Source organism: Cohnella terricola, from assembly GCF_007786475.1.
In the GTDB taxonomy this organism is placed as follows: domain Bacteria; phylum Bacillota; class Bacilli; order Paenibacillales; family Paenibacillaceae; genus Cohnella; species Cohnella terricola.
Genome location: NZ_VNJJ01000006.1, coordinates 172374 through 230044, shown reverse-complemented (window position 1 = coordinate 230044; position 57671 = coordinate 172374). Strand labels below are relative to the sequence as shown.

Annotated in this window: 49 protein-coding genes, 1 riboswitch and 1 other annotated feature (1 of these 51 only partly in view); of the genes, 36 read left to right on the top strand and 13 right to left on the bottom strand. The window is 51.3% G+C overall.

The features are described 5' to 3' along the window. Positions 1–271 precede the first annotated feature (271 nt). The 8 genes from FPZ45_RS13005 (at position 272) to FPZ45_RS12970 (ending at position 8107) form a co-directional block, all read left to right on the top strand. The gene (locus tag FPZ45_RS13005; protein ID WP_144702211.1) at positions 272–724 is read left to right on the top strand and encodes a DUF2269 family protein; all 453 of its coding nucleotides are present in this window, start codon (positions 272–274) and stop codon (positions 722–724) included. A gap of 12 nt (positions 725–736) precedes the next feature. Next, positions 737–2020 carry a plastocyanin/azurin family copper-binding protein gene (locus tag FPZ45_RS13000; RefSeq protein ID WP_144702208.1) on the top strand — a complete coding sequence of 428 codons (1284 nt, stop codon included), beginning with the start codon at positions 737–739 and terminating at the stop codon, positions 2018–2020. Positions 2021–2171: 151 nt separating this feature from the next. Continuing rightward, positions 2172–3869 carry a multicopper oxidase domain-containing protein gene (locus tag FPZ45_RS12995; RefSeq protein ID WP_222430774.1) on the top strand — a complete coding sequence of 566 codons (1698 nt, stop codon included), beginning with the start codon at positions 2172–2174 and terminating at the stop codon, positions 3867–3869. Between the two features lie 97 nt (positions 3870–3966). Then, complete coding sequence (locus FPZ45_RS12990) at positions 3967–5067, top strand: copper amine oxidase N-terminal domain-containing protein (protein WP_144702202.1); 1101 nt, start codon at positions 3967–3969, stop codon at positions 5065–5067. 221 nt (positions 5068–5288) lie between these two features. Beyond that, positions 5289–5846 (top strand): RNA polymerase sigma factor, encoded by a 558-nt coding sequence (locus FPZ45_RS12985; protein ID WP_144702199.1) that lies wholly within the window; start codon positions 5289–5291, stop codon positions 5844–5846. Further along, positions 5843–6799, top strand: coding sequence for a hypothetical protein (locus FPZ45_RS12980; protein WP_144702196.1), 957 nt, complete (start codon positions 5843–5845; stop codon positions 6797–6799). Before FPZ45_RS12985 ends, FPZ45_RS12980 begins: the two co-directional genes overlap by 4 nt. Before the next feature lie 194 nt (positions 6800–6993). After that, entirely contained in the window at positions 6994–7260 is a 267-nt protein-coding gene (locus tag FPZ45_RS12975; protein WP_144702193.1) for a hypothetical protein, read from the top strand. A 166-nt stretch (positions 7261–7426) separates the two neighbouring features. Beyond that, positions 7427–8107, top strand: a complete 681-nt coding sequence (locus FPZ45_RS12970; protein ID WP_144702190.1) for a DUF5680 domain-containing protein — start codon at positions 7427–7429, stop codon at positions 8105–8107. Between the two features lie 79 nt (positions 8108–8186). Here the strand turns inward: FPZ45_RS12970 and FPZ45_RS12965 are convergent, their stop codons facing one another. The 3 genes from FPZ45_RS12965 to FPZ45_RS12955 all read right to left on the bottom strand — a co-directional run bounded on the left by FPZ45_RS12965 (position 8187) and on the right by FPZ45_RS12955 (position 10746). Next, the gene (locus FPZ45_RS12965; protein ID WP_144702187.1) at positions 8187–9383 is read right to left on the bottom strand and encodes an MFS transporter; all 1197 of its coding nucleotides are present in this window, start codon (positions 9381–9383) and stop codon (positions 8187–8189) included. Positions 9384–9513: 130 nt separating this feature from the next. Continuing rightward, a complete protein-coding gene (locus tag FPZ45_RS12960; protein ID WP_144702656.1) occupies positions 9514–9822 on the bottom strand; it encodes an ArsR/SmtB family transcription factor in 309 nt (102 codons plus the stop codon). A gap of 36 nt (positions 9823–9858) precedes the next feature. Continuing rightward, a complete protein-coding gene (locus FPZ45_RS12955) occupies positions 9859–10746 on the bottom strand; it encodes a LysR family transcriptional regulator (protein ID WP_144702184.1) in 888 nt (295 codons plus the stop codon). A gap of 121 nt (positions 10747–10867) precedes the next feature. On the opposite strand from FPZ45_RS12955, the gene FPZ45_RS12950 reads away from it, so the two are divergent. The 5 genes from FPZ45_RS12950 to FPZ45_RS12930 all read left to right on the top strand — a co-directional run bounded on the left by FPZ45_RS12950 (position 10868) and on the right by FPZ45_RS12930 (position 13484). After that, entirely contained in the window at positions 10868–11719 is an 852-nt protein-coding gene (locus tag FPZ45_RS12950; RefSeq protein ID WP_144702181.1) for a DMT family transporter, read from the top strand. A gap of 92 nt (positions 11720–11811) precedes the next feature. Continuing rightward, positions 11812–12141, top strand: coding sequence for an ArsR/SmtB family transcription factor (locus FPZ45_RS12945; protein ID WP_144702178.1), 330 nt, complete (start codon positions 11812–11814; stop codon positions 12139–12141). Continuing rightward, positions 12138–12557, top strand: a complete 420-nt coding sequence (locus FPZ45_RS12940) for an SRPBCC family protein (protein WP_144702175.1) — start codon at positions 12138–12140, stop codon at positions 12555–12557. Before FPZ45_RS12945 ends, FPZ45_RS12940 begins: the two co-directional genes overlap by 4 nt. 22 nt (positions 12558–12579) lie before the next feature. Continuing rightward, complete coding sequence (locus tag FPZ45_RS12935) at positions 12580–12924, top strand: DoxX family protein (RefSeq protein WP_144702172.1); 345 nt, start codon at positions 12580–12582, stop codon at positions 12922–12924. Positions 12925–13016: 92 nt separating this feature from the next. After that, positions 13017–13484, top strand: coding sequence for a phage tail protein (locus tag FPZ45_RS12930; protein WP_144702169.1), 468 nt, complete (start codon positions 13017–13019; stop codon positions 13482–13484). Between the two features lie 85 nt (positions 13485–13569). On the opposite strand, the gene FPZ45_RS12925 is transcribed toward FPZ45_RS12930, so the two are convergent. The 3 genes from FPZ45_RS12925 to FPZ45_RS12915 are packed head-to-tail and all read right to left on the bottom strand — an operon-like array spanning position 13570 to position 17179. Then, positions 13570–14709, bottom strand: coding sequence for a toxic anion resistance protein (locus FPZ45_RS12925; protein WP_144702166.1), 1140 nt, complete (start codon positions 14707–14709; stop codon positions 13570–13572). A 30-nt stretch (positions 14710–14739) separates the two neighbouring features. Further along, positions 14740–16428, bottom strand: coding sequence for a vWA domain-containing protein (locus FPZ45_RS12920; protein ID WP_144702163.1), 1689 nt, complete (start codon positions 16426–16428; stop codon positions 14740–14742). Positions 16429–16441: 13 nt separating this feature from the next. After that, on the bottom strand, positions 16442–17179 hold the full coding sequence (locus tag FPZ45_RS12915; RefSeq protein WP_246120435.1) for a hypothetical protein: 738 nt from the start codon (positions 17177–17179) through the stop codon (positions 16442–16444). 341 nt (positions 17180–17520) lie between these two features. Here FPZ45_RS12915 and FPZ45_RS12910 point away from each other — a divergent pair, with 341 nt between their 5' ends. Then, positions 17521–18393, top strand: coding sequence for an AraC family transcriptional regulator (locus FPZ45_RS12910; protein WP_144702160.1), 873 nt, complete (start codon positions 17521–17523; stop codon positions 18391–18393). 75 nt (positions 18394–18468) lie between these two features. Here the strand turns inward: FPZ45_RS12910 and FPZ45_RS12905 are convergent, their stop codons facing one another. Further along, the gene (locus FPZ45_RS12905; protein WP_246120434.1) at positions 18469–21609 is read right to left on the bottom strand and encodes a beta-galactosidase; all 3141 of its coding nucleotides are present in this window, start codon (positions 21607–21609) and stop codon (positions 18469–18471) included. A gap of 217 nt (positions 21610–21826) precedes the next feature. Between FPZ45_RS12905 and FPZ45_RS12900 the strand changes: the two genes are divergently transcribed. From FPZ45_RS12900 to FPZ45_RS12875, 6 genes are all read left to right on the top strand, one after another. Then, on the top strand, positions 21827–23608 hold the full coding sequence (locus FPZ45_RS12900) for a cache domain-containing sensor histidine kinase (RefSeq protein ID WP_144702154.1): 1782 nt from the start codon (positions 21827–21829) through the stop codon (positions 23606–23608). Further along, positions 23583–25196 carry a response regulator transcription factor gene (locus FPZ45_RS12895; RefSeq protein ID WP_144702151.1) on the top strand — a complete coding sequence of 538 codons (1614 nt, stop codon included), beginning with the start codon at positions 23583–23585 and terminating at the stop codon, positions 25194–25196. The genes FPZ45_RS12900 and FPZ45_RS12895 overlap by 26 nt, the downstream gene beginning before the upstream one ends. Positions 25197–25316: 120 nt before the next feature. Next, a complete protein-coding gene (locus FPZ45_RS12890; protein ID WP_144702148.1) occupies positions 25317–26639 on the top strand; it encodes an extracellular solute-binding protein in 1323 nt (440 codons plus the stop codon). Between the two features lie 76 nt (positions 26640–26715). After that, a complete protein-coding gene (locus FPZ45_RS12885) occupies positions 26716–27603 on the top strand; it encodes a carbohydrate ABC transporter permease (protein WP_144702145.1) in 888 nt (295 codons plus the stop codon). Continuing rightward, on the top strand, positions 27596–28429 hold the full coding sequence (locus tag FPZ45_RS12880) for a carbohydrate ABC transporter permease (RefSeq protein WP_144702142.1): 834 nt from the start codon (positions 27596–27598) through the stop codon (positions 28427–28429). Before FPZ45_RS12885 ends, FPZ45_RS12880 begins: the two co-directional genes overlap by 8 nt. Before the next feature lie 13 nt (positions 28430–28442). Then, positions 28443–29768 carry a glycoside hydrolase family 125 protein gene (locus FPZ45_RS12875; protein ID WP_144702139.1) on the top strand — a complete coding sequence of 442 codons (1326 nt, stop codon included), beginning with the start codon at positions 28443–28445 and terminating at the stop codon, positions 29766–29768. 69 nt (positions 29769–29837) lie between these two features. Here the strand turns inward: FPZ45_RS12875 and FPZ45_RS12870 are convergent, their stop codons facing one another. The 5 genes from FPZ45_RS12870 to FPZ45_RS12850 all read right to left on the bottom strand — a co-directional run bounded on the left by FPZ45_RS12870 (position 29838) and on the right by FPZ45_RS12850 (position 37380). Then, positions 29838–31754 (bottom strand): beta-N-acetylhexosaminidase, encoded by a 1917-nt coding sequence (locus FPZ45_RS12870; protein ID WP_144702136.1) that lies wholly within the window; start codon positions 31752–31754, stop codon positions 29838–29840. A gap of 263 nt (positions 31755–32017) precedes the next feature. Continuing rightward, the gene (gene ssuD, locus FPZ45_RS12865; RefSeq protein WP_144702133.1) at positions 32018–33157 is read right to left on the bottom strand and encodes an FMNH2-dependent alkanesulfonate monooxygenase; all 1140 of its coding nucleotides are present in this window, start codon (positions 33155–33157) and stop codon (positions 32018–32020) included. Positions 33158–33188: 31 nt separating this feature from the next. Continuing rightward, positions 33189–34634, bottom strand: coding sequence for a 4-hydroxyphenylacetate 3-hydroxylase family protein (locus FPZ45_RS12860; RefSeq protein ID WP_144702129.1), 1446 nt, complete (start codon positions 34632–34634; stop codon positions 33189–33191). 369 nt (positions 34635–35003) lie between these two features. Continuing rightward, positions 35004–36131 carry a carboxynorspermidine decarboxylase gene (gene nspC / locus FPZ45_RS12855; RefSeq protein WP_144702125.1) on the bottom strand — a complete coding sequence of 376 codons (1128 nt, stop codon included), beginning with the start codon at positions 36129–36131 and terminating at the stop codon, positions 35004–35006. A gap of 1 nt (position 36132) precedes the next feature. Beyond that, the gene (locus tag FPZ45_RS12850; RefSeq protein WP_144702123.1) at positions 36133–37380 is read right to left on the bottom strand and encodes a saccharopine dehydrogenase family protein; all 1248 of its coding nucleotides are present in this window, start codon (positions 37378–37380) and stop codon (positions 36133–36135) included. A 676-nt stretch (positions 37381–38056) separates the two neighbouring features. Here FPZ45_RS12850 and FPZ45_RS12845 point away from each other — a divergent pair. The 14 genes from FPZ45_RS12845 to FPZ45_RS12780 all read left to right on the top strand — a co-directional run bounded on the left by FPZ45_RS12845 (position 38057) and on the right by FPZ45_RS12780 (position 53710). Then, positions 38057–38764 (top strand): DNA alkylation repair protein, encoded by a 708-nt coding sequence (locus FPZ45_RS12845; protein ID WP_144702120.1) that lies wholly within the window; start codon positions 38057–38059, stop codon positions 38762–38764. A gap of 115 nt (positions 38765–38879) precedes the next feature. Next, on the top strand, positions 38880–39377 hold the full coding sequence (locus FPZ45_RS12840; protein ID WP_144702117.1) for a DinB family protein: 498 nt from the start codon (positions 38880–38882) through the stop codon (positions 39375–39377). A gap of 71 nt (positions 39378–39448) precedes the next feature. Further along, positions 39449–39552, top strand: a riboswitch (TPP riboswitch). A 295-nt stretch (positions 39553–39847) separates the two neighbouring features. After that, positions 39848–41608: a phosphomethylpyrimidine synthase ThiC gene (gene thiC / locus FPZ45_RS12835; protein WP_144702113.1), complete on the top strand. Its 1761-nt coding sequence runs from the start codon at positions 39848–39850 to the stop codon at positions 41606–41608. Then, on the top strand, positions 41601–42770 hold the full coding sequence (locus FPZ45_RS12830; protein WP_144702110.1) for a ThiF family adenylyltransferase: 1170 nt from the start codon (positions 41601–41603) through the stop codon (positions 42768–42770). Before thiC ends, FPZ45_RS12830 begins: the two co-directional genes overlap by 8 nt. After that, on the top strand, positions 42748–43626 hold the full coding sequence (thiE, locus tag FPZ45_RS25725; protein ID WP_342780049.1) for a thiamine phosphate synthase: 879 nt from the start codon (positions 42748–42750) through the stop codon (positions 43624–43626). The genes FPZ45_RS12830 and thiE overlap by 23 nt, the downstream gene beginning before the upstream one ends. 7 nt (positions 43627–43633) lie before the next feature. Continuing rightward, positions 43634–44446: a thiazole synthase gene (locus FPZ45_RS12820; protein ID WP_144702107.1), complete on the top strand. Its 813-nt coding sequence runs from the start codon at positions 43634–43636 to the stop codon at positions 44444–44446. Next, complete coding sequence (thiO, locus tag FPZ45_RS12815; RefSeq protein ID WP_144702105.1) at positions 44443–45588, top strand: glycine oxidase ThiO; 1146 nt, start codon at positions 44443–44445, stop codon at positions 45586–45588. The genes FPZ45_RS12820 and thiO overlap by 4 nt, the downstream gene beginning before the upstream one ends. Beyond that, positions 45585–46421 (top strand): bifunctional hydroxymethylpyrimidine kinase/phosphomethylpyrimidine kinase, encoded by an 837-nt coding sequence (gene thiD, locus FPZ45_RS12810; RefSeq protein WP_144702102.1) that lies wholly within the window; start codon positions 45585–45587, stop codon positions 46419–46421. The genes thiO and thiD overlap by 4 nt, the downstream gene beginning before the upstream one ends. A gap of 58 nt (positions 46422–46479) precedes the next feature. Then, positions 46480–46744, top strand: a binding site (T-box leader). 80 nt (positions 46745–46824) lie between these two features. Continuing rightward, the gene (leuA, locus tag FPZ45_RS12805) at positions 46825–48501 is read left to right on the top strand and encodes a 2-isopropylmalate synthase (protein WP_144702099.1); all 1677 of its coding nucleotides are present in this window, start codon (positions 46825–46827) and stop codon (positions 48499–48501) included. A gap of 207 nt (positions 48502–48708) precedes the next feature. Then, positions 48709–49632, top strand: a complete 924-nt coding sequence (locus tag FPZ45_RS12800; RefSeq protein ID WP_144702096.1) for a hypothetical protein — start codon at positions 48709–48711, stop codon at positions 49630–49632. Beyond that, positions 49629–50255, top strand: a complete 627-nt coding sequence (locus FPZ45_RS12795; RefSeq protein WP_144702093.1) for a DUF4129 domain-containing protein — start codon at positions 49629–49631, stop codon at positions 50253–50255. Before FPZ45_RS12800 ends, FPZ45_RS12795 begins: the two co-directional genes overlap by 4 nt. A gap of 1 nt (position 50256) precedes the next feature. After that, complete coding sequence (locus FPZ45_RS12790) at positions 50257–51405, top strand: DUF4350 domain-containing protein (protein ID WP_144702090.1); 1149 nt, start codon at positions 50257–50259, stop codon at positions 51403–51405. Between the two features lie 18 nt (positions 51406–51423). Then, on the top strand, positions 51424–52344 hold the full coding sequence (locus FPZ45_RS12785; protein WP_144702647.1) for an AAA family ATPase: 921 nt from the start codon (positions 51424–51426) through the stop codon (positions 52342–52344). Further along, positions 52295–53710: a DUF58 domain-containing protein gene (locus FPZ45_RS12780; RefSeq protein WP_144702088.1), complete on the top strand. Its 1416-nt coding sequence runs from the start codon at positions 52295–52297 to the stop codon at positions 53708–53710. Before FPZ45_RS12785 ends, FPZ45_RS12780 begins: the two co-directional genes overlap by 50 nt. On the opposite strand, the gene FPZ45_RS12775 is transcribed toward FPZ45_RS12780, so the two are convergent. Continuing rightward, positions 53670–54647, bottom strand: a complete 978-nt coding sequence (locus FPZ45_RS12775) for a stage II sporulation protein M (protein ID WP_144702085.1) — start codon at positions 54645–54647, stop codon at positions 53670–53672. The two genes, FPZ45_RS12780 and FPZ45_RS12775, sit on opposite strands and share 41 nt — an antisense overlap. A 61-nt stretch (positions 54648–54708) precedes the next feature. On the opposite strand from FPZ45_RS12775, the gene FPZ45_RS12770 reads away from it, so the two are divergent. Together FPZ45_RS12770 and FPZ45_RS12765 are read left to right on the top strand one after the other, a co-directional pair. Then, the gene (locus FPZ45_RS12770) at positions 54709–55473 is read left to right on the top strand and encodes an RDD family protein (protein ID WP_144702082.1); all 765 of its coding nucleotides are present in this window, start codon (positions 54709–54711) and stop codon (positions 55471–55473) included. Positions 55474–55521: 48 nt separating this feature from the next. Beyond that, positions 55522–57671, top strand: partial view of a glycoside hydrolase family 3 protein gene (locus FPZ45_RS12765; RefSeq protein WP_144702079.1) — the 5' portion only. It continues 640 nt past the right edge of the window; 2150 of the gene's 2790 nt are visible here — the first part of the coding sequence; the start codon lies at positions 55522–55524; its stop codon lies off the right edge, out of view.

Here is a 57671-nt window from a genome sequence, read left to right as displayed (position 1 = left end):
CCCGAGCACAATAGTAGATATGATCAGCCAGATCACCTTCCATTAGATTTCTCTATTACTCTACTACAATCCCATATATAGGTTAACTAATTTGAGAATTTAAGTTTTTATAAAGGAATTCGCATGACTCAAGTTACAGATTTATTAGCGGGGAGATGGTATACCCGATTTCGACTATTTTGCTACGTTCGGGTAATAGTATGGGCGAAAGCAGGATATATACTTTAGAGGTGACCCAATCAAAGTATTCTAGAATAGAGGAAACTGTGTAATGAAGTGGTTAGTGTTGATCCATGTTTTATCGGCGCTTATCGGAATTGGTCCCACGTTTTTCGGACACGTGCTGCTTAGAAACAACCAAACGTTGGAACAATTGAGGCACTCCATGAAGTTGGCGGGGAGGTTAGATTTTTTTCCGAAAATCGGGGGTACTATTGCGGTAATATCAGGTATTTTACTCATCTCGTTGAACGACTACGGTCCTATTACGCAGCTATGGTTGGTGGGATCGCTTGTGCTCTACGTCCTGATCCAAGTCGTCGTTATCGGCTTTATGGCACCGGCTCAAAAACGTCTCGCGCAATGGGTGTACGACGCCGCGAACTTGAACAAAGTCGAACTTCCGCAGGAGCAGAGGGCTATCCTCTCAAGAGCGAATTCGATGTATTATGTTGCGTCGGGAATGGGCTTGGTATTATTCGTGTTTATGATTATTAAACCTTAAAGGAGATTCGAAATGAAGAAAACGGCTAAAACAGCTTTCGCATTGGTTCTTACTTTTGCCGCTGCTTTGATGTTGATGAGCTCCGTATTTGGCGCCGATGCAGCGACACCGGAAACTTGGCAAGTATCCGTCGGTAAAGAAACCGCGGCTACGTCTCTAGATTCCATGTTCCCGAAAGTCGTTTATGTTCATGAAGGAGACAAGGTCGTTTTCACGAACGGCGCTATCGGAACCCCGCATACCGTAACTTTCCTGGCCGGCCAATCGCCTCTTACCCCTCAAGATCCAACTCATGCGATTCCCAGCGCACCAAGTGGCGGAAGCTGGGATGGCAAGGCGCTATTGAATTCAGGCATTTTGGGTCCCAAGCAATCCTATGAAGTCACCTTTACCGCTAGCGGGGCTTATTCCTATTATTGCGTACTCCATCCGATGATGACCGGTACGGTAGTCGTGTTGCCGCAGGGCCAGCCGATCCCCTCGAAAGTAGAGCAAGCCGCAGCCGCAAAGGCACAGGAAAATGATCTGCTGGTCCAAGAGAGCATGCTGCAAGGTCCTCGTGAAGCCCAATATGCGATCAATAAGGATGGCTCTTTGACCTATAAAGTGGATCTTGGCTCGCAGAACTCCACGTTCTCGCATAACCGCATGAGTCCTGAGACGGTTATCGTAAGCGAAGGAGATTCGGTTTCCTGGACCAATCTCAGCCCTTATGAACCCCACTGGGTTACCTTTAACAAACCCGCCGACCTGAACATGTTAACGGAAAAAGGCGAGTTCAACCCTAAGTTAATGCCTCCGTCCGGCGGCAAAGAGTTTAACGGCACCGGCTTTACGAATTCGGGTATACTCCTGAACGCGCAATCGTATAATCTGAAGTTTACGAAGGCGGGAACCTATACTTACGAATGTTATCTGCATTCCGGTTCCTTGATGAAGGCTACCGTAATCGTTGTTCCGAAGGGAGCAATCAAGCTAGTCGTAAACGGCAAAGCAGTTGCCAATTCCGCAGGCGCGCAATGGAATAATGAAGACCTAAATGTCGAAGTGGGGTCCTTCACCAAATCTCTGGGCGGAAAGTTCGCATTCGACAAAAAAACCAATAAGTATACCATCACTGTAAACGGAAAATCGGCTATAACGACCGGGTATACACTAAAAGGCACAGTGTATGTTTCTGCAGAAAAGATCGTACGCGGCCTAGGCGGAACTTATACTTGGAATGGAGCAACCCAGTCCTTAACGGTTACGGTCGGTGCACAAACCGCTGCCGCTTCTTCTAGTCACACGCATTAAAGCTTGCTGCTTATCAATTTCATATGACTATGGAAAGGGAGTCTAACAGCTCCCTTTCTATTCATTTTTACCCTTCGAGAGGAAGAATACGATGATTAACAATACTTTTTTACAGCGTGGAATTAAAAAGCTTTTACTGGCGGCATGCGCCATGACGATTATTTTGGCTATTCCCTTGTCCTCCGCAGCAGCCGAGCCCACAACGATAAAGAAATTTCAGCTCTATGCGACCGATGGCTATATGACGCTGCCCGATGGTGTCCAATTATATATTTGGGGATACAGCTTAACCAATGAGCCTGGGAGCGCAACCTTTCCCGCCCCTGCGCTGGAAGTGAACGAAGGGGATCAGGTGGAGATTATCCTTACGAACATCGGTCCCAAGAAATCGGGAATTAAACGGCTTGCCCATACGATTCATTTTCACGGATTGGATACCGACCAACAGAACGACGGAGTCCCGCACACTTCACCGGCCATTCAAGTCGGGGGTAGCTTCAAATACCAGTTTAAGGCTAAGCATGCGGGCACTTTTTTCTATCATTGCCATGTAGATACGATTGAACATTTGCAAATGGGGATGTATGGAGCTTTCATTGTGAAAGCCAAAAACGGCATCAATCAAGCTTGGACGGGCGGTCCGTCCTTTGATAAAGACTATGTGTTCCTGTTAAACGAAATCGATCCGGTATGGCACCAAGCGGTGGAGGAAGGGAAACCGTACGACAGAACGAACTTCCACCCTAAATACTGGACGATCAACGGCAAAGCTTATCCGGATTCAGAAAAGGACCCCACGAGTTATATTGATGGAGAAGTCGGAGAGACCGTCCTCATTCGGTTGATCAATTCGGGGTACGAGCCGCATAGCTTTCATATGCATGGCTATCACTTCCAGATCATTGCTTCTGATGGCAGGCCGCTGCCCGAGCCAGTGACGAAAGATACCGTGTTGATCGGTCCTGGCGAGAGGTATGACCTTCTCGTTACCTTCGATCAATCGGGGATGTTCCCCTTCCACAGCCATAATATCGTGGACAATACGAATAACGGCGCTTATCCTGGTGGCTTACACACGATGATTGATGTCAAGGAAAATACACCTGATTCTTCGCCCATGCTGATGACCATTCGTTTGAAAGAGGGGCGTAATGCGGTCATGGTGAACGGCGAGTCCATGCGGCTTCCGAATTCACCGGTCGTGTTGAATGGAACAACCTATATCCCCGCTCGGTTCATCGGGGAGATGTTAGGTGCAGAGGTGAAATGGCTTCCAAAGGAGAAGTCGATTATCTATACAACGGATAAAACCACGATTCAGTTATGGCTGAACAGCAGCCAGTCTAAAGTAAACGGCCGGCTTGTTTCCCTATTTGCTCCTCCCAAGGAGATCAAAGGAACAACAATGGTGCCTCTACGTTTTATAGCCGACCAATTAGGAGCAAAGCTCAGTAAGGATAGCAAGACGGGAGAGATTATCTTTACGGGGGCGATGAGTGTAGCGTCAGCGCCGTCGCACCAATCCCATACCGATGGAACCTCTAGTGGTGAGGCCAATGGGAATGGCGGCACAGGCAGTATGGATCAGCCAACGAGTACCGATCCGTTGACCGTCATTATCACCACTTCTTTCATGCCTGCGAAGCTGACGATCAAGAAGGGGCAAACTGTCAAATGGGTGAACAAAGATACGCAAATCCATACGGTATATGACCTTCAGGACAAATTCAATAGTCCGAACATCCTTCCTAATGCCGAATTTTCTTATACCTTTGCGGAGACGGGAACTTACACGTACTATTGCTCCACCCATCCGAGCATGGTGGGAGAAGTCATAGTGACCGACTAGTAAACCTTGCCACAAGTAGCGGTACTGCAACAAAATAGAATGTCCTTCCGTTAATAGTGTTGTCTTTCTAATATGCATCTCAGAAAGGAAGTTCATCATGAGTAAAATGTCAAAAGCAATGATGTTCGCATCTATCGCACTAGTATCATCGGCGTTGGCAATTCCCGCAGGAACAATTCAGGCTAAAGGCGAGCCTTCTGTTACATTTCAGCTTGGTAAAAAAACGGTCACCGACGATAAGGGGACTCATCAACTTAAACACGCTCCTTACCTATCGAACGGAAATTCGATGGTTCCGATTCGATCGTTAGCTGAAGGTTTGAAAGTACCGATTACCTGGGATCAAAAGACAGCTAAAGTCACTCTTTCTACTGGCAAAACCGCCTTTTCGGTCAAGTTGAATGACGATCGGTTGTGGAAAGAGGACGGCTCCTATATCAGAATGCCGGCTCGGGTCGTATCGCTGGATGGAAATGCATTTGTACCCGTGCGCGCCATTTCCGATGCCTTGCACAGCAACATCGTATGGCAACCGGCATTAGGTAAAATCATTGTTTCCAAATCGGAAGCCGCACCGATTTTGAAAATCAAGTCCTCCTTTGACGAGGGGACTGATAATTGGATTGGCGAATTTGCGGACCTGCCTTCAGAGGGTGACAATACGATTTACGAGCTTGAACATAAGAGAGAGCTTCTTCCTCTTCCCGGAAATACTAAAAACTATGGCTACAAGCTCAAAGGAATGAACCGAAGCGATGATTTATTTATGTTCATGTACAAAAAAATATCAGGGCTTCAGCCCAATGCGACCTATAACGTCAGCATGCTGTTCGATCTATATACGAACGAAGCTGGAGGGAGCTTCGGCGTAGGGGGATCAGGATCGGAGTCTGTCTTCGTAAAGGCAGGGGTAGTCAATATTGAGCCTAAGCCGATTATCGTTAAAGATTACTATAGAATGAGCATCGATGCGGGAAATCAGAGCGAGGGCGGAAAACAGATGCAGGTGATCGGTAACATCTCCAAGCCGGACTCAGATAAAGAAGGGTATCAACGTAAGCCGTTCAAATATGATACTAAGGTAACAACCAATGAGAACGGTGAAGCCTACCTCGTAATCGGTACGGATTCTGGATACGAAGGATTGACCACATTGTACTATGACAATATACAGGCTGACTTTAGCTTGGCACGGTAACATGTTAAAGAGGAAGATGGCACCCCATGTGGGTGCCATTTTTGTTTATTACACTTGAAATACCTTACAAACGGCAAATAGCAACAATTACAGTTAAAGCGAAGAAGACAATGTTCACGCCGATTTCTGCTTATTAAAAAATTCATAGAACAAGCGCAACCAATTGTAAGAACTTCCTACTATATAGATAAGAGTAAAGATTTGCAGAAGGAGAATGCCGGATGGAAGACCAAGGAATAGTCCGCCTGTATTTACAGCGTTCGCAGCAAGCCCTTTTAGAGACTAAGAATAAATATGGGGCATACTGCAAAGCAATCGCAAGAAATATTCTCTCCAATCATTCGGATGTTGAAGAGTGCGAGAACGATACCTACTTAGCCGCATGGAACGCAATACCGCCTAATATGCCTAGGAAGTTCTCTGTATTTCTAGGGAGGATCACGCGTAATATTGCGCTTGATAAACATGGTTATAATACTGCGAAAAAACGTAATTACGAGTTCGAAGTCATTCTAACCGAATTAGAAGGATGTTTAGCTTCCCCGGAGACTGTAGAAACAGAGTATGAAGCAGGCGAGATCGCAAACTTAATAAATCAATTTTTATATGCAATAGATGAGCAAGCAAGAAATTTATTTATTAGGAGGTACTGGTATTCGGATTCAATAGAACATCTTTCTAAGAGGTTTAATATCAGTGGCAGCAAAGTGAAGTCCATATTGTTCCGTACAAGAAATAAACTTAGAGTTCATCTAGACAAAGAGGGGGTTAACCAATGAAAAGAGAAGAGTTGTATAGGGAGATTGGATTAATCGATGAGAATTTAATTGATGCGGCCGGGCTGAGTGGAGTAGAGGCAAAGAAAAAAAGCATTTCTAAAAAGTGGATTGTTCTGGTTGCGTGTCTTATCCTTTATAGTTCGACCTCTACGGTTCTATTTGCAACAGAATATTATAAAAATCAAAATACAGAGCCATACATACGTTATTTAACGGCTGATGACATGGAACTGCAACCAGCTGCTCAATATGATGCGGAAAAATTCCTGCAAGCGTTAAAAAGCGACAATAATGAACATGTATATACTGCTATCAATAGGTTGGTAGAATGCTTTAATGATCAGACGCTGAGAGAAAAAGCACTAAATGCACTTCAGCCATTTTTGGAAAATGACAATCGTAAAATCGCCGATGCGGCCGCTTTCGCGATAGATATTCTGTCAGAAAGTTATCAGAGCCCTTATATTGTTAAGTTAGCAGACGGAAGTATAATATTTACGCTGTTTCACAACTATTCGGACTATGGAAGTCAAAATGTCCTTTGGAGGATAAAAGAGAATGTGCTTGAGCAATATTCCAGTTTTTCCGCACCATCTATGTATATTACGAAAATCATTCCTTCACCCAATCAGAAGTTAGTTGCCATAGTAACATCCTCTAATAAAAGCGAGTTCGTTCAAATTATTAATGCCGAAGAGGGAATGGTAAGTCCGGAGCTAGTTGAATCGGCAAGAGTCAAATATGGCGCCCAGCAAGGATTAAATACATGGATTCGCACAGATCATGAAAATTATAGCTATGCAAATAATATCGTGTGGATTGACAATGATACTTTAGAGTTTGAGGGTTCCCTTGCATACGAGAATACTTCGATTATTAAAGATGTCACTGTAGCGTATCGGTTTGACAAGAACGTCATGGAAGTAAAAGAATTTGAAAAACCTAAGGAGTAGATCGTTCAGGAATAGCGAGAACATGCGGCATCCCGTCTCTTTAAGAGATGGGATTTTTTACTGTCGGAAACCTGCATTCCTTTACGAGTCTCGGTTCGTCTAGAGCCGAGATGAGGTTATTTTCTAAAAAAACTCGCTCCAAATGAAAAATAATCGAGCGTCCGGTTGTATTGAAAGTGAAAGGAGGTGCTGAGGTGTACAATTCATTTGAGCACAATGACGGCGTCATCTCCGAAGTAAGTGCAGACGGCAAGAGCTTTAAGGTGGGCGACCTGTGGGTCACGGTGACGCCGGAGACGAAGATGGGCATCGACGGCCCGACGGCCGCCGCACCCTCGGAGGAGCAGCTGCAGAAGGAGTTTAAGGTCGGCAACATCGTATCCGGCTTCACGACCGATGACGTCAGCTCGGGCAAGGTCAACGCGACGAACATTTACAATAACATGGCTCCTCAACAATAAGCTACGAATCGATAGAGGAAACGCGAGAGCCGCGGACGGCAGCGTTTGCTGAATACATTTTCCGCACAAAATCCTTAAAATGCAACCATCAGATGGCATCTTGTTATCTTTGGTTGGTAGAAAACAAAATGTGCTTGGTTTATCCTGATTTCAAGGGGTGAAGGAAATGAAATTTCAGGATAAGCTACAGCAGCTGCGCAAACAAAAATTGATGTCTCAGGAAAAACTGGCGGATCTAATCGGCATATCGAGACAAGCTGTTGCCAAATGGGAGCTTGGACACTCGTATCCGGATATGCTGAACCTTATCGCGATTAGTGATCTATTTCGGGTGAGCATCGATCATTTGGTTAAGGATAATGAAGATAATTCCTGCATATTTAAACAGATCATGGATGAGATTCAGGTAGATGAGACTGCTATTGATTTTTTATGCAGGGCAAAAAAAGCCACTTATGCAGGCAATAGTAGCGAATCGGAATCCTCTAGACCCAAATCTCATGACTTGATTTATACGGAAGGCCCTTTGGCATATATAGACACGTATTTAGGCAGTGAAAAATTCGCCGGCGAGGAAGCGTTATGGTTGGAGGATACCCCATTCTGGTCGATGAATTATGTGGGGCGCATTGTCTCTGAGGGATTCGATGGGGATTTTCTCAAGGATGCCTTATCCTTGGTTCCCAAAGAGTATCCTTATCGTGGTCCTCTCTATTATCGCAATGGCGATTATTCGTACCACTGCATGATCCAGGGGAAATTCGAATGGTTTAATGGGTACGAAGAAATTTTCTATGGGGAACGTAAAGTATACGAGTGTATGTTTCACGGCGGAAGTATCATTTAATGGGCGGAATCGCTTCTTCGCAACTAGACCACCGGATTCGGTGGTCTTTGTGCAACATAATAAGATAGAACAGACTGAATCAATCTGGCAAAGCATGCGGAACGTCTTCTTTTCTTGTCTCTTGCCTGATCCGTGAGAACAACAATAAAGCGGCTCCGACTGCAATTGCCACGCTGACCGTCCCGAACCACGGAAGCGAGGACAAGGATACCCGGTCTACGGCAAGACCGCCGATTCCTGCTCCTGCCGCCATTGCTAATTGCATCGTGGATTGGTTGAGACTGAGCATGATTCCCGAATAGTTTGGCTCAATTCGAATCAAATTATATTGCTGAGTAGGGCCGGTCGACCATGCTGCGAATGACCATAATACAAGGACGATAACGAGTACCCAAGTGCCTGTTAGAGCAACGACCGCGGATAATGACAACAAAGCCGCGATGTGCAGGAGCATGCCTCCGGTCAACGTGAAGGAAACTCCCCATTTATCCGTACTGTAGCCGCCGAATCTGGAGCCGATCAAGCTGGCCACGCCGAACGCCAACAAGACTCCGCTAAGCAATTTTTCATTTAAGCCCGCAACCTGGAGAAGATAAGGAGAAATATAGGTGTAAGCAATAGAGTAACCGCCGAGCCAAAAGAAAGTGATCGAGAGCCCAAGGGCCACCTTCCTGCTTTTGAGAAAAGCAAGCTGCTTGAGTAACGGCACGGGAGCGTCCCCTTGTACCCGCGGAATCGTTCTATAGAGAATAAATATAGCCAGAAGCCCCATGACGGCAATGAAACCGAACACCGATTTCCAGCCATACGCCGCAGCGATCATGCGCCCAAGAGGAACCCCAATAATTAATGATGCAGTAAAGCCCATCACTACGGTTGCAATCGAGCTGGCTTGCTTGCCTTCGGGCGCGATTTTCGCTGCGATATTCAGTGCGGTTACCACAACCATTCCTGCGCCAAGAGCCATCAGTACGCGCGCAATCAAAAATGGTCCGAAGCCCGGCAGAGCAAAAGACAGCACATTGGCAACCACGAAAATTCCCAACGCGCCAACAAGCAGTTTTTGCCTCTCAATTGTTGCCGTCAAAGCCATCAATACGGGGGTGCAAAAGGCATATATCAAGGAATAAATGGTCACAAACTGTCCAGCCATTGTAATAGAAATCCCTAGCGTATCCGAAATCTTATCTAAAATGCCCGAAATGACGTACTGGGATGTCCCGACCAAAAAACTGACAATGGCCAATAAATAAACCTTCCATGTGCTTGTCTTCAATTTCACCACTCCTAGTGCAATTTATATCTGTATTATCGATTCGTTTAATAAATCTATACATTGCAAATTGTCGATGTGATTGACTAAAAACAAACCGAATTCTCCGGAGAGCATTCAGTTTGTTCGAATATTAAATTTCGTTACTGAAAAATGCGCCCATCCCACGTATCGCTTCCTCGTTTCTTTTGAAGTACGTATACTTCCCGATTCGTTCCGCCGTGATCAAACCTGCGCGCTGGAGAATCGATAAATATTGGGAAGTCGTGGATTGTGTCATCTTCAGCGCATTCGTGATTTGACCAACGCATACCCCGATTTTCCTCATATCAGTCCCTTCGTGGGGCGTAAAATGGTTTTCCGGATCTTTCAACCAATTCAAGATTTGCAATCTCGACTCGTTGGACAGAGCTTTAAAAACTTCAATGGGTTCCATACACATTATCATATCGGAATTTATCGATGTGTCAAGTTGGTTTCATTTGACAAGACTAATATAGTTTTCTTTGTTATCTATAATGAAATCAAGAAAGCACTTCACAGCCATCGAAGCTTGCTTCTTATTCTTTATAGCTACTCCAATACTCCGCGAGAAACTTGGACATGTTTCTTTGGTGACAATACGATATTGCGTTCTTTTTAACATAAGTTCAGCCAAGATGCTAACCCCAAGCCCGTTTTCCACCATCGACATAATGGTATAGTCATCATCCAGGCGGTATTCGATTCTTGCTTTTATATCGTTAAGGCGAAACATTTCAAGAACTCCCTTTTTGGTCCCTTCATCTAGAAGGATAACGGGTTCTTGCTCAAAAAGGCTTAAGGGTACGGACTCTTTATCTGCATAGGGATGGTTAGTAGGCAGAATAGCCAACATCCGGTCTTCAATGATCGGAATGACCTCCAAATCATTTAATGTAGGTAAGTTAACAAATCCAAAATCCACCGTTCCATCGGCGATCCACATTTCGATACGACGGTAATCACCCTGTTGCAGTTCAAACTTGATGTTTGGATGTTTTTCTTTGAAGTCTTTAAGGAGCGGGGAAAGCAGTTGAGAGGAGATACTGGAAAAGGTGCCAATCCGGATAAGGCCGCTCTCTATCCCATGCAATTCAAAGACCTTATCCGAAAGTTCATGATGAGCATTGCTCAATTTTCGAAAATAGGGCAGTAATTGCTCTCCGTCCGAAGTGGCTGAGACCCCTGCATGGCTTCTATTCAGCAGTCGGATACCAAATTCATTCTCCAGGGAAGTTATGATTTGACTCACTGCTGATTGACTATAGTTACAGTATTCCGCTGCCCGCGATAAACTGCCGAATTCAACGACCTTTAAGAATACTTCGTATTTAGACCTTTTCATATGTCTCCTGTGTTATATAAGTTTTCTTAAACCTCAATATCATATATATTCGCTTCTCTTATACCATAGGCCTGTGTAGGATGTTATTCAAGACATGCGAGCAGGGAGATTAGTGAATCTGATGACACAAAAGCAAGCGAATTTAATCTTAGCCACTGTATCTTTGGTATGGGGGCTATCCTATTTGTTTATGAAGCTGGGGGTTGATGGAATACCTCCGTCGACCATGGTGGCTTTACGGTGTGGAATTGCATTTGTGATTACAGGAATCATCTTTATGAACAAGATGGTCAAGATTAGCGCTAAAGCGCTTCTATATTCCTCGATCGCCGGTGCTTTACTATTCGGAATTTTTGTTTTGTTGATCTATGGCGTAGAGCATACTTCCGCGACCTCGGCGGGATTTCTAACTAGCACGACTGTAATCATGGTCCCTATCCTACAGGCGATCCTCAATCGTAAGTTTCCGGCACCTAAAATCGTTTTCGGCGTTATGATCGTATCCTTTGGGCTGTTGTTATTGACTGTTCGCGATCAGTTTGCCATTGACGTTGGCGCCATTTATTGCCTGATTGCTGCATTGCTTTACGCCATTCATATCATTGTTTCGAACCGCTTCGTGCGAGAAGTGGATGCACTGCAATTGGGGATTTTACAGCTTGGATTTGCTGCATTTTTGGCAACCGTATGCACCTTTGTTTTCGAAGAGCCTGTCTTGCCATCTACCCCAATACACTGGGGAGCAATACTCGGCTTAGCCTTAATATGTAGCGCCTATGGCTTCGTGATGCAATCCGTCGCACAAAAATACACGACACCAGAAAGCGTAGGGTTTCTATTTTCCCTTGAACCGATTTTTTCCGCCATATTTGCATTTATCTTCTTGAAGGAAAGCATAGGATTGACCGGTTACCTCGGCGCGACACTCATCCTTATTGGTGTTTTTATAGCCAATCGCGATTTTAAAAAATGATGTTGACACGACACCAAATGGTGTCCTATAATCAAAGTGTCACCAAATGGTGTCTAATTGAAAAGCTAACAAACTGCTTAGGAGAGGGTGTTGTGAGCGAGAACAACCGGTTGCGGGATGTGTTCGACGCGATTGCGGATCCAACCAGGCGACGACTGATTCGTCTGTTAGCAGAAGCGAAAGAGATACCGCTGCATGAATTAACGGCACAGTTTCAGATGGGACGTACAGCCGTATCCAAGCATTTGACCATACTTAGAGAGGCCGGGCTGGTCCTTGACAGAAAAGCCGGCAGAGAAACGCTATTTAGGCTAAACGCCGCTCCACTCAGAGAAATTCAAGATTGGGTGGCTTTCTACAACAAGTTCTGGAGTTCAAATTTATTACGCTTAAATCAATTATTGGAGGAGGAAGACGAATGAGTTTGACATTAACCCTGGATTTTGAGTACGCAACAACAATCGAGAAGCTTTGGACCGCATTGACCGATTCGAGCAAGCTTGCCAAGTGGGTTGCCAACATTCACACTGGTCAGCCAATGGAGAACAATTTTCAACCTGTCGTCGGACACTGTTTCCAGTTCCGCACCCAGCCGAACGAATATTGGGATGGCATTATTGAAGGTGAAGTGCTGATCGTGGATGCACCCAACCGGGTGTCCTATACATGGGCTAGCGGAGGCGAGAAGCACACGATCACTTGGACGTTGCAGGACTTAGGGAACGGGAAGGTTAACCTTCATCTCGAACAAACCGGAATCTCGAATGAACCAGCACTCAACGGAGCGAAGTATGGTTGGAGCAATTGGTGCGGCAAGCTTGAACAAATAGTAGCCTAGTCCCAATGGGAGGGAGAAACTAATGTATATCATTTTTGTGGTTTTACAAAGTTTTCTGCTCGTCTCCATGGCTTTTGGCGGCGCAAGCAAGCTGGCGGGGTCGAAGAATTTTGTCGAAATGTTTGAGTCGCTTAGACTGCCGCAATGGTTTCGAATGGTTACCGGGCTTGTTCAACTCGTCGGGGCAGCCGGGCTTGTCATCGGTTATTGGGATCGGGAAGTAGCCGTATGGGCGGGCATCTGGATTGGGTTCACGATGTTGGTGGCATTCCTTTCCCATTTCAGAGTTAAGCATCCTTTTGGGCAAGCGGTACCGGCTTTAATTATTACTTTAATTGCAGCTTCTTTGGTAGTCGTGCAAGTGTAAGGAAAATGAAGGGTTTTGACTCCGCAACTTTGCTAATACTAGTCGATATAACAAACTCTTGAATCTTATCATTTGTGGAAAGAGGGATAGACATGTCTTATGTCGTTGATTTCAAAAATGTATCTACGATTGGTTTAGAGTCTTCGCCAGTAGCAGAAGCGCTTGCCGGTTTGCGTGCGAATGAAGCCCGTTACTTTATGACCAAATACAAACTTGAATTCACGGTCGTACCAGCTAGCGAAAGCCAGGAGACCCTTGACTATGCGAACCGAATTTTGAAAGAAGAACGTGATATTGTGTTTGCGGCCAAGCCTTTAGAAACGTCGCGTTTTCAGGTGGAAAACATCCAATTTACCTATGTCTTCTATGAGGATGGGCTTTCGATCAATGTCATGTATACGGTTGACGATCCTAAGAAGCGGGCTGTTGGTTTCAAGCTTTCCGAGGGGATGGAAATCCCGAAGGAGTTAGAAGAGAAGAAGTTTAAGTTTGCTAGGCAGAAGTCTAAACTGGCCGGAACGATCCGGGGCTCGTTCTTCGTGATTAAAGGACAATATTAAGTAAAGCGTGAAAAAAAGATAAGCCTTTATTCCGATTGACGGAATAGAGGCTTTGTCTGTTTGCTTACTTCGCAAAATCTGGCTTCTACAGCCCCAGCTTGTTGCCCCTCTCGAGACGCTGGATCTGCTTTTCGCCGGTATCAGCCAGCTCGCGGAACTGATTGATCGTCTCGCGCATCTTAGGGAGCGCCTCCTGCTTGTAGGCGCTGATCGAATCAAGCGCCGACAGCACGTCGGTGAACGCCTGCTTCATCGTATCGACCGAGATATTGGCCTCCAGCGATTGCCTGTGAATCGCTGCGCCCTGATCCTTGAGCATCCGGGACGTCCCGGCGATCAGCTCGTTCGTCGTCTGGTTGAGCAGCTCGATCTTCTTGAGCACGATCTTCTGATTATAGAGCGCGCTCGCGACGATGACGGCGATCTTGAGCGCCGATACGGTCACGTTCTTGGCGCGGTCGACCCCCCGAATCAGCTCCTTGTTATTGCGGACGACAACCTCGATCGCCATAATGCCCTGTTGATTGACGACTTGCATCTGCTGCAAATCCATCAGCCGCTGGCGAAGCGGGAACATGACCTCCTCCGTAATAAAACGGATCTTGTCGGGATCTTCGCTCCGCACCTTCGCCGCTTCCACCTGCTGCTCGATCGAAGCGTCCATGAGCGTGCCGAGCTCAATTTCCTTCTGCAGCTTCTTCGTCAGGTCGCGCAGCGCCTGCTGCTCGATCTCGAGCGTCGTATTGTCGTTCTTGAGCGTCGTCTTGCCTTTGTCCAGCGAGACGATAATGTCGGAGATGACGTTATCGGCCTTCTCGTATCTCGCGAAGTACGCCCGCAACGGATTGAACAGCTTGCCGAGCAGCCCGCGCTTGGCGAAGTCGACCGCGCTCGGGTCGAGATCCTTAAGCTGAATGTTCAGCTCCGCCAATCCCTTGGCGACCTGACCGCCTTCGTCGCCCGTCTTGGACAAATTGCCTACGGTAATTTGCAACAGCTGATTTTTCTCCGAAGAGGAACGCATCGTGCCCATGCCGAACGTGTCGATCGACTGGAGGATGTCCTTGCGCTTGTCGAGCGACTCGATATCGAGCGACATAATCGCCTGGACATTGGCATCCGCCATCTGCCGAAGCTTGGCGACCTCCTCGGGTACCGGTTTGACCTCCTCCTCAATCGCAACTTTGATCTCTTCCTGGCTCGGTACTTCCATCGTAAATGACATCTCGCGCTCACCCTCCCAAGGTTCTATGACTTACATTTGAACGTTGAACAAATTGCCGAGCTTGTAGACGACATCGTCCGTATCCGCGTTGATGCTGGCCGCTTCGTTGATGCTTGAGATATCCTGAAGCGCCGCGATATCTGCGTTGTAGCCGACCGTGTAGATCGGAACCTTGTAATACTCGATGAGATTCCGAATCTCTTTGAGCTTGAGGCCGACGTTGGTCTCTCCGTCGCTGAGGACGAAGATTAGCGGCTTTACGTTCGGGTTGGCCGCCGCGTAGTCTTGCAGCAGCTTGAGTGCCACGACGACGCCGTCGAAGGTCGCGGTGTTGCCTCCGGCATGCAAGCTGTCCACCGCGCCGACGAACATCGACTGCTGGTTCGTATCGTACTTGCCGATCGGCAGGTTGACCGTAACATTGCTTGAGTAAGACACGAGGCCGATGCTGTTATCCCGGCCTAAATACTTCTGCCCCTTGATCAGCGATTCCTTGAGACGGTTCAGAGGTTCGCCGTCCATGCTGCCCGAGACGTCCGCAACGAATACCGCTGCGATTGGCTTGCTGCCGTTTTTCTTTTCCTTCCATACCTTCTGGGCCGCGATCAGGACGCTGCCTTCGACCTTGTCAAGCTTGGGCTGATAATCTTCAAGTCCGTTGAAGCCCTTATCCTTGGCGGTCTCCTGGTATTTGGCCTGGGCCGTGAATTCGGAGAATTTTTTGATGATCTCGAGCTTGGTTACGGAGACGTTGCCAAGCACATAGAGCGGGCTGTCATGCCGCGCGCCGAATGGGGTGAATACGTAGGCTCCCTTTAGCTCCGCCGTGTTGACATAGGTTTGATACTCCAGCACGAAGCCGTCGAGCGCGCCCGACTTGGCCGCTTCCCGCATCTGCAGCGTCGTGGATGCAATGAACGGCACGTTGGCCTGGAAGTTCTCGAACCCCTGAACGGCCTTGTCGCTGAGCAGGTTCGCGCTGTCGAACGTCTGCAGCGTCGTCACGAGGAAGTTCAGGCCGGTCGAGCTGGCGAAAGGGTCCGTGTAGCCCATGGAGAACTCTCCCGCCGCGATCGCGTCGATCACCGACTTGACGGTCACCTCGCCGTATTTCTGTACGAACGAGTCGTGCTTCGCCTTCGAGATGACGATACCGGGAACGTTGCCGACGAGCCGCTTCGTTATGAGCTGCGTCTTGACGCCGGATGCTTTTACCATCTCTCCCCACAGCTCGTTGGAGGGCGTGAAGGCGTCAGGCACGTACTTGCCCGACCGGATATAATCCGCAGCCGTGCCCGAAGCAATATTGCGCAGCTTGACTGAGACAGGCTTTCCGTTTATGGTGATTTTGGCCTTGTTGAAATCCTTCACGACATCGGTCAGCCAGCCGTCATCGCCTGTCCCCGACTTCTCCGTCGAGGCAAAAATCTCGGCATAATCGGTTGTCGTGCTATCCGCCGTGATCGGGAACTTGGAGATATCGGGCAAAGAGGCGGCTACATCGACCGGATCGAGATTGATCTGTCCTTTGACAGGCGCCTCCGTCTTCACATCGATATTGCCATACAGCTTGCTCAGCCGCTTAACCGCATCCTCCGACGCCATCTGCTTGTCGGACTTGCCCCAGTTCGTGGACAGATTAACGCCCAAGTAGACGATGACGAACACAATGACTAGAATAACGCCGGTAACCAACAGAAATCTCTTGCCGCTGCTCAATGTATCGCACCCCTTATTGTTTATAGTATTTGGTTTGCTTGATTAACGAATCGATCTCTAGAATGGCGGGCATCCGCTCGATGTCGTCCGGCTCGATGCTGTCCAATCGGGAAATCTCCAGCAGCAGCTTGTCGAGCTTCAGCAGCATCTCTTCGTTCGTGCCGATCGCGTTCTTGATATAAGCCATGTATTCGGTGTAAAATGCGGTCTTCTCCTGCAGTAGCTTGGGCGAGTACCGCGCCGACTTGCGAGTCATCACTCGTTCGTACTCGGATTCGTCGAACACGATCAGCCTATTGAGCACGCTCTTGATATTCAAGTAGAACAGATTCTCCACCTCGTCCGCGACGGACGCAAACTTGGCGAAGCTCATCTCTACGGGGTCGAACCGCTGTTGCAGCACCTTGAGCAGGGTCGCCTTCTTCTTGTCCATGCGCTCTATCTGCTCCAGCGTCAGCGAGACGTCCTCTGCAAGCGCCCGGATTCGGCTGTAAGGCGCCAGCGCGGACAAGAAGTCTTCACGCGTCTCGATCGGGGCCGGGGTCAATACGATTTTCGCCTTATACAGCCAGTTGTAGCTTCCGTATATGAGCGCGATCGCGCTGGCGACCAGCAGCGTAACGCCCAGCGCGGTCTCCAACGCGCCTCTGCCTATCATCACGCCGGCGAAGGCGGGAGAGAGCGTAAGGATATCGACGACAGCCACAGCGGCCGTTAGCCCCAGCATTTTTATGTAATTATTCGCAGCCACGTCTTGCAGCCCCTTTCACTCCGTTATAGGATTGTCCGGCCATGCAAGCCGTGCACGATGATATGGCCGATCTGGGAATCTGTTCCTATTACTAAATACTATCATATTATGCTAGCGTTCGAGGAATGTAAACAAAATATGCCGCTTGTAATTGTTATATACAAACAAATGGCAATGGAGGCTGATTCTCTTAAGTTTAGAATTCATGAGAAGGCTTTAGCGTGGGGAACTATACTATAAGTAACGGCAAGTTTTTTTAAGTAACCTACAAAACTGTGCAAGAGATGTCGGATGGATACTTCCGTATCCTGTTATTCTGTACCTGAAGGGAGGTTATTTGAATGGATTGGCTTGCAAATCTGAACAGAGCCTTGCACTATATCGAAGAGAATATCGCTGATGACATAGATCTTAAAGAAGCAGCGAGACTAGCTTGTTGTTCCGAATATCATTTTTCAAGAATGTTTTCATACCTCTCAGGCATCACTTTATCGGAATACATCCGCAGGCGACGCCTAACACTTGCGGCTTTCGAGCTTCAAACCGGTGATTTAAGAATTGTGGATGTGGCGGTGAAATACGGTTATAGCTCTGCAGACGCCTTTTCCAGAGCTTTTCAAGGCTTGCACGGTTTTCCGCCCTCTTCAGTAAGATCTCGTGCTCCATCTATAAAAGCCTATCCGCGAATGACCTTCCAATTAACCATTCAGGGAGGAAGCGCAATGAATTATCGTATTGTAGAGAAGAGGCCATTCCGTATCGTGGGCATGATGAAAAGAGTCCCTATCCAATTTCATGGCGTAAATTCGGAAATTGCATCCATGTGGAAAAACTTAACCAGCGAAGACATCAGCCAACTTAAAATGCTCTCGAACGTTGAACCACTTGGGCTGATTCAAGCGTCGACGAACTTTTCCGAAGCACGAATGGAGGAAAAGGGGGAGCTTGACCATTATATTGGAGTGGCTACGACCAAGGAGTGTCCTGCACATTTGGTGACATTGGAGGTACCAGCAGCAACATGGGCTGTATTCGAAGCGGTTGGACCATTTCCCGATACATTACAAAATGTGTGGGGGCGCATCTACTCTGAATGGTTTCCTTCCGCAAGTTATGAGTTAGCAATGGGTCCGGAGATGTTATGGAACGAAAGCAAGGATGTATCTTCTCCAAATTTCAAAAGCGAGATTTGGATACCGGTTATAAAAAAATAATGAACACGGGCCCTATTAGCTTGGTATTTAGCTAATAGGGCCTCATCAGTTAGTCGATCTTGTTGCAACCCGCTACTAGGAATGCATCGTAATGTTTACTTCGCTTGGGCGATATACGGCTTGTAGCTTGCCGTCGCGATCTGTAGCAAACATAACAGTACGTTCGCTTTCTAACGTGAACGAATAAGCGAGGTTTGTAGTCGGATTTGTAATGCGAATATCCACGTCTGCTCCGAATTCGGAAATAAAGATAAACAAATCGCCATTCTTAAAGCTCAATTTACGGCCATATACGCCAGGACAATCACCGCATTGTTCCCAGATCAGCTCTGGTGTTACGCCGGCTTGCAAGATCGCGTGACGGTACAATGCGGCGATTGAATCCACACGATCATTGACTTCGACAGGCAATCCGCACCAGAGAAGACGTCCTTTGCCGAGCTTCACTTCTTCTAATGAAGATATCGGTTTCGCTGGTTTTCCATCAGTTTCAACGACAACTTCTTTCGCCAGTTCGGCGATTTTACGCGCCCCATAAGAGAGAGGTATGTTGTTTCCGTCTAACACAAACATCTCTTCGCGGAGTACGTTAGTGAGCACTCGTTCACCCAACGCATCGCTAAACCGTTCGGCCTTATGCCAATATTCATCTAGACTAATCGGTCCGGTGAATAGTAGCGTTGTTTCGTGCTTAGCGACATGATCAATCAGTTGGTTCATCGCTTCGTCGCTGAAATTGTGCGGACTTGGCACGATGATCAATTTGGCAGGCTGCTCATCGAGAGCTTCCAAATGGTATTCGCCTAAAGCGCGGAAATGCACATTCATATCATAAGCGAGCACTCGCGTCGCGCGGCCCGTTGCTTCGACAGCGAAGCGACGGTTGGATAGATCATTCGAGTAAGGAAATATCATCACGACGTCTTCCAGCTCCCGCCCAACGAACAAATCGCGAATTTCCCCCATGAATCGACCGAAATCATAAGAAACGTTCGCCTCGGGTTTTTCGGTTCCATCCGCGCGCAAGGCCCCGATATTCGATTCATTTACGTTGTCCATGAAGTAATTGGTGTTCCACAGCCATTGAACCGCTCCCGCGCCCCCGGTGGAGAAAGCATAAGCATATTTACGTTCAAGGATATTGCGCAATTCTTCTTCGCTCCGCTTGGCCATTCCGTCCGGCGTCTCCACATACATAATGCCCGTCTCTTGGATCACATTCGGTTTAAACGGCGTTTTGGCGAATATGCCGTCCCACGCGAGCTGGTCCATCAACCACCAGGAGTGGTTTGTCGTGTAGTCCATTGTTTTTTCATAGAAGAACGGGGAGGGGCGCTGGGCATTTAACCCTTCGTCCTGTCCAATCGTTATGAGTTGATTCGGCGCGATAGAACGGATCGTTTGATTCATCTCGTTCGCCCAACGGTTCAGCATGTCCATCGAAAATAGCGAATAATCGAGCCAACGCGTCCCCTTTTTGCCGGAGCGCATATCCTGGATGTCCGAATTTATCTCGTCCGGTTCCGGCGGCGACACGGAATCGAAGCTTGGAAGATTGACGGTTGTCATCCCCCAGCGTTCTTGGAGCTCGCGGATTGATCCGTGATGGATCTTCAGCCATTCGATATATGCCGCTTTTTCGTAAGGATCATGGGAACTGCGCGGACCTTTGGAGAAAACTCGCGCTGGATCAAACAGAGACGGTTCGTTGATTAAATCCCAATGGACATTCGACGTGTGCGTATGACGCGATACGATCGAAGCGATAAAACGTTTCTGAGCCTCTATACTGCGCGGATCCAAATAAGGATTTAAGCCTTCCCATAGCTCGGGAGCGAACGAAAAGAAGCAGAAGGTCAGCTCTAACTCGTGTTTCTTCGCCGTCATTACGAACGCGTCGATCGCCCGCAGCACTTCTTCGGACGGATGACCATCAATTAGCATGACTTGCCGATAACCCGTCCATATTCCGGTACGGATGTAGTTGATTCCGGCTCTTTTCATGGCTGCCATATCTCGATCCCACACGGCAACATTCGGAAGGAAGATGAAGTTGCGCGCAACGTCGCTGGTCATATAGGTCATTCCGACGAGAGGGAAAGGGCGGCCGTTCTTAAAGAAATAGTCTCGATCGCAAGTTAACGGTTCGCCCTCCTGAAGCATGTGCTCATCCCAGCACCAAACCCCTTGTCGTATCGTCTTGCATTCGCCGGTGCTGGATACCAGATCCGCGCGCATCGTATATTGCCCCGCATCTAACGGCAACGGCACGTTAATCGGTATCGACTGTTGCTCGGATGAACTTGCCAAAACATTCGTTTGAGTCCACTCGGCAAGCGGTTCCCCGTTTTGATCCTTCCCGAAAGTCAGCTTTAAGGTCCATTCCTTATTGGCGTAATCCTTACCCGATAGAGGATTTCGTCCCAACGCCTGCCATTGGATTTTAAACTTCGCCCGATCGCCCGGGTCATAACTCGCATAACCGGGTTTTAACCAGATCTCCGTCACGCCACGGGAGCAATATTCCGCCCAATCCAAGATCGCTTGCCCGCCACCCGCGTTCCAGAACGATTCCCGAAGCGGCTGATTCACGAACATCCACCGAGCTCCGGCATACAGTCCCCTCATGTTCTCAATCAACACAACTGGAGCCCCCACTTCGCGGCCATCTTTAGAGATGGCGGTTACAAGAGGGTGGATATGTGCGTTCATCGGGCCTAAAGAGCCCATTTCATGCGGTAAGGACGTTTCCTTGGTCACATGCAGCACGAAACTGAAGGTCGGTTCGATGGTTAACCCGCCGATGTAAGGCGAGCAGACAGGAAGATCGGTCGATGCCGTAAAATGATCAAATGGATCAGGCTGAACAGACATCGCTTCATGAATATGCAAATGCTGGTGATAAGAGGTTTGTTCATGCTCTCGCTTCCAACGTCCATTCTCCCGATATACGGGAATCCGGAAGGGAGCTCCCCCGGCATTAAGCAATGAGCCGCCGCGCTCCAAATAACGGAGGATGGTATTCCAGCTATTCTTAGGAAAATAAGGTGCGTGCAAATTAACGAAACATCCGCCCTCCAGCGCAGCAAGGGCTTCGTCAAGGGCGTCGACGTTAACGAGGTTGGTTTCTTGTTTGAGTTTATTTAAGGAGGCTTCATTGATTGCATCCCCCTGATATGGAAAAGTTGGATCATATAAAACGACAATGCGATTCAATGCGGATTGTCCCCTTTCGGCACGATGCTTATCTAGCAACATTACCATGCCTCAAAGGATAGCGAAGTACAAAATACTACGGAATTGTCCAATAATCTATAGGAAACAAGCGTTAACGACTACCACCGTCCATCTGGTGGACATGCCGGCATTGATGCGCGTCGAAGAGGTGTGCTATATTTTCATTTGCTAAATCCGAATAGAGGTGAACGCAATCGTGCTACGCAAAGTTGGGAACCGATTTATTAGTCTACAGCATAAGATTCTGACGATTACGTTGATCCTAGTGCTTATTCCGCTAGCGGTGGTCGGCATTCTGTCTTACGTCAAATCTTCGGAAATCATTCGTCAGAAGGTCAGCGAATCCGATTTGAATACGGTTACGCAGATCGGGCAGAATCTCGAATTTATGTTTGACTATTTTAACGATACTTTTCTGTTTATGATGCAATCCGAGGAAGTTAGACAATTTCTAAAAATGAGGACGGATACCGATCCGGCCCGCTATGACGAGCAGAAGTCGATCACAGAGAAGTTGCTTACGAATTTGCCGAACATGAAAACATTCGTGCACTCCATACAACTCGAAGGATTAAATGGCAATCGATTGCAAGCGCGCGGATCGGTGCGTCCGATCCAGCCGGATAGAATCGCCGAAATCTTGAATAGCAAAGGGAAAGCCGTGTGGTCTCTCAATGAAGTCCTATTGGGCGATGGAACGGTCAAGAAGGTCATCTCCTATGAAAGGGAGATCAAAGATATCAACAATATCTCCAATGCGCTAGGCGTGCTGCAGATGAATATGGATTTGGATGCCGTACGCAGATTGTTGGAAAGCCGTCTTAGCGGGGATATCGACGGGTTTTACCTCGTGAACGAGAACAATGACATCGTGGCATCAACGAACGCGAAGCACGAGAGCCAGAGGATATCGGACATTATCGGAGGTCCGCTGGCGATGGAAGGTGTTCAGGGGTACTTGGAGCTGAAGATCCATCGCACGCCGTATATGGTGGCTTACGATAAGATCGATCCGCTAAAGTGGCATGTCCTCCATATCGTGCCGGCGCATGAATTGTTGAAGGAAAACCAAATTATCCCCCGTATCATTATCGTGACGATCCTGATTACGTTTGTCCTATGCGCAGGGATCGCCTATCTATTCTCCAGGCAAATTATTTTGCCGATCCGCAAGCTAAGCAGCTTAATGAGCCAAGTGGAAGGAGAAAATTTCAAAGCTCACATTACCGTAACCGGGAATGACGAGATTACCCAGTTGGGGGTTAGCTTTAATAAAATGCTCGTGCGCTTGCAGGAATTGATCTCTGAGGTTTATACGGAGCAGATCAACAAGAAGGAAGCCGAGCTTAAAGCCTTCCAAGCGCAGATCAATCCGCACTTCCTGTATAACACGCTGGACACCATCTACTGGATGAGCCGTATGGAAAAAGCGTACGAAACGGCGGAGCTTGTGCAGTCTCTATCCAAACTGTTCCGGCTTAGCTTGAATAGCGGGCGAGAAATCACGACCGTTCGCGATGAAGTGGAGCATCTACGCCATTATGTCGTTATTCAACAAAAACGGTATGAAGATATGATCGATTTTCAAATTTCAGTGGAGGAAGAAGCGCTTGATGCCCATACGGTGAAATTAGTGCTGCAGCCGTTCGTGGAGAACGCGATCGTTCATGGGGTCGAGAAGAAGGGAGATTCCGGCACGATCCGGGTGGAAATCAAACGTGAACACGATGATCTTGTGTTCTACATATTCGATTCGGGAGATGGCGTGAATCTGGAGGACATCCAGCACCTTCTGGAGCACAACGGCGAGAACAATAAAGGCTTTGCCATCAAAAATATTAATGATCGCATTCAACTGTATTTCGGAGCACAGTATGGTATCGAATTTATGAACCGTCCGGAAGGGACTGTCGTTAAAGTGGTGCAACCTTGGGTCGAGGGAGAGATGAAAAATGATCAAGCTGATGGTCGTAGATGACGAGGTCGTCATTCGCAAAGGAATTCGGACTTCGATCGATTGGTTGGCTTTGAATGTGGAAATTGTCGGCGAAGCGAGAAACGGCAAACAAGCTTTGGAACTGGTGCAGCAATTAAAGCCGGATATCGTCCTTACGGATATTCGCATGCCGTACATAGACGGATTAGAACTTGCGCAACAATTGAAACAGCATTTTCCCCACATCAAAATCATTATTTTAAGCGGATATGACGATTTCAATTATGCGAGAACCGCACTGAAAATCGGCGTAACCGAGTATTTAATGAAACCGGTAGGCGCGGAGGAGCTGACGGCGCTTGTCACAAGAATCGGGGGCGAAATCGCCCAGGAAAAACTTCAAAACGAAAAGGAACTAAACGACCAACTGCTGATGCGCGAGAGTTTCCCTTATATTCAGCGGAAGTGGCTGAACCGGTTGCTAAAAGGCGAGACGAGAATCAATGACGCGCTGTTGGATAAGGCTAATCAACTGCGTATTTCTTTAGAAGGCCCCGAATATGCCGTCGTGGTCGTCGATGTCGACGATTTCCGCTTAAATACAGAGCATGCGCCGGATCGAGAGAAGGAATTGATCCACTACTCCATTAACAACATCGTGGAGGAAGTTTTCTCATCCGTGTTTCAGTGCACGGCATGCCAAAGCGATTTCGATAACATCAATGTGTTATTGAACGCCAATATGCATAATAAACACCGAATCTTAGAATGCTGTCAAGAAGCGCAGCGCTGCATAGCCCGTTATATGAAGCTGTCCGTAACGATTGGGCTTGGTCAATATGTGAGCGATTTGGCGGATGTTCACGAGAGCTACCGGCAGGCCGTATACGCCATGCAATGTAAAGTGTATCGCGGGAAAGGGCAGATCATTGCTTACCGGGAAGTGGAGTCCGAATTGCAAGGGGGATCGGCCCAACATGCCATCCTGTCGCCTTCGGAGGACGAGAAGGAATTGCTCGAGTACCTTAGTACTATGGATAAAGCGAAAGTCGACCAGTTGCTCGATAATCGGTTTCGACAATTTGCGCAATCGTACGTTTCGTATGAAAACATTAAAAGCATTAGCTTAAAATGGGTCATTTTGGCGATCGCCCATTTGGAACAGATGGGGATCGACCTTAACAAGCAATCGCTATTGAATCCCTACACCGAGATTGAAAAATACGAAACGACAGACGACATCCGGCGATGGTTAGGCGGTGTATTTGCCGTATTTATCGATTCGATCGACACGTATAAGAACGTGCGGTATAAGAATATCGTTGCCGCCGCCATTAAGTATATACACGAACACTACTCGGAAGAAATCAGGGTAGAAGATATTTCTGCACAGGTTTTCGTAACTCCGAATTACTTCAGTCGAGTATTCAAGGAAGAAACGGGACAGCATTTTACGGAGTGGTTAAACAAGTATCGCGTGGAAAAGGCAAAGATCCTATTGAAAGACGTCAGTGCGAAAATATATGAAGTGGCGGACCGAGTGGGTTACAACGATTACAAGTACTTCACGCATATTTTCAAGAAGGCGACGGGGCTAACTCCGAAAGAGTACCGAAATCAGACTTCATAGGTCAACCGGATAGATAAACAGATGTTTTCATAGATATGTCCACTTCTTTACCCCCTTAACTTTTATATACTCACCTTATCATCAACAGAAGCAAGTATACACGTAAAGGGGAGTTGTGTTTTGAAGAAAGGTTTAAGAGTTATGACAGCGACGCTGCTGACATCGAGTTTGGTGCTTACAGCTACGGCCTGCGGGTCCAAGAAAGAAACAGCAGGTAAAGAAGGAGTAAAGCCGAAAATCACGTTCATGCATATGTATGACAAAAACTCCGCGCAACCTAGCCATCAAGCAGATTTGATAGAGAACTTCAAGCAGGCGCATCCGGACGTCAATTTCGACGAAGAGATCCAGTCCCATGACAACTACGAAACGAAAATCAAAACATTGGCCGCGGCAAACGAATTGCCGGACTTGTTTCTCGTGAAACCTTCCATGGTCGCAACTTTCGTTGAAAACGGATTACTTCATCCGCTAAACGACCAATTGGATAAAAACTCCGATTGGAAGAACGGTTTCTCCGAGGGAATTCTCGAGCCTTATACCATTGACGGCAAGACATACGGAGTTCAGATGTCGGGCGGACCGACGCATGTGATTTATTACAACAAAGAATTGATCGCCAAAGCGGGATTCCCGGAATTCCCCACAACATGGACCGAGTTTGAGACTATGATTAAAGAATTGGTGAAACAGGATATTACACCGATTGCGCTTGGCAACAAAGGGAAATGGGTCGCGAATTCCTCTTATCTGAGCACATTGGGTGACCGGTTTACCGGTACGGAATGGTTCAACAGCCTAGCTGCCCATGAAGGCGCTAAGTTTACTGACCCTGAATTCGTACAAGCACTGGGCGCGTTGGACAACCTTGTTAAGATCGGGGCGTTCAACAAGGATATGAACAGTATCGATAACAAACAACAAAGATCGGTTTATTTCAACGGCAAAGCAGCGATGTTCATCGAAGGTTCCTGGGCAGCGACTGCCGTGGAAACGAACGCGCCGAAAGACATCGTGGAGAAAACAGGCCTTGCGGTATTCCCGGCATTCGAAGGAGCCAAAGGCGACCAAAACAGCGTATCCGGTGGCGGCGGTTGGGCTTATGCAGTCAATGCGAATGTAGATCCAGCCAAACTGGACGATATTCAAAAATTGATTCAAAGCTTAACGGATTCTTCGGCGGCGAAATTGGTTCTCGAGTACGGAGATATCCCTTCCAGCAAAGTAGAAAACATTGAAAGCCTCAATTTATCGCCGATGAGCAAACAGTTGATCAAATTGCTCGAAACGACGAAATATGCGCCAATCTACGATACGCGCTTGTCTCCGGGTTTGACGGAGTCCATGAATACGACGATGCAAGAGATGATGATCGGCAAATATACGCCGCAGCAGGCAGCGGAAATCATGCAGAAGGAATACGAGAATGAAGTGAAGCAATAAAGCCCTTATCGAGATTCTCCTGAGCATGATGCTCAGGAGAATCTTATTTACCAAGATCAAAGGAGGAGCATCCACGATGAATGAATCATCGGCCATCCGTCCCAGACGGACTACTTTTCTAATCTACTTGTTGCCGAGTGTGATCTTGTTCGCATTTATGGTAATCGTTCCCGTCCTTCTAGCTGTGCGGTACAGCTTCTTCAAATGGTCGGGCGGTTCCAAAATGGACTTTATCGGCCTCGATAATTATAGGGTTTTGCTTACCGATAGCTATTTCTGGAACGCCTTCTTGAACAACCTGCTTATCGTTTTCTGCAGCGTGATCGGTCAGATCGGAATTGCATTTGCGATAAGCATCTTCTTGATGTCGAAAATCGTGAAGTTGAAAGGATTTCACCGTACCGTTATTTTCGTTCCCGTTATTTTATCCTCCGTCGTCATCGGATTTCTATGGGGAATGATCTACAACCAAGATGCCGGGATGTTAAATTGGCTGCTGCGAACCCTCGGCTTAGAGTCGTGGATCAAACCGTGGCTAGACGATCCGAATATTGTTATGTACTCCGTTACGGCACCGATCGTTTGGCAATATATCGGGTTTTACCTGATTATCTTCCTGGCCGCGATGCAAAGCATTAACAGCGAGATTTATGAGATGGCCGAATTGGACGGCGCAACCGGGTTTAAGAAAATGCGGCATATTACGCTCCCGCTGTTGTCTTCCACGATAAAGATTGCCATTATGCTCTGTATCGCGGGCAACATGAAGGCATTCGACAGCATCTTTGTCATGACGGGCGGCGGGCCGGGCAGCAGTTCGACCGTTATGGCGCAGTATGCCTATGACACCTCGTTTAAGGCGTACAAGTTGGGTTACGGAAGTGCGATTTCCGTCGGCATTATGATCTTAAGCGTTGCGCTGATTATCGTTAGCCGTTTGATCGGAGGGAAAAGTCGTGACTAATGCAGTGAAGAAAATAGGGGTAGTCGGGATTAATGTCATCATGTTCATTGTATCCTTGTCCTGTATTTTCCCTTTAATTTGGATGCTTTACTCCTCCTTGAAAACGGAACAAGAATTTAATCTCAACATTATGTCGCTCCCGTCTAAGCCTCAATTTCAAAATTATATCGATGCTTTCGAAATCGGGAAAATGGGTACTTATTTTTGGAATAGCGCCTTTGTCAGCTTGCTTACCGTTGTCTTTACGATCTTGTTCGGCTTCTTTACGGCGTATGTGATCGCGCGGTTTAAGTTCCCTTTCCGAAACGCGATCTATTTCATGTTTCTGGCCGGGATGCTTATTCCGATACACGGCTTACTTATTCCCATATTCGTTGAATTCAAAACACTGGCTCTGCTGGATCAGCCTTATACGCTTGTTTTCCCTTATGTTGCCTTTCATTTATCGATGGCCATCTTCTTATTCGAGAACTTCATCAAGTCGGTGCCGCTTGACGTAGAAGAAGCCGCCTGCATCGATGGCAGCAGCCCGACAAACACGGTTCTGCGTATCGTATTTCCGCTCTGCCTGCCGGTTATTTCGACGGCGATCATCTTGTTTTTCCTCGGCGCTTGGAACGAGTTTCCGTTCGCGCTCGTGCTGATTAAGAGCGCTAATCTGCAAACGTTGCCGATCGGATTAACGAATTTCAACGGACAATACACATCCAACTATACGCAGATGTTAGCAGCTATGGCCATTGTAGCGCTGCCTGTCGTCATCGTATACTTGATTTTCGCTAAAAGGGTCATGCAAGGGATGACAGCCGGAGCCGTAAAAGGATAAGGGAGGCCTCATCATGGAACGTTTCAGACTGCCGAAAATTCACTTGGAGCCGGTTCCTATGCCAAAAGGCGTGGAGCAGATGCTGCAAACCGCGGAGCACAAGCTGGCGCATCGCCCCAAACTGCTCGCGCTGTTCAAGAATTGTTTCCCCAATACGTTGGAAACGACGACGAAATTGATGGAAGACGGCACTACCTTCATCATCACGGGCGATATTCCGGCAATGTGGCTGCGCGATTCAGTCGAGCAGGTTCGCCATTACTTGCCCTTCGCGAAAGGCGATGACGAACTTCAGAAGATAATCGGCGGCTTGATCCGCCGTCAAATGATGTATATTCTCAAGGACCCTTACGCGAATGCCTTTAACGAGGGGCCGAACGATTGGCATTGGGATGCGAACGACGAAACGGGCATGTCTCCGTGGGTATGGGAAAGAAAATTCGAACTCGACTCTCTATGTTTTCCGATGCAGCTTGCCTATTTATTGTGGAAAGAAACGGGTAAAACCGATATATTCGATGAGAACTTCCGCATGGCTATGCGTAAAACGGTTGATTTGTGGAAAGTTGAGCAGCATCATGGGGAAAATTCGACTTACACCTTCATGCGCCGGAATTGTCCAGCTATCGATACCCTGCGCAACGAAGGAAAGGGGATGCCGGTCAATTATACCGGGATGATCTGGTCCGGATTCCGTCCAAGCGACGATGCATGCGACTTTCATTACCATATTCCTTCGAATATGTTCGTCGTTGCGGTACTTCGCCAGATGCAGGAGATTGCGCGTTATGTGTTCCGCGACGAGCTCTTCGTTAAAGAAATGGCCAAGCTTGAGGAAGAAATCGAGCATGGCATCCGTTTGTACGGCGTAGTTCACCATGCGAATTACGGTCCAATCTATGCCTACGAAACGGATGGGTTCGGCAACCATTGTTTAATGGATGATGCGGGAACGCCGTCGCTGATGTCGATACCGTATATCGGATATACGTCTAATGATGATCCGATCTATCAGAATACACGCAAATTCATACTAAGCAAGGAAAATCCTTATTATTATGAAGGCAAAGTAGCCAAAGGCATCGGCAGTCCTCATACGCCGCCGGATTACGTGTGGCATTTAGCGCTTTCCATGCAAGGGTTGACAGCTTCCAGCAAGGAAGAAATGATGGAAGTGATCGAGATGATGGAAGCAACGGATGCGAGTACCGGTTATATGCATGAAGGATTTCATGCTGACGACCCTTCTCAATTTACGAGATCTTGGTTTGCGTGGTCCAACAGTATGTTCTCTATGTTGATCCATAGGGCGATGGATCAGGGGCTGTTTGATAAGTAAGAATCTTTAAGACGAGGGAGCATTCGATTAATCATCGAATGCTCCCTCGTCTTTTTCATATATGGCATGTTAAAAAGGGTTGATGACGTGGAAGAAGGCGTTCGGAGAAGCCATTCTGTAGTAATAGCTGCACCAGCCCACTCCTTTGTTCTCGAATCGGTTCACCGAGCTATAAAGCAGCCGCTCTTGTTCCAGCTCTTCGATCCGCTCAATCCGGTCTTCCACATAATCGAGGAGCCTATATGTTGCGGTGTCGAGCCGATTAATGACCCCGCCATAGCGAATGTCTAGCACTTCCCACCCGAACGGCTTGAACATGCGGAGCCACTGAATACGATGGGCGTTGCGCAACTCGCGTACTGCTTCTGCGATAGCAGGTAGCGACACTGTCGCCGCATGACGCAGCGTCTCCTTGTCCTTCGAATCATAGGCCTGTTTGAGTTCAATTCCTATCGTGCTCTTAAGCTTCAGCACACCGCATAGCTTCTCGGGCACGTCGAATAAGTAATCCAGGACGGCGTCTTTGTTGCGGCTGCTGCTCATTTTCCGCTCGACTTGCTCATAATGCTCGGCCATTTCCAGTCCTTCGATCTGTTTGTCGAAAAGCCCAAGGAGCACATCCTGGTACAGAAGAAACTTCGAAGGGTTGCTCTGTTTCCGATTGTCAGGCTCAGATCCCGGTGTTTCGTCTAGATCCTTCAGTTGCAGGAAAGCATTCGCTTCAATTCCCGTACAGAACTTGACACGCTCGGCTAAGTACTCGCGATCTGGCTCTAATTCCGAATAGGCATGCTCCGCATAGAGTTGTAAGCCGAGTAGCGCCGCAAATGGATTGCCCTCATTTCCATCATCGCCCCACATCGTTGCGTACACCTCGCGGATGCCTTCCTTCTTGCACACTTGGAGCGCCGTGTTCGAGGCGTTTAAGGAAAGACCATAGTTCACCCCAAACGTATTAAAAATCCATACAGCTCCGGCGAATACAAGATTGTTGCCGAGCGGACGGTGCTGGGCAATCGACTTCTCATAATCGGCCGGCTCCATATGCACGTAATCCCAATAAACCATGTCTACATCTTTAGGAATCCGACGCAACATCTCCTCGGGGATTTTTGTCTCTTTATCATAATATTCACTGCCATTGTCCGAAGCCAGTTTCAGGAACATATCACTCCACATCATGGGCTTCAAACCGCGGCGGCGGGAATAATCGAGCACCTTCTCCAGATGTTCCGTCATGATGTCGAATCGGCTTCGATAACCATTGCGGTCCAAATATTTGCCTCGCCCGAGCTCCTCCGCCTCGTCCATGCCGATATGGATTTTGCGGCTGCGGAACGGAGAGCTGGCGGCTTCGATCATCTTCCCGATCAAATGATCTGTTTGGTTTTCCCCCACCAACAGCGCGCCTTTCGTATCTCGGTACTCCCATACGGGCTGCCACTTGAGGAATTCCTCCAGATGGGCGAGCGTCTGAATGCTTGGAAATGCCTCGATACCGAATTGGTCGGCGTAATCGTCAATCATTTTCAACTCCGCTTGTGTATATCTGCCCCGCATATAGCCAAAATAAGGCTCGCCATCAATAGCGTACGTATCCTCCATATACAGCATTACGGTGTTCAGCCCCATTAAGGCCATCTTGTTTAACATTAATTTGAAGCTATCTACAGTAAGTACCGCATTACGGGATAGATCGAACATCGGCCCGATCGTATCAAACTGCTGTTTTTCTCGAAGGTCGAATGCCTCTCCATGAATACCATGCTGTAGTAAAAGACCGAGTCCGCGAAAAAACTGATGCTTTTGGCCATAATGGATGTAAGCCGCTCCTTGCTTTAAGCCAATCTTCAATTCGTCCGTGTCAGCAGATTGATGAACTTCAACAGTTAACCCATCATCTGCTACGGAAAACCCAAGTTCTTGAGACAAAGCCTGAATACCAGGCATCAATTCTGTCATTTCACCTTTAAAATGAAATTTCATTCGTATATCCTCCTTAGGATCAGCTCGTGATTTAGCCTATTTAGGAATTAAACATTATAACGTTATATTGTATTATGATTTATATGCTATCTAATCTTATAGGGGAAAGCAATAGGAGAAAATTCGGAGCATCAAACAAACAACCGTCAGGGCGAAGTTTCCCTGACGGTTGTTCGTATTTTTCTCAGCGGATTGTAATCCCTCATGCCTCGAAATGAAATTCCATTTCCCCCGCCATTGCGGCTGGCGTATCTCCCGTTGCTTTATGATTTCTTTGTAGGAAGCTCGTTGTTGGCGATCATTTCGCCGAACGGGCTGATGTAAGAGCGCTGCTGCTCCTTTTCCTGCTTATTGGCAAGCGGCAGCAGCGGGAACACTAGCTCGGCCAACCGATACGCTTCCTCCAGGTGAGGATAACCGGACATGATGAAGGTTTCGATGCCGAGCTCTCTGTATTCAAGCATCCGCGCGGCGACGGTCTGCGGATCCCCGACGAGCGCAGTGCCTGCTCCTCCGCGAACGAGGCCGACCCCGGCCCACAGGTTCGGGCTGATCTCGAGCTTGTCGCGGCTGCCGCCGTGGAGCTCCGACATCCGGCGCTGACCGACGGAATCGAAGCGGCTCAGGATGCGCTGGGCTTCGGCGATCGTGTCATCATCCAGGTACCGGATAAGGTCGTCCGCGGCCGCCCAAGCCTCCTCCTCCGTCTCGCGCACGATGACGTGAAGCCGGATGCCGAAACGAATCGTTCTTCCCTGTTCGGCGGCGAGCTTGCGCATGACGGCGATCTTCTCGGCAACCTGCGCCGGGGGCTCCCCCCAACTGAGATAGACGTCAATATGATTCGCGGCCACCCGGTGTCCCGCGTCCGAGGAGCCCCCGAAGTAAAGAGGCGGGTAAGGCTTCTGCACGGGCGGATACAACACCTTGCCCGCCTTCACGTTTACGTAGTCGCCTTCGAAGTCGACTTGCTCGCCCGACAGAGCTTGACGCCATACCGTCAGGAACTCGTCGGTCAGATCGTAGCGGGCATCATGGTCCAGGTGCAAGCCTTCCCCCGCCAGTTCCACCGAGTCTCCTCCGGTCACCACGTTCACGAGCAGGCGCCCCCCGGAGATCCGGTCGAACGAGGACGCCATTCTCGCCGCGATCGTCGGCGACATGAGGCCGGGACGGACGGCGACGAGAAACTTAAGGTTGCGAGTGGATGAGATAAGCGCCGAAGCCGCGATCCACGGGTCCTCGCAGGACTTGCCGGTAGGCAGCAGCACGCCGCCGTAGCCGAGCGTGTCGGCCGCCTTGGCGATTTGGCTCATATAATCGAAATCGACCGCCCGGGCGCCGATGGTCGTTCCCAAGTACTTCCCGTCGCCGTGAGTCGGAATAAACCAGAATACTTCCATGATAATCGTTCTCCTCTCGATAACCGGGCGCTCACGCCCGCGATTTCTCTAGTAACTTCCACACGGGTTCTGTCCACTGCGTCTTGTTCGCGCTCAAGTATTGATTCGCGAGCCCACGCACCGGGTCGCCGGCGTAGAATCTTTCATAAAGCTCGTGCCGGGAGCCGAGCGGGCTGCCGATCAGGTCCCAGGCCAGCTTGAACAATTGGATTTTGTTTTCCGCGTTCAGGGATGCCCCTTCAAAGTAACGGTGCAACAACTCACCGATCGGGCCATTGAATTGTCCGAGGCTGGATGGCGTCTGGATGAAGCCGCCCCCGCCCACCTGCTGGAGAATCTCGATTGCCCGCGGGTAGAGCTTCGTCCCAAGGCTTCTCGCCGTATCGATGAACGATGCCTCAGGCACCCAGACACCGGTAACGGGATCGGCCTGCGCCCTCGCTTCCGACGCGATCAGCAGCGCCTTCATCGTATCGATCTGGGTGATCAGCTCGCCGAGCTTCTCCTGCACGTGCAGGAAACCGTTCACCCCGATCGATTCGGCGATCGCGAAGGCGATGCCCGTGAGGAACTCGAGCTTCGCGACGAAGCGGACGACCGTCTGGTGGAACGCGAGGGAATTCGAGCTGTGATGGCTTCGCAGCTTCCATACGGCTTCGGCGTCTCCATACAGCAGCACCCGTTCCCACGGAATGAACACCTCGTCGAACAGGAGCACCGCATCCATCTCGTCGTACCGGGAGCTGAGTGGATGGTCCGCGGAACGATCGTCCGCGAACGATTCCCGGCAGACGATGTGCAGCCCTTTGGCGTTCGCCGGAACGAGCAGCGCGAGCGCATGCTTGCTATATTGCGAATCGAGCCGGTAGAAGGAGAAAACGATAAAATCGTGCGTATAAGGAGCGCCGGTCGCGATCATTTTGGCCCCGCTGACGTAGATACCTTCCTTGTTCTCGCGGACGACATGAAGATATCGCTCGGCGATCCTCTTGTCGTCCAATCCCTTGGACCGGTCAATCTGCGGATCGAGCAGCGAAGTCGTCAGGAACAAGTCGTGATCCCTCGCTTGCTCGTAGTAAGCGGAGATCTTCGACTCGAGGCCGGGATCCAGTAGGGCTAGCTGCTTGCGCGCCCCGTACCAGCCCGTCACGAGCGAACGGGCATAGTCGGACAAACGGCTCATGACGCCGTTCGTCTCCTTCGCCCAATAATCGAATGCGCTCGTGCGCTTCGCCAGATCCTCCGCCGAATACGGCAGGAGGAACGAGCTGTGCGCGTAAGCCTCGCGGCCGGGAACGGCGAAGCCGACCCGGTCCCTGTGCTTCGGATCGTCGAGCAGATCGAAAAGGCCGCCGATCGTGCCGAGCGTTCCCGAGAAGGCGGGATGCTCTGGCAGATGATCTACCCGTTCGTCGTCGATCCATACGCTCCGCCCGTCGCGCAAACTATCCAGGAATTTCTTTCCTCGAGATGCCATAGGTTGTTATCTCTCCTTTACTCCTTCGAACGATCGACGGAACGCCGCTCCCGGATGCCGGGCCGGCAGACGGTCGCCCTCCCCGAATAGTTTCCTCGGCCTCGGCACATGTTCGGCGCCCTTTTTCTCGTCTGTTTTCGTGATAAAAAACAAAAACCGCCCGAAACACTTCCCAAATCGCGGGAGATGTTTCTAGCGGCACTTCCAGTTTGTCCGGTTAGCGGCCTGTATGTCGGGAGCTTACTCGCTCCGATTCGGATATCCCACATCGTAATGCACACAAATCCAATCTGTCAAGTCGGAATATTTTTTTGGTTCAAGCAAGAAGAAAACCGGCACCGGATGAATATCGGTGCCGGTTCACAATTGTTATGCGAGCCGTGTCTTAAAATCATCATAGCCGAATTGCCGAACCACTCGGCAATCGCCATCTTTGCTTTGAACGGCGATGGCTGGAAGCGCCGTGCCGTTAAACGTGTTGGTCTTCACCATGGAGTAAATCGCCATGTCTCCGAATACGAGCCGATCGCCGCACTTTAAAGGCTGATCGAAAGAGTAATCTCCGATCACGTCTCCGGTCAGGCAAGTCTGGCCCGTGAGTCGATAGGTAAACGGCTTTTCTCCGGACTCGCCGCTCCCCTGAAGAGGGGGACGATACGGCATTTCCAACACATCCGGCATATGACACGTTGCGGAGGTGTCCAGAATCGCAATATCGATCCCGTTCTTGTGGAGGTCCAGCACGGATGTGACCAGGTAGCCTGCGTTAAGCGCAACAGCTTCGCCCGGCTCCAGATAGACCTTCAAACCGTACTGATCCTGCATTCTCCTAATGCAAGCTTCCAGAGTGTCGAGATCGTAATCGTCTCTTGTAATATGGTGACCGCCGCCGAAATTGATCCATTCCATCTGCGGCAGCCACTCCCCGAATTTCTCCTCGACCGCCCGCAGCGTTGTCTCCAAGTCGTCAGAGTTTTGCTGGCAGAGGGTGTGGAAGTGCAGTCCGGATACGCCATCAAGCAAATCCGGTCGGAAATCTTCCCGCTTGACGCCGAATCTGGAGCCAGGAGAGCAAGGATCATAGATCTCATGCCCGATTTGTGTCGAGCATTCCGGGTTGATGCGCAAGCCGACCTTCCGGCCAGCCTGAAGAGCCCGGTCTTTAAACTTCTCTAACTGCGAGAAGGAATTAAAAATAATATGATCGCAGATAGAAACAATCTCATCGATCTCATCTTCCCGGTAGGCAGGGGCAAAGACATGAGTTTCTTTACCCATTTCCTCATAGCCTAGCCGAGCTTCGAATAAACCGCTCGCGGTCGTGCCGTTCAAGTATTCTCCGATAAGGGGATACAGGGTTGTCATGGAGAATGCTTTTTGGGCCAGAATAATCTTTGCACCCGTTCGCTGCATAACGCCGCTTAGAATTTTAAGATTTTTCTCGATAAGAGCTTCATCGACGACAAAACAAGGCGTAGGCAATTCTTCAAATCGCATCTTATCGAACCAGCGCCGGTTGTTTGGCCGCTTGAGGCGACTCCTGTCCGTCATCGACAAGAACCGGATTAAAGTCTTCTACCCATGGAAGTCCCCATTTGTTCAACTCTTCCATGAACGGATCTGGATCGAACTCTTCGATGTTGAATACGCCCGGCTTGTTCCATTTTCCGGTCAGAACCATTGCAGCACCGATCATGGCAGGAACGCCTGTCGTATAGGAAATCGCCTGAGAGCCGACTTCCTTGTAGCACGCTTGATGGTCGCAAACGTTGTATACGTAGTATGTCTTGCTTATGCCGTCTTTTTTCCCTTGGAAAATGCAGCCGATGTTCGTTTTACCTACCGTGCGCGGCCCGAGCGACGCCGGATCCGGCAATACCGCCTTCAAGAATTGAAGCGGAATGATTTGCTTGCCCTCGAATTCGATCGGTTCGATCGAAGTCATACCCACGTTCTCCAATGCTTTCAGATGAGTCAGGTAGCTTTGGCCGAAGGTCATAAAGAAGCGAATCCGTTTAAGTCCGGGCATATTAACGGCAAGGGACTCCAGCTCTTCGTGGTACAGCAAGTACATGTCTTTCTGGCCAACTTCAGCGAAGTTGTAGACGCGTTTGATTTCCATCGGCTTTGTTTCGATCCATTCGCCATTCTCCCAGTATCTTCCGTTGGCGGATACTTCGCGAATGTTGATCTCCGGATTGAAGTTTGTTGCGAACGGATAGCCGTGATCTCCGCCGTTGCAGTCCAGAATGTCGATATATTCGATCTCGTCGAAGTAATGCTTGAGCGCATATGCCGAGAATACGCCGGTTACGCCCGGGTCGAAGCCGCTGCCCAGAAGCGCGGTAATGCCCGCTTTCTCGAACCGCTCGCGGTAATCCCACTGCCATTTGTATTCAAACTTCGCAGTATCTTCAGGCTCGTAGTTGGCTGTATCCATGTAATGCGTTTTGGTTGCAAGACAAGCGTCCATAATCGTCAAGTCTTGGTACGGCAGCGCCAGGTTCATGACGATATCCGGCTTGACCTCTTCAATTAGCGCGATCAGCTCGTCCACATTGTTGGCATCCACTTGCGCTGTCGTAATTTTCGTTTTGCCGCCATCCAGTTTTGCTTTCAGATCATCGCATTTGGACTTGGTGCGGCTGGCGATACAAATTTCTTCAAAAACCTCGCTGTTTTGTACACATTTGTGGATGGCTACCGAAGCCACCCCGCCACAACCGATAACTAACGCTTTTCCCATTTCTCGATCTCCCTTGCTGTTGGATTGGTTTGAGGGTTCAGATGATTGAGTTTTAACGCACAAAAAAAACAAGTGAGTAAAACGCATCATCGCGTATCACACTTGTCTAGATATACATACGAATATTAAAATATCCCCGAATTGGGACATAGCTTTTGTGAGGAAGCTGTTTAATATTCAAAATATATCATTTAACGAATCAGAGTCTAAATAGCAAATAATCACTATGCCACTCTTATTGACCGTTTCACAAGTTGTGTGCGGATGCACTGGTTGTAAAGTAACCAACTCATAAAATTTGAGCTTTTAACTCAATCAATAAGGCAACTAAAGTTGCCAGTCGGCATTTGACCCGGCTGTCCGTATGGCCTTAACTTCCTTGTCGGAAGTGGTCAAAAATTATCTGCTTGGAAAGACTCCGTATATTTTGAATAACTGCTTTCCAAATAACGCAATCTCATAATATCACAAACTCTGAATATATCAATAAAAAAATGCTATAAACTCGATAAAAAAATGTGGAGTTTTTGTGTATGACAAAAGTTCGAACCATAAATGAATGATCCAAAGCCTCGTTTCCAGGCAAAGGAATGAAGCTTTTGATTGTGCAAGGATGATATATTTAAGTTAAGCGGCTTAATGACTACGCCAAATCATTAAAAAGGAAGTGCGAATAATGAATCTAGAAGCGGTCATGCAAGAGCTTGAAGCTCTCGGCAAAGAACGAACCAAGAAGATCTATCTGTCCAACGGTGCGCACGAACCGCTTTTTGGAGTGGCTACAGGTCAGATGAAGCCTATCTTCAGGAAAACAAAACACAATCAAGTATTATCAGAGGAGCTCTACGCTACCGGGAATTACGATGCGATGTACTTTGCCGGGGTTATCGCGGATCCTAAGGCAATGTCCGAGGCGGACTTTGAACGGTGGATTGATAAAGCTTATTTTTATATGCTATCGGATTATGTGGTAGCCGTAACATTGGCAGAAACGGATATTGCGCAAGAAGTTTCCGATAAATGGATTGCAAGCCATACAGAACTGAAGATATCGGCGGGCTGGAGCTGTTACTGTTGGTTGCTAGGAAATCGTCCGGATAGCGAATTCTCCGAAGCGAAAATCGCCGATATGTTGGAGCTTGTTAAAAACACGATTCATGACGCCCCTGAACGCGCGAAATACGCAATGAACAATTTCATGTACACCGTGGCCGTATCCTATATGCCGCTTCACGATAAGGCGGTTGCGATCGCGAAGGAAGTAGGCCAGGTGGAGGTCAATCGCGATACCGGAAAAAGCAAGTTCTTGAACGCTTCCGTTAATATTCAAAAGGCGGTAGACAAAGGGCAGCTGGGCTTCAAACGGAAATATGTAAGGTGTTAATTAATAAATCCCCCTTGGATATATTGATGACAAGATCCGTCACTATAGACCGTTAAGATAGACTTGGAATGGGACGAAGCATAATCGGACACAATCCAAGTAAGGGGGATGAAAGATGTATCAAACAGTCGCGGATTTTATCGCGGAATGGAACAAAGAAGCCGTGTTAACCCAGAAGGTGTTGGACGGATTGACGGATGAGTCACTGTTGCAGCAGGTATACCCTGAAGGGCGCACATTGGGAAGGATTGCATGGCATTTCGTTACGAGTATCCCGGATTTTCTTGTCGAATTCGGAGTTCCGATGGCTAAAGTGCCGAATCCGGACGAAGTACCGTCTGCCAAGGAAATCGCGGAAACCTTTTCAACGGTTAGCGCTCATGCCGCGATTGCCCTTCGAGAGCATTGGACGGATGATACGTTAAAGCAAATTCGGAATGCATTCGGAAGAATGGAGTCGAACGCCACGATTCTGATGGGATTGATCAAACATATCGTTCATCATCGGGGCCAGGTTACGGTTCTGATGCGTCAAGCGGGAGTGCCTGTACCTGCGATCTATGGACCGCCCAAAGAAGGCTGGGCGCAATTAGGGAGGACACCGCCGCTTTGAAGAGGAATTGCCGGTGATCATCTTTAGGCGGGGGTTGACAGGAGCGCCTTGCGGTTGTAAAGTTTGACATAGAATTCCACTAGGGGCGCCCGCAAGGGCTGAGATAAGGCGAAGCCTTGGTCCCTTTGAACCTGATCTGGGTTATGCCAGCGTAGGAAAGTGGGCAATGTACGTCAGACTTCCGAAGCGATGGACGCGAAGAGATTATTTTCACTTCCGCCATGGCTTTCGATGAGCATGATTACATTTCAGCCGCTCCCTGCCGGGGCGGCTTTTGTTATGCGGCGAGAAGCCGCGGACTGCCGCAACGGCAGGGGGGCGAACGCGCGTTGCCGCTCTCGTGTTCGAGCGTGCATGCGTGTGAAGCGGAAATCGTGATCGTCAGCGAGTCTGTTCGTCATTTCTTATTTTTTTATTACGGCCTCCTAGCGGAATTCGACATTACGTCTGCATAAGGAGGTTTTTTTGTTATGGCGATCATGACTACGCCGCTGCCGGGGAGCCGCAAAGTGTACATAACCGGCGACAGGGAAGACATTCAGGTGCCGATGCGCGAGATAGCGCTGGAGCCGAGCGCTGGCAAGGACGGACAGGTGCCGAACGCCCCGATCCGGGTATACGACGCCAGTGGCCCGTATACGGAGGACGGCTGGCAAGTGGACGTGCGGCGGGGGCTGCCCTCCGTGCGGGGCCGCTGGATAGCGGAGCGAGGGGACACGGTCGAGTACGATGGCCGCGAGGTGCGGCCCGAAGACAACGGCTTTTCCACGGCGCAAGCCGTGCAGTCCAAGGGCGCGGAGGTGTTTCCCAAGGCGCATAATCGCTGCCTGCGAGCGGCGAAGGGGCGCAACGTCACGCAGCTGCAATATGCCCGGCAAGGGCGGATTACGCCGGAGATGGAATATATTGCACTTCGCGAAGGGATGAGCGCTGAGTTCGTGCGGGCGGAGGTAGCCGCGGGGCGCGCGATCATCCCCGCGAACATCAATCACCCCGAGTGCGAGCCGATGATCATCGGCCGGAATTTCCACGTGAAGATCAATGCCAACATCGGCAACTCGGCCGTCGCTTCCTCGATTGAGGAAGAGGTGGAGAAGATGACGTGGGCGACCCGCTGGGGAGCCGATACGATCATGGATCTGTCCACCGGCAAAAACATTCATACGACAAGGGAATGGATCGTTCGCAATTCCCCGGTTCCGGTCGGCACGGTGCCGATCTACCAGGCACTGGAGAAGGTCGGAGGGAAGGCAGAGGAACTGAGTTGGGAGGTATTTCGAGACACGCTGATCGAGCAGGCGGAACAGGGCGTCGATTATTTCACGATCCATGCCGGGGTGTTGCTGCGCTATATTCCGCTGACGGCGAAGCGGGTTACGGGCATTGTCTCCCGCGGCGGCTCGATTATGGCGGCATGGTGCCTTGCCCACCACAAGGAGAACTTCCTGTATACGCATTTCGAAGACATCTGCGAGATTATGAAAGCCTACGACGTCAGCTTCTCGCTCGGGGACGGCCTGCGGCCAGGCTCCATCGCCGATGCCAACGATGAAGCGCAATTCGCGGAGCTGGATACGCTCGGCGAACTGACGGAAATCGCATGGAAGCATGACGTTCAGGTGATGATCGAAGGTCCGGGCCACGTCCCGATGCATCTGATCAAGGAAAACGTCGATCGGCAGATGGAGGTATGCAAGGAAGCGCCGTTCTATACGCTCGGCCCGCTGACGACCGACATCGCCCCGGGATACGACCACATTACTTCCGCCATCGGAGCGGCGATGATCGGCTGGTTCGGGACGGCGATGCTTTGTTACGTAACGCCGAAGGAGCATCTCGGCTTGCCGAACAAGGAGGACGTCAAGGACGGCGTCATCGCCTACAAGATCGCCGCCCATGCCGCCGATCTGGCGAAGGGCCATCCGCGCGCGCGGCAGCGGGATGACGCGCTGTCCAAGGCAAGATTCGAATTCCGGTGGAGAGACCAGTTTAACCTGTCCCTCGATCCGGAGCGCGCCATAGCCTACCACGACGAAACGCTGCCCGCGGAAGCGGCCAAATCGGCGCATTTCTGCTCGATGTGCGGCCCTAAGTTCTGTAGCATGCGAATCACGCAGGATATTCGCGATTACGCCGAGAAACGCGGCGTGGCGGAGAAAGAAGCGCTGGAGGCTGGCTTGAAGGAGCAATCGGAAGCGTTCAAAGCCTCGGGAAGCCGCATTTATGTTTAGTGAAGCTGAGACGGAGGAGCGTTATTCCCGGCAGATCCGTTTCGCACCGATCGGCCCGCGGGGCCAGCGGCGGCTCGGCGAAGCGAGTGTTCTCGTCGTCGGCGCGGGGGCGCTCGGCGCATCGCTCGCCCAGCATATGGTCCGGGCCGGAGTCGGCCGCATGCGCCTTGTCGACCGGGACTTCGTGGAGCTGAGCAATCTGCATCGGCAAACGCTGTTCGACGAGGAGGACGCCGAAGCGGCACTGCCCAAAGCCGTCGCCGCCGCGGCGAAGCTGCGCCGGGCGAACGGAAGGGCGAGAATAGAGGCTTTCGTGGCTGACGTCGACAAGCACAACGTGGAAGCGCTGGTCGCGGACACGGATCTGGTCCTAGACGGTACGGACAATGCGGCTACGCGGCTGCTGCTCAGCGACGCCTGCTTCAGCCGAGGCATTCCGCTTGTGTACGGCGGCGTCGCGGGCTCCGCAGGAATGAGCGCGCTGCTCGTTCCTGGAGACCACTGCTGCTTGAGGTGCTTGCTCGGCACGGAGGACGCGTCGGACGTAGACGAAACCGCGCAGACTTGCGACACGCTTGGCGTCATCTCGCCCGCGGTGGAATGGGTCGCGGCCTTGCAGGCGTCGGAGGCGTTGAAGCTGCTGACGGACAACCGGGCGGCGCTTCGCGGAACGTGGGTGATGCTGGACGTATGGAATTTCGCGATCAAGGAGTGGAAGCTTCCTCCGGCGGTCGATTCCTGCCCGTATTGCGGATGGGGGGAGCGGGAGACTGCCGTAATGGACCGGTATTCCGCGGCCGGCGTCGGAGGCGCTGCTCTATATCGGGACGGGGAGCGGGACGGCAGGCAAACGGACGATGATCCGGAAGCCGGAGCGCCGGTCTTGCTATGCGGAAGGGATACGTTTCAATTAAAGCTTGATCCTTCCGTATCCCTGGAGGAGTGGAAGCGTCTGCTGCTTGCGGCAGGTTGCACCATTACGGCCGACAATCGCTATCTGGTACGAGCGTTGACCGTCGAAGGAGAGCGGATCGTTGTTTTCGCGGAAGGCCGTTCGCTGATTCAAGGAGCGGGAGAAGCCGATCGCGTCATGACCATCTATCGGCACTATTTGCGCGGGGAGAACAGGAGGGATACGGTTGAAAAGTCCGATAGAGTTTAAGCTGTACGTCATTACCGGGGAGAACTATCATCCCGGGAGAAACATGTTAGAGGTTATAGAGTCGGCTTTAAGAGGGGGAGCCGACATCGTGCAGCTGCGAGATAAAATAAGCTCGAAACGGGAGCTGGTCGAGAAGGCGAAACGGCTTAAGGACCTGACCGCAAGGTACGGCGTGCCGCTGATCGTAAACGACCATCCGGACGTCGCGCTGGCAGCGGACGCCGACGGCGTTCATCTGGGCCAGGAAGATATGCCGATCTCCGTGGCCCGCGAGATTCTCGGGCCGAAGCGCATCGTCGGCCTATCCACGCATCGGATCGAGCAGGCTCGGGCGGCGGAATGGGAAGGGGCGGACTATATCGGCGTCGGCCCCGTCTTCCCTACCGCCACCAAGCCGGGACGGCAGGCGGTCACGACCGCTTACGTCTCTCAGGCGGCCGCCGATATTCGCATTCCTTGCGTCGCCATCGGCGGCATTACCGAGAACAATGCGGATGAGGTGCTGAAGGCGGGCGCGAGAAGATTGTGCGCCGTGTCCGCGATTGTCGGCCATGACGATCCGGAGGCGGTCTGCCGCAGGCTGCTCGAGAAGATCGAAGCCTGGAACTCGAAGACGCCCAAGTTTGAAGAAGGTTTGAATCGTACGGGAGCTCCGGAAATTCGGGTCGTCATCAACGGCCGGAACGAACGGACGCAAGCGGCCACGCTGCTGGAACTCGCGGCTCAATACAAGCTGGAGAGCCGCAACATCGTCGCGGAGTTGGACGGGGAGGTCGTCCCGCGCCGGTTATGGGGCGAGACGTCTGTGCGCGGCGGCTGCGCGGTCGAATTCGTTCATTTTGTCGGGGGAGGCTGAGCAGAGGATGAAAACGACCGTGCAAGACGGATGGTTAATCGGAGGGCGGAAGCTGAAATCCCGATTTTTTCTAGGTACGGGCAGGTTTCCGAGTCCCACTGTATTTCTGAGCGCGCTAGAAGAGTCCGGCGCGGAGGTGATCACCTTCGCGGTTCGCCGCATCAATCTGGACAGCTATGAGGACGACGGTATGTTGCAACATGTCGCCGGCAGGAAGCTGATCTTTTTGCCCAACACGTCGGGCGCGAGCAACGCCGACGAGGCGGTGCGGATCGCCCGGCTGGCGCGGGCCGCCGGGCTGGGCGATTGGATCAAGGTGGAGATCAGCGCGGATTCCCGCACGCTGCTGCCAGATCCGATAGAGACGCTCAGGGCGACGGAGCGTCTCGCCAAGGAAGGGTTTACCGTGCTGCCTTATGCGTCCGACGATCCGATGCTATGCCGTCGGCTGGAGGAAGCGGGAGCGGCAGCGGTCATGCCGGGCGGGGCCCCGATCGGAACGGGGTTGGGCATTCTGAATCCGTATCATCTGGGACTGATCGCCGAACAGTCTCGGGTTCCTATCATCGTGGACGCGGGACTAGGCTCGGCCGTGGACGCCGCGCAGGCAATGGAGCTGGGCGCGGACGGCATTCTCGCCAACACGCCGGTTGCCAATGCGGTGGACCCAGTGGCGATGGCGCGAGCGATGAGGCTTGCGATCGAAGCGGGGAGGTTGTCCCGTCTCGCCGGACGAATTCCCAAGAAGCGGTATGCCTCAGCGAGCAGCGAACCGGAAGGACGGCTGTTTGCGACCGAGGTCAGGGAGGCGACGACGTGACGAAGCCGACGGAGGTGCTAATCCTCGGCGGCGGAATCATCGGCTTAGCCTGCGCATGGGAGGCGGCGAGACGGGGCTTTCGGACGACGGTGGTGGAAGCCGGGGAGTTCGGAGGGCAGGCCTCCGGAGCGGCCGCGGGTTTGTTGGCGCCGTATTCTGAAAATCCCGAAAGTCCCGATCCTTTTTTCCAACTGTGCGCGGAGAGCCATTCTCTTTATCCCGCCTGGGTTCGGGAGCTAGAAGAACTGACGGGACGCTCGGCGGAATTGAGGCATAGCGGGAGCTTAAACGTCGCGTTCCACGAAGCGGATTTCCTGTCCCTTCGCGCCAGGCTGGAATGGCAGAGCAAATACGGAGCCGGGTTCGAGCTTCTTGACGCAGCGGAGCTGCGAAGACTGGAGCCTGCTTTGTCGGAGCGGGCGTTGGGGGCGCTGTACTGTTCCGATGAGAGCCATGTGCACGCTCCCCAGCTTGTCGGGGTGTTGGAAGAAGCGTGCCGCCGTTCAGGCGTTCGGCTCGTTGCCCACGCCGGTAACGTTACCTTGTTGAAGAGGGCTGCTGGCGAAGGAGTCATCGTAGAGTCGTCGTTCGCGGGACGCTGGCAAGCAGATCGGGTCGTCGTGTGCACGGGTGCCTGGAGCGGCTTCGTACAAGAGTGGCTGCCCGTTCACGTGCCGGTTCACCCGATCCGTGGTCAAATCTGCGCCTATGACGTACAGGGCGGCCATATCCGCCATATGGTCTTCTCCAGCCAAGCCTATTGGGTCGGCAAAAACGACGGAAGCCTCGTCTGCGGAGCCTCGGAAGATATGGCAGGTTTTGACCGCAGCGTCACGGAACAAGGCATCGGACGGCTGACCCGGTGGAGCGGCAGCGTGTATCCTTTTTTGCAGGATAAGCGGCCATCGCGCAGTTGGGCGGGGCTGCGGCCTGCGACGTTGGACGGGTGGCCTCTGATCGGCTGTATCCCGGAAGCTCCCGAACTGATCATGGCGGTTGGCCATTACCGCAACGGTATTTTGCTTAGCCCAGCGACGGCGACGCTTGTCGGAGACCTGCTGCAAGGAAAAAGCGGCAAGTTTGGGAATGCGTTCGGAATAGAGCGATTTTCCCCTGCCGGGAAGCGGAGGGGAGTCGGATGAGCATTCCCGCGCGTCCGCTGGCAATGACGGTTGCCGGTTCGGACTCCGGCGGGGGAGCCGGCATTCAAGGAGATCTGAAAACGTTCCAGGAGCTTGGCGTATACGGAATGAGCGTCGTTACGGCGGTAACGGCGCAGAACAGCCGCGGTGTGCAGCGCGTAGAGCACGTATCCCCGGACATGGTGGAGGCGCAGCTCGAATGTGTGCTCTCTGACATCGGAGCCGATGCCGTCAAGACGGGAATGCTACCCGCCGCCGCTCATGTTGAAGCCGCCGCGAAGTCGTTTGCTCGCCATCGGGTGGAGCGGCTTGTCGTCGATCCGGTCGGCATCGCCACGGACGGCTCCGTCTTGATGGACGGCGGCGCGTTCGATGCCATGAAGCGTCATCTGCTGCCGATGGCGGAGATTCTTACGCCGAATCTGCCGGAAGCCTTCCGGCTGCTGGATATGCGAGCGGACGTAAATCTAACGACTGCCGACATGGGGCGATTGGCGAAGCGTCTGCTGGCGCTGGGTCCCCGGCATGTGTTTCTGAAAGGCGGGCATATGGGCGGAGCGGAGTCGGTCGACGTGCTAGTCTCCGCCGACCGTCCGTACGAGGCGCGGCTGTTCGCGGGACCGCGAATGCCAACTTCCCATACGCACGGTACGGGTTGCGCGACGGCGTCCGCCATCGCCGCCTTGCTCGCGAAGGGAGCTCATCTGGAGGAGGCGTGCCGCATGGCGAAAGCGTTCGTCGCCGATGCGATCGCGGAGGCTTTTCCCCTAGGCGACGGCACGGGCTCCCTCTGGCACGGCGCGTTTGCGGAGAAGAAGCGGTTTTTGCGATAAGGGCTGTCGATGATCATCTTGACATCGAGGCTCGTGTGGTATAAGATTTTTTTAATATTTCAATACGTTGAAGAGGAAAAGTACGATTATCTAAGCGAACAGAGAGCTGTTGGATGGTGCGAAACAGCCGCGAAGAAATCCGAACTCGCCTTGGAGTTGCTCGCTGAACAGATCAAGTAGGTGGAGCCGGCAGCCTGACCGTTATCATCAGGAGGGTATGGAGGTTTGTCATTAATACAACTCCCTATCCATAGAGTGCATGCCGTCCATGGCGTGAATTCGGAGTGGTACCGCGTAAGATGTCAAAGTCTTTCGTCTCTGTTATCGGGGATGAAGGGCTTTTTTTGCGTCCTGTCGATCTTTGCCAATCAGGGATAGAAAATGAACGGAAGGAAGGACATCCATGAAAAATGTGAACAAGTACGCTAGAGGATATTTTGCGCCTCCGAAGACAAGCTTGAAGTGGACGCAGAAGGAATATATTACAGAGGCGCCGATCTGGTGCAGCGTCGACCTTCGCGACGGAAATCAGGCGTTAATCGTTCCCATGAATTTAGAGGAAAAGCTGGAATACTTCAAAATGCTCGTGGAGATCGGGTTCAAGGAGATCGAAGTCGGGTTTCCCGCAGCATCGGAAACGGAATTCGCCTTTTTGCGCACGTTGATCGAACGCGATTTGATTCCGGACGACGTCACAATCCAAGTGCTCACCCAATCGAGAGAGCATATTATCCGTAAAACGTTCGAATCGCTGAAAGGCGCGAAAAAAGCCGTCGTCCATCTGTACAACTCGACCTCTGTGGCGCAGCGGGAACAGGTATTCCGCAAATCCAAAGAAGAAATCATCGATATCGCTTTGAGCGGCGCCAAGCTGTTGAAGGAGTGCGCAGAGGAAACGGAAGGGAACTTTCAGTTCCAGTATTCGCCGGAAAGCTTTACGGGCACGGAGATCGAGTTCGCGCTGGACATTTGCAATCAAGTTCTTGACGTATGGCAGCCGACGGCGGAAAACCCGGTCATTATCAATCTTCCTGCCACGGTGTCCATGTCGATGCCTCATGTCTACGCCAGCCAGATCGAATATATGAGCGAGAACATGAAATTCAGGGAGCACGTTATTTTATCGGTTCATCCGCATAACGACAGAGGAACGGGAGTGGCGGATGCCGAGCTGGGAATGCTCGCGGGTGCCCAGAGGGTTGAAGGCACGTTGTTCGGCAACGGGGAGCGGACGGGGAACGTAGACATTGTCACGCTGGCCTTGAACATGTACTCTCACGGTGTCGACCCGAAACTGTCTTTCGAGAACATCCCTGAAATCATTACCGTCTATGAGCGGCTAACCAAGATGAGCGTAGGCGAAAGACACCCTTACGGCGGCGAGTTGGTATTCACCGCATTCTCCGGTTCGCATCAGGATGCGATCGCCAAGGGCATGAAGTGGCGCGAGGAAAAAGAACCTCCGCATTGGTCGGTCCCTTATCTGCTGATCGATCCGATGGATATCGGCAGGCAATACGAGGGAGATATCATCCGCATTAACAGCCAATCGGGCAAAGGCGGCATCGGTTACGTGCTGCAGCTAAAGTATGGACTCGATCTCCCGGCGAAAATGCGCGAGCACTTCGGATACTGCGTCAAAAACGTATCCGACCATCAGCAGAAAGAACTGATGCCGGATGAAATCTACGATATTTTCGTCAAAGAGTACGTGAATTTAAAAACGCCGGTCGAGTTCGTCAAATACCGCTTTAAAGAAGACGACGATTTCGAAACCATCGTGACCATACGGTCGGGCGGCGAAGCCAAGGAAATTACGGGTTCCGGAGACGGAAGACTCGATTCGATCAGCAATGCGCTGCAAACCCATCTCGGGACGACGTATAGCGATTTGGTTTATAAGGAGCACGCTCTCGAGACGGGTTCGAAATCGCAAGCGGTCTCCTACATTGGCATCAAGGCTTCGGACGGCACCGTATATTGGGGTTGCGGCATTGACGTTGATATCATGACCTCGTCTGTAAAAGCGCTGTTTAGCGCGGTAAATCAAATGATCGGCAATACGAACGGGAAGAGTTAGTATCCCGTGCGAAGAAAGAGGCCGTCCCAGCAGTCATTGACTGAGGGACGGCCTTTGCTTTATTCGGGCTCAACCCCGTCTCTTTTCGTCTGTCCGGAACGAAGCCCTTATTCCATCGCGTTCCAGATTTCTTTCTATCTCGACAACAAGCCCGGCGAATTGTGTAGTATAATGAGGTAAATTTAACCAAACTTAGGAGGACAAGACGTGCAGCAAGAGGTCATGAAGCCGATGGGAGTCGGCAGAATGCTCGATTTAAGCTTTCAATTGTACCGCAAGCATTTCGTTAAGCTGATGCTGATCATGCTGATCTGCTACGGTCCGTTTTATTTGGTGAATGTCTTAATTCAGGGTCAGTACGTTCAATCGTTGTTGGACGTGAACGATATCATGAATTATTCTGTCAGCGACGCGGAGCCGTTAATCTCCCCAGACATCGTCGTGCTGGTTCTCTTACTCGGCGTGCTTGTCGTTTTTGTTCTTACTCCCGTGGTCGTCGCCTCGATCGTCTTTCTCGTACATCAAGCCCTGCAAGGCGAGGAAGCTCCGTCGGCCCTGCGCTTGCTTCGAATGTCATTTAAACGGTATTGGGGGCTGCTCGGCAGTTCGATCGTTTTCGGATTAATTCTGGCCGGCCTGGTCATTGCTTTATTCATCGCGTTCTTTGTCATGGGTGTAATTTCCAAACTGGTGTCCGGAGTGATCGGCGGCATTTTGTTTTTTCTTCTAGCCGTGGGAGCAGTGTTCGGATTCTACTATTTCGCGATCCGTTTTATGTATTTTCTTCCAGTCGTCGCGCACAAAGAAGATTCGATCGGCATCGGAAGAAGCTGGGGCTTAACTCGCAAGAGCTTCTGGAGGCTCTTCGGGCTGTTTTTCCTGCAGATGCTCTTTATCTATATTATTAATTTCGGTGCTTCCTTCCTTCTTGCGCTCGTGCCGATGAACGGCATCCTCTTCATGCTGCTGCAACTGTTCCTCAGTTTGCTGACGGGTCCGATGATCTTCGTTGCCTATGCGGTCAGTTATACCGATCTTAAAGTCCGAGACGGCATGGGATTGGAAGAGATGATCAATCGGATCGTGCCCGATCCCTCGATGCCCCAACCTCCAGCCGAGCATACGTTATGATTGATCGGGCCGAGCTGTTGAAAGACAAACAACGGCTTGGGGAAATCCTGAGCCGGGACGAATATACGAAATATCTCAAAGAATCCGTCCCGCATAAGGGATGGTTGGAGTCGTTATGGGACGGGCTGGTCGAGCTTTTTTCTTTCGTTCATTGGCCGGAAGGGACTGCGAAGGTCGGCGCGTACGCGCTGCTGGGAGTGGTGGCGATCGTGCTATGCGGGGCCATCTATTGGTTTTCCAGACAAATTGTGTTTCAAGGAAACGCCCGGCGGCTGAAGACGCCCGTTGGGTTATCCGAGATGGCGCTGACATACGGACAGTATGCAAAGATGGCGAAGGAAGCCCATTCCGAAGGGCGAATCCGGGAGAGCATTCGCTGTTCGTATCTATCGCTGCTGTTCTACATGGAGCAAGAAGGCTGGATTCGGATCGAAAAATGGAAAACGGATTGGGATTACCGCGACGAGCTGGAGCGAAGCCGGGCGAATGCGGTTCCCTATTTTCAGCGGAGCGCGCTGCTGTTTGAAAGGGTATGGTATGGCAACGAACCTGCGGATGAAGCCAGCTTCCTGGATTTTCAACGCGATATCGATGAGTTGATCGCGGTGAGGGAGGCGAAATAAGATGGCGTCGATGCAGCACCTGCTGAATCGGAACAAACATGTGATCGGGCTCGCAGCCTGCGTGATGCTTTTTATTGGATTGGGGCTTATGATCGCGAAGCCGGAGCCCGAACGGATGGCGCCTTACGTATCGTACTCCGCGGACGTCGATGGGACGAAGGGCATAATCGAGTTGCTCGAGGAGAAGCGGGTTCCGATCAAGCCATGGAAGCGCTCGTGGCGCGAGCTGCCCTCGGGGAAGGGACATGCGCTGCTGGTCATCGAGCCGGGCGGCGCGTTCGAGGACGAATGGACGAAGCTGCTCGAGTGGGTGGGACGGGGCAACGAATTGTTGCTCTTCAGTCACGAGCTGGACGAAGGAGGGGCATTCCTGACGGAAAGCTCGTCCGCTTCCCCCGGGGTGACAACCGTGATGCGGCAAGAAGGGGAAGAGATGCCAGAATTTCAGGCGGAAGTCGGGACGAGACAGCGAATCGTTCCGGAAGACGGCGTCAGCGAGCTGCTGATCCGCGACTCGAACGGAATGATTGCGGCGAGAAGAACGTACGGTGACGGCGCAATCATAGCGGCAGTAACCCCCGAGTGGTTGACGAACGAGAACGTGCTAAAGCACGATCATTTCGAGCTTGTATGGCCTTGGATGGCCGGCGATTCGAGCAGAACCGCGATGTGGGTGGATGAGTACCATCATGGCTACGAGGATTCGAGAGGGTTTCTAGCCGCGTACCCGGCATGGCTCGTCGCTGCTTGCGCAGGGCTGGCCGTCGCGCTGCTTCTCTGGCTATGGCAGCGAGGCAAACGCTTCGGCCCGACGTACACGCCGCGGGCTTGGACAGTGCGCCGCGGCGACGAAACGTTGCGAGCGGTCGCCGCCTGGTACGAGCGACGCCGCTTCAAAAGCGCGGCGCTCGCGCACCAGGCGCGTGCCCTGCGCCAGCTGCTGCTGACGCGCTGGGGGCTGCCCCCTGAGGCATCGCTGGAGGATGCGATGCTGCTGGCGAAAGACCGCTTAAGCGTTGCGCAAGCGGTCAAGCTTGAGCGCCTGCTGCGTCACGCGCAGGCGATGGAACGCGGCGAAGCCGCGGAAGGCGCGTTCGTAGAAAGGACGCGCGAGTATGGCGAGATGATCGCGTTACTGGAGAAGGAGTGAGCGATAATGAGCGCAAGCATGGAACGGCTGCTCGAGACGATGGAGCAGCGGCTATACGGGCAAAAGACGAACATCCGGTTTATGGCTGCGGCCTTGTTGGCTGGAGGGCATGTGCTTCTGGAAGGGGTGCCGGGGCTCGGTAAAACGAAGATGGCGCGTACGCTCGCGTCATTGATGGGCGGCGAGTACCGCCGCATCCAATTTACCCCGGATTTGATGCCTAGCGATATTACGGGCAGCGTCATCTACCATACGAAGGAAAATGAATTTCAAACCATCCGCGGGCCGGTGTTCGCCAACATCGTGTTGGCCGACGAGATTAACCGCTCCGGACCGAAAACGCAGGCGGCGCTGCTCGAAGCGATGGAGGAGCGCCAGGTGACCATACACGGAACGACGTATCGGCTTCCGGAGCCTTTCCTCGTCGTTGCGACGCAGAACCCGCTTGAGTACGAAGGTACATATCCGTTGCCGGAAGCGCAGCTCGACCGATTTCTGTTCAAGCTGATGCTCGATTATCCGGGGGAAGAGCAAGAACGGCAAATTCTGAAAGGGCACGTTCCGTTCGAGACGGAGCGTGAGCAAGCGGCCGGTCCCGTGCTGTCGCTCGAAGATATTCGGGTAGCGAGGGCGCATGCGGCGGAAGTCGTCGTCGAGGATTCGATCATCGCTTACATTACGTCGATTATTCGCAAAACCCGCGACTCCAAGCGAGTGCAGCTCGGAGCGAGCCCGCGCGCAGGCATCGCCATCCTGATGGCGAGTAAAGCTTGGGCAGCACTCGAAGGCAGAAATTACGTGACGCCGGACGACGTGAAGCTGGTGGCGCGCCCCGCGCTCCGCCATCGGCTGTTGTTGACGCCGCAGGCGGAATTGGAGGGCGGCAACAGTGACCACATCGTCCAAGAAACGCTCGCGTCCGTTCCGGTTCCTCGGTAGGCTGCTCGGTGACGAGTCGATCGTCCCAACCCGACGCCTCGTTGTTATCGCGGCCATCGGTTCTGTACTGATCGGAGCTGCCTATGCGCTGGATTATGGCAATTATTCGTTCTGGGGCTTTTATTTATTGTTGGCAATATTCAGCGCTGTTGATCTGCTTCTGCTGCCGGCTCGCAAACGGTTCTCCGTTGAGAGAACGATGCCGGAGGCGGCAGACATACGCCAATCCTTTAAAGTTCGGCTCGCATTGACGGCGAATACGGCGAGCTTTTCTTTGAATGTCGAGCTGGCCGACGACATTCCGATCTCCTTTACGGCGTTCCGAACGCAACGGGAGGACGAGCAGGACAATCAGATTTCGCAAGCGATATTGCATGGACGTATAGAGGGCGGCCCGGTCGGCATCGAGTACGATACGGCAGGGCAGGAGAGAGGGCTTTATGCGTTCGGAAGCGTCATGCTTCGTTACTGGGGTGGAGTCGGACTATGGAAGAAACAGACGAGGCTAACATGTCGCAGTGAAGTTCGGATCGTGCCGGATCTTTCGCGAGTACGTGGTGTTCTGGCTTCAGCCCAGGACTCCCTTGTGCTGGATGGCAGCAAGCTGGCAAGGCCCAACTTGGCGGGTACCGATTTTGACTCGATCCGCAACTACGCCCAAGGAGACGATCCGAGGCGGGTGAATTGGCGGGCGACGGCCCGCAGCGGGAAACTGATGACGAATATTCTCCGTCCCGAGAAAGGGAAGGTCGTCACGATTCTGCTTGATTGCGGCAGAATGATGGGGGTCGAGCTTGAGCACCAGACGAAGCTGGACCGTACGCTCGAAGCTGCGCTCGTGCTAGCGGCAGTTGCGCTGAAGCAAGGGGATTACGTCGCGTTGCTCGCTTTTTCCGATCGAATCAAGACGTACGTTCCCCCGGGCCGGGGGCTTCCGCATTTGCACCAATTGACGATGGCCGCGTACGACTTGAAATCCGATTTCGTCGAGACTGGGTTCGGTTTGGCGTTGTCGCATCTGTTGCGGCAGATTAAGAAGCGGTCGTTCGTTGTGATGTTCTCCGATATGGAGAGTTATCTGTACGATCAGGAGTTGCCGGTCTACGCGCGTCGGCTGCGCAGAAGCCATGTGCCGCTTCTCGTCTCCTTGAACGACCCGCTGCTGCACGAGTGGGCGCGCGCCGAGCCGACGAATAATCGGACCGCATATATTCAAAGCTTGGCGCATAAGTTCCGTCTAGACCGCAGCGAGTATGTGAGTCAAATGGCAAGCATGGGCATTCAGGTGCTGGATGTGCCGGCGGACCGGTTGGCGCTTAGCGCGGTCAACGAATACTTGAATCTGAAGGCGCGGAACGCTCTCTAAGCAAACCGTAAGCGTAATAGAGCGCAAGCAGCAACAACGTTCCGCCCGCAACGGCGTACTTGGTGCCGAGCGACAGTGTGGACGGCGTAACGTAACCCTCGATGATGCCCGCGATCACGAATAGCGGAATCGTGCCGAGCAGCAGTTGTACCGATTCCTTGGAAGCCTGTAGGAATTGTCGCTTGCGCGCATACGCACCTGGAACGAAGAACCGATAACCCATATACAGGCCTGCTCCGCCAGCAATAAAGATCGATGTCAATTCGATGACGCCGTGAGGGAGTATGTAAGCCCAGAAAACATAGCTTTCGCCAGCTTGCATGAAGACGGCCGCCAAAGCTCCGACGATTAAGCCGTTGTAAGCGAGCAAGTACACGGTGCCAATCCCAAGCGTTACTCCGCTCAAGAAGGTAATTATGGCGACGCGTATGTTATTTATGAAGATTTCTGTCGAAACGAGCGGGCTGTGTAGATCGCCGCGCGGGCCGTTCGTCGCGGCGGGATCGATGGAGTTCGCGATATTCGCGGGCAGCAACAGATGCACGTTAAGCGGGTCGGCCCATACAGACGCGAATCCGGCGATCATACCAAGAAGAAACAACGCCCCGGCTATGAGGATGAACAGTTGTCTCCGACGAATCAAGGACGGGTAGTAGACGCCGAAGAAGCTGCGGATGCGGCCTGCGCCTTTATCGGATTGCCTGTATAGCAGGTGATTCGCTCGGGCGACAAGATGGTTCAAGTAAGTCGTGGCGGAGTCGTTCGGCCACTCTGTACGCATAGCGGACAAATGAGCCGATGCGGACTTGTAAAGCACGGTTAAACGGTCGATATCGTCGGCTCGAATCGGCCGGCGAATGTTATCCAGTGCACCGAGTAGGAGCTCCAGCTCGGACCAATCGTCTTTGTATCGCTTAATTCGCTGCGCGGGATCCATCGTATTGACCTCCTATTTTTTATTATCCTACCATAAATTCCCGGAAACGAGGAGCTAGAGAATGAGCATTCCGTTGGAAAAAGAAGTATCCATCGTTACACCCGAGCAAGTTCAACTGGAGTTCCCTACGGCTGGGGTGGGGATGCGCGCCATCGCCCAACTGATCGATATGCTTATTCTGGGGGCATTCAATTTGGCGGTGATCATCGCTATTGTCCTCATCGGCAACGAGTACGCGATGGCGGTGCTGGCCATTATCGGAGTCGTAGGCATGGTCGGTTATTATATCTGCTGCGAGTATTGGATGGGCGGGCAGACAATCGGTAAGCGTATGGTCAACATTCGCGTCGTTCAGACGGATGGCCGGAACGCCGGATTGCTCGCGGTTGTCATTCGCAATCTGTTTCGATTGATCGATATTTTGCCTGTTTTCTATTTTCTAGGGATGATCGTCGTCATGAGCAGTCCCAGGGACCGCAGAATCGGGGATATGGTGGCAGGAACGATCGTCGTCGTCGAGAAAGAGAAGGAACGGTTGAAGCTGCGGAGGAAAATCGATAAACGAGTGGACTGGATGAGAGTGTCTTTACCGCGCCAGGAATTGGACGAGGAAAGCCGCAAGGCGATCGCGTATTCGGACTGGGTGCTTCTCGCCGCCTGGGCGGAGCGGCTGCCGTTCGTCTCACCGGAACGTCTCGCTTATCTCGGACGGCCAATCGCACAGCACTTCGCCGGTAAGATCGTTGTCGCTAAAGAAATCGCGCCCAACGACACGGTGTTCCTAATCTGGCTGTACGAGCAGCTGCGTGGGGATTGGGAGGTTTAAGCCGCTGTTAGGCGAAATAATAGGCATATTGAATTGGGAGGGATTGAGTTGAGTAAAGACAAGCTGGGAGGCCCATTGCAGGGCTTCGCCGAACGCAGCAGGAAGGTCGCTGCGGAAGGAGCCGTCTTGCTGAAGAACGAGGGACAGGCGCTTCCGATAAGCAGTAAAGACAAAGTATCCGTATTCGGCCGCATTCAATCGAACTATTATCGCAGCGGAACCGGTTCGGGCGGCAGCGTAAACGTACCCTATACGACCAATCTTCTGGATGGTCTCCGAAGCAAAAAGCACATTACAGTTAATGAAGAGCTAGCCGCCGTGTATGAACAATGGATCAAACAAAACCCGTTCGACAATGGCGGAGGAGGCTGGGCCGCAGAGCCTTGGCATCAGAAGGAAATGCCTTTGACCGACGAGCTCGTGTCCGAGGCAAGAAGCAAATCCGATAAAGCGATCGTCGTTATCGGACGTACCGCCGGCGAAGATGTGGATAATGCCGATGCGCCTGGCAGTTATCGGTTAACGGCTGACGAGATTTTGATGCTGAAGCAGGTAACGTCCCATTTCGAGCAAACCGTCGTTGTACTGAACGTTTCGAATATTATCGATATGAGCTGGCTAAACGATGAAAGCTATGTCCATCCGATCGCGAGTGTAATTTATGCATGGCACGGCGGCATGGAAGGGGGCAACGCAATCGTCGACGTGTTGACCGGCGAAGTGACGCCAAGCGGGAAATTGACCGACACGGTTGCTTATTCCATCCATGATTATCCGTCTACGCGCAATTACGGCAATGAGTTGAAGAACTTTTACCAGGAAGATATTTATGTCGGCTACCGTTATTTCGAGACGTTCTGTCCGGATAAAGTTCAGTTCGAATTCGGTTACGGGTTATCCTATACGGAGTTTAAAATCGAACCTGAAGAAGCGAAGACAGTTACCCATGCAGGCGATTCACGCTTGGAAATCAGCGCGCTCATCACCAATACCGGAAGGGATTATGCTGGCCAAGAAGTGCTTCAGGTCTATTATGAAGCGCCGCAAGGAAAGCTTGGCAGACCGGCAAAAGAGTTGGCCGCGTTCGGGAAGACGAATTTGCTTCGGCCGGGTGAGTCGCAGCGCTTGACCGTGAGTTTCCCCGTTCACGCGATGGCTGCTTATGACGACTCCGGTATTACAGGGCATCGATCCGCTTATGTTCTTGAAGCCGGGGTGTATAAACTGTATGCAGGCAACAGTGTCCGAAAGCTCGAGCAGATCGGCGTTGACGGACGGGACGGTTTGGAGATAGACTCGCTTCTTGTCGTGGAACAGCTGGAAGAAGCGCTCGCGCCGACGGAAAGCTTCACCCGGATGAAGCCGGGTGTCCAGCGGGCTGACGGCACGTTCGAACTTGCTTACGAGGAAGTGCCGACTCGACGCGTGAACCTTGCGGAGCGGATCGAGAGCAATCTGCCGGAAACCCTGGAGCAAACCGGCGATCTCGGATATAAGTTGAAGGATGTTCATGATGGCAAAGTCACTTTGGAAGCTTTCGTCGCGCAGTTAGAAGACGAGGATCTCGCGGCGATGGTCAGAGGCGAGGGAATGAGCAGCCCGCTGGTTACGCCGGGAACGGCTTCGGCTTTCGGCGGCGTGAGCGAGCGCTTGCTCTATTATGGCTTGCCGATCGCAAGTACGGCCGACGGACCGTCCGGCATTCGGATGGATAGCGGGCATCAGGCTACGCAGGTTCCGATTGGAACGCTCTTGGCCGCGACCTGGAATGTCGAATTAATTGAGGAACTTTACGAGTTGGAAGGCCGAGAACTGCTCGGCAACAGAATCGACGCGCTGCTCGGCCCGGGCATGAATATTCGGCGCAGCCCGCTTAACGGGCGCAACTTCGAGTATTTCTCGGAAGACCCGCACATTACGGGAATCTTTGCAACCTCATGCGTGCGAGGCATCATGAAAGGCGGCTCTAATGCCACCCTGAAGCATTTTGCCTGCAACAATCAAGAGAAGTATCGCCACACGGTGGATGCGGTCGTATCGGAGCGCGCTCTGCGGGAGATTTACTTGAAGGGCTTCGAAATCGCGGTGAAGCAGGGCGGTGCCAATTGCATCATGACGTCCTACAACCCGGTTAACGGATACTGGACTGCTTCCAACTACGACTTGAATACGACGATTCTTCGCCAACAATGGGGCTT

Bases quoted from the DNA above. Each gene is read 5' to 3' on its own strand.
- FPZ45_RS12970 (WP_144702190.1), top strand. From the start codon at position 7,427: ATGAAATTTCAGGATAAGCTACAGCAGCTGCGCAAACAAAAATTGATG.
- FPZ45_RS12870 (WP_144702136.1), bottom strand. From the start codon at position 31,754: ATGAAATTTCATTTTAAAGGTGAAATGACAGAATTGATGCCTGGTATT.
- FPZ45_RS12910 (WP_144702160.1), top strand. From the start codon at position 17,521: ATGGATTGGCTTGCAAATCTGAACAGAGCCTTGCACTATATCGAAGAG.
- FPZ45_RS12990 (WP_144702202.1), top strand. From the start codon at position 3,967: ATGAGTAAAATGTCAAAAGCAATGATGTTCGCATCTATCGCACTAGTA.
- FPZ45_RS13005 (WP_144702211.1), top strand. From the start codon at position 272: ATGAAGTGGTTAGTGTTGATCCATGTTTTATCGGCGCTTATCGGAATT.
- FPZ45_RS12785 (WP_144702647.1), top strand. From the start codon at position 51,424: ATGGAACGGCTGCTCGAGACGATGGAGCAGCGGCTATACGGGCAAAAG.
- FPZ45_RS13000 (WP_144702208.1), top strand. From the start codon at position 737: ATGAAGAAAACGGCTAAAACAGCTTTCGCATTGGTTCTTACTTTTGCC.
- FPZ45_RS12830 (WP_144702110.1), top strand. From the start codon at position 41,601: ATGTTTAGTGAAGCTGAGACGGAGGAGCGTTATTCCCGGCAGATCCGT.
- FPZ45_RS12895 (WP_144702151.1), top strand. From the start codon at position 23,583: ATGATCAAGCTGATGGTCGTAGATGACGAGGTCGTCATTCGCAAAGGA.
- ssuD (WP_144702133.1), bottom strand. From the start codon at position 33,157: ATGGAAGTATTCTGGTTTATTCCGACTCACGGCGACGGGAAGTACTTG.
- FPZ45_RS12840 (WP_144702117.1), top strand. From the start codon at position 38,880: ATGTATCAAACAGTCGCGGATTTTATCGCGGAATGGAACAAAGAAGCC.
- thiD (WP_144702102.1), top strand. From the start codon at position 45,585: ATGAGCATTCCCGCGCGTCCGCTGGCAATGACGGTTGCCGGTTCGGAC.
- FPZ45_RS12845 (WP_144702120.1), top strand. From the start codon at position 38,057: ATGAATCTAGAAGCGGTCATGCAAGAGCTTGAAGCTCTCGGCAAAGAA.
- FPZ45_RS12935 (WP_144702172.1), top strand. From the start codon at position 12,580: ATGTATATCATTTTTGTGGTTTTACAAAGTTTTCTGCTCGTCTCCATG.
- FPZ45_RS12985 (WP_144702199.1), top strand. From the start codon at position 5,289: ATGGAAGACCAAGGAATAGTCCGCCTGTATTTACAGCGTTCGCAGCAA.
- FPZ45_RS12775 (WP_144702085.1), bottom strand. From the start codon at position 54,647: ATGGATCCCGCGCAGCGAATTAAGCGATACAAAGACGATTGGTCCGAG.
- FPZ45_RS12795 (WP_144702093.1), top strand. From the start codon at position 49,629: ATGATTGATCGGGCCGAGCTGTTGAAAGACAAACAACGGCTTGGGGAA.
- FPZ45_RS12875 (WP_144702139.1), top strand. From the start codon at position 28,443: ATGGAACGTTTCAGACTGCCGAAAATTCACTTGGAGCCGGTTCCTATG.
- FPZ45_RS12925 (WP_144702166.1), bottom strand. From the start codon at position 14,709: ATGTCATTTACGATGGAAGTACCGAGCCAGGAAGAGATCAAAGTTGCG.
- thiC (WP_144702113.1), top strand. From the start codon at position 39,848: ATGGCGATCATGACTACGCCGCTGCCGGGGAGCCGCAAAGTGTACATA.
- FPZ45_RS12995 (WP_222430774.1), top strand. From the start codon at position 2,172: ATGACGATTATTTTGGCTATTCCCTTGTCCTCCGCAGCAGCCGAGCCC.
- FPZ45_RS12820 (WP_144702107.1), top strand. From the start codon at position 43,634: ATGAAAACGACCGTGCAAGACGGATGGTTAATCGGAGGGCGGAAGCTG.
- FPZ45_RS12885 (WP_144702145.1), top strand. From the start codon at position 26,716: ATGAATGAATCATCGGCCATCCGTCCCAGACGGACTACTTTTCTAATC.
- FPZ45_RS12770 (WP_144702082.1), top strand. From the start codon at position 54,709: ATGAGCATTCCGTTGGAAAAAGAAGTATCCATCGTTACACCCGAGCAA.
- FPZ45_RS12860 (WP_144702129.1), bottom strand. From the start codon at position 34,634: ATGGCATCTCGAGGAAAGAAATTCCTGGATAGTTTGCGCGACGGGCGG.
- leuA (WP_144702099.1), top strand. From the start codon at position 46,825: ATGAAAAATGTGAACAAGTACGCTAGAGGATATTTTGCGCCTCCGAAG.
- FPZ45_RS12960 (WP_144702656.1), bottom strand. From the start codon at position 9,822: ATGTGTATGGAACCCATTGAAGTTTTTAAAGCTCTGTCCAACGAGTCG.
- FPZ45_RS12790 (WP_144702090.1), top strand. From the start codon at position 50,257: ATGGCGTCGATGCAGCACCTGCTGAATCGGAACAAACATGTGATCGGG.
- FPZ45_RS12850 (WP_144702123.1), bottom strand. From the start codon at position 37,380: ATGGGAAAAGCGTTAGTTATCGGTTGTGGCGGGGTGGCTTCGGTAGCC.
- FPZ45_RS12950 (WP_144702181.1), top strand. From the start codon at position 10,868: ATGACACAAAAGCAAGCGAATTTAATCTTAGCCACTGTATCTTTGGTA.
- FPZ45_RS12930 (WP_144702169.1), top strand. From the start codon at position 13,017: ATGTCTTATGTCGTTGATTTCAAAAATGTATCTACGATTGGTTTAGAG.
- FPZ45_RS12940 (WP_144702175.1), top strand. From the start codon at position 12,138: ATGAGTTTGACATTAACCCTGGATTTTGAGTACGCAACAACAATCGAG.
- nspC (WP_144702125.1), bottom strand. From the start codon at position 36,131: ATGCGATTTGAAGAATTGCCTACGCCTTGTTTTGTCGTCGATGAAGCT.
- FPZ45_RS12980 (WP_144702196.1), top strand. From the start codon at position 5,843: ATGAAAAGAGAAGAGTTGTATAGGGAGATTGGATTAATCGATGAGAAT.
- FPZ45_RS12955 (WP_144702184.1), bottom strand. From the start codon at position 10,746: ATGAAAAGGTCTAAATACGAAGTATTCTTAAAGGTCGTTGAATTCGGC.